Consider the following 57,671-nt stretch of genomic DNA (forward strand, 5'->3'; position numbering starts at 1 on the left):
ACCTTTTGGTATTCGTGATCTGGGTGTAAAGAAGGCGAACCGCCGCTTGATGGAAACCATCGAGGCATTTGAGCCGGATCTGATCATCGCGGGCCACTGCGATATGATCACTAACGAAACCCTGAAAGCCATCAAGCAACGCCTGCCCAATTGCTTTATCGCCCACTGCAATAATGACCCCCTCTTTGTTCCCAGCAATGTCGAGCGAATCAAATACCGCGCGGAAGTCGCCGATGCAGTTTTTGTATCCACCGGGCGAAGAGAATTGAAAATATTTGAGGGCTTTGGTGCTCGTGTTTATCACATGCCGAACCCGGTTGAACCCTCGATTGAAAACCTGAATAACGCTGAGCGTACAGACCTGCCGATAGACCTGCTGTTCTGCAGTAACAGCAATAACTTCACCAAGCGTCTGCAGATGGTTAAAAACCTGAAAGATGCCTTGGGGGACTCACTGAACTTTAAAACCTATGGCAGCTTCGGTGAGGCGCCAGTTTGGGGCCGCGACTACGACCACGCTCTATCCCAAACCAAAATGGGACTGAATTTTAACCGCCAGGACACCCACTACTGGTATTCCTCAGCACGCATGGCTCAACTGGCCGGCAACGGTATTTTACAGTTCACCAGTGACAAGTTGCATTTTGACGACTTGCTGCCTGCGGAGAGCGTCGTTTACTTCTCCGATGAACAGGACCTGCTGGCAAAAATTCGCGAATTTAATAATGACGATGCCAAGCGACGGGCCTGGGCCGCGCGCGCCAGGGAATTTTTCCACAATGAAATGAACTCGAAGCTCTACGCTCAGTACATTATTGAGGCCACAAGTCTACAGCCTTTTAGCCACGACTATGCTTGGGCTCAAGATATCAATCTGGATGGCACTCTCAAGTAGTGCTACGCCGGTTCTATTCGATCAGATGCAATAGATTATGAGTAATAACCCTATTCGAGTCGCACAGATACTCGCCGGAGCTGAACACGGCGGTGCGGAGAATTTTTTTGTGCGCCTCGTCAGTGGATTAAATCCCCGCAGTGAAATCACAGAAAAAGCGTTTATTCGCAACCACGATCACCGGGTACAGGCACTGCGTACCAACCATGTCCAAACAGAAGGTTTTAAATTCGGCGGCAAGTTGGATTTTCTCGGTCGGAAAAAATACCGTGATGCCCTTAACCAATGGCAACCAGATATCGTGATGACCTGGATGGGGCGCGCTACTTCGATCACCCCCAAGTCTGAAAAATACCTGTTGGTAAGTCGTCTCGGACACTATTACAACCTGAAATATTACCGCCACGCAGATTATTGGATCGGCATCAGTAAAGGTATTTGCCAACATTTAAGGGACGGAGGCATCCCCAGAGATAAAATTTTCCATATCCCCAATTTTGCCGATGAGACACCGGTTAATCCACTGCCTAGAAACAGTTTCAACACACCGGAAGACAGGCCCCTGATCCTGGCTGCAGGCCGTTTGCATATCAACAAAGGATTCGACACCCTCCTTCACTCACTGACCCAGGTTCCCAATGCCACTTTGTGGCTCGCCGGTAGCGGTCCCGAGGAGAGTAAATTGAAATCCCTATGTCATCGGCTCGGCCTGGAAGAAAGAGTCCGCTTCCTGGGTTGGCGCAACGATGTCACCACGTTAATGCGCACTGCGGATATGTTCGTATGCCCTTCTCGACACGAGGGCCTGGGCTCTATTGTGATGGAATCCTGGGCCCATCGCTGCCCTATAGTGGCGACGGACTCTCAGGGCCCTGGGGAAGTGATTACCAATGGTAAAACCGGCCTGATTACTCCTATCGATAATGCCGATGAGCTGGCAATAGCTATGAAGTCCGTTATCGAATCGCCGGAATTGCGCCAAAGCCTGATAGAAAATGCGGCCGAGGAGTACGCAACGACTTACGCGAAACAGGTAATTGTCGATTCCTACATCGATCTATATGAAAACCTGATGAAAAAAGGGCGCTAGCTGTATATAGCAGTCACCGATAGTTCGGTGACTGCTATATAAATTTTACCTTTCGTGACGAACTGCATTTACTGATAGGCCGGAGGCAAATCCCGCAAGAGGGCACTGACCCCATTGGCGATCAGTCGCTGGCGCTGCTCAATGCTGTCTGGGCGCGTTAATAGTTCGCTGGCTCTCCCGCCCCAAATCACCGCCCCACCCGGGCGCCCAATACCCACACTCATAATCACCAACGGCGCATCCGTCAAAGGCGGCAACTCCACTACGTCCTGAGGCGCATTGCTGTCAAACTGCTTATCCCAGCTGGGATCGCGGGTGTCACCGGAGAAAAACTCATCGACTACCGCAACCTGGTAATCCACCACCATATCCGCATCCTGGTCCTGGGAGACTTGGCGATATCCGCGCTGTTGTAATTCTGCGGCAACCGTATCACGCATTTCTTCATCCAACTCCACCAGCTGGGCAGAGGCATCCTCTGTGCCACTCAGCGGCGCTACACCCCATTTATATGTGGCAAAGGCAACCGGTGGCTCACCGGTAGCGGCTCTTTCAACCTGTACTTCCTGACAACCTGCCAATAGCAAGATTCCAAGTAAGCCTGTTAATAAATAGCGCATAAAAACTCCTACATTCCCGTACTTATTTTACCGGTTCGACCGTGCCGTAAAGTTCTATCTTAGGACTCCAGGTATACCACTTGGGTTCAGCTTTTGGGTAGAGAGGGAAATGGCTGCCTGACTCCACTTCAAATCCCATAAAAGGTGCCTCAGGCGTAGCAAATGCGATGCCCCCCTGCAGCAGCGCCTGGGCCGATTCCGTATTGATATTGAGTCCACTTTTCAGACCAAAATTCACATCTACACCACTGGCATTCCAGAATACCGTGTGCTCCCGTACCAGGGGCTGGTATTGGGGTTCGATATGAACATAGATATACACTCGATCAGCATACTCCCCCAAGGCAAAACCTGTAACCTCTCCGACTTTTACCTGGCGGTAATAAACCGGACTTCCCGCTACCAGTGATCCCCGCCTGGCAGCGTCGAGGATAATTCCCAACCCGGGGCGAGTAAAAGTTTCTGCCAAATCCTCTTCCGGTGCCTGCTCCAGAGCGTAAAACTTTGTTTGTGGGCCGCCAGAGCCCGGCTCAAGCGCCAGGTAGCGCCCGGTTATCAAGGTATCTAAGTGCGCAATCTTATTGAGGCCAATTTGTGGGGATACCACCCATATGCGGGTCCCCTCCCGAGCTAACTGCTCCCCCCGATGGTAGAGCTTGGCCCTGGCCCACACCTCACCCAGGGAGCGATCAAGTCTCAAACGGGTAATTTCTCCAACCTCCACCCCCCGATAGCGCAAAGGCGCCCCAACCCTCAGGCCCTCAGCACTGATAAGGCTGATTTGTATCTGTATTCCTCCCTCCATTGCCGATTCCCGACTGCTATAGAGGGGAAACTGGTCTCCATTTTTCGCCTGCCCTCCTTTTCCAATGTCTTCCCGGCGTATACCAAAGGCAACGCCACCGCGCAGAAGTGACATTAGCGAATCCGCTTCAACTTCCACCCCCTCAGTCAGGCTCGCAGTGGCGCGCAACCCGCTGACATTCCAAAATCGAACACCCTCCTGCACAAAGTGCGCGTAGCGGGGCTCTATCACCACATAAACTTCCACCCCCTCGCCATCCCTGCGCAATTCCATCCCCTGAACTTTTCCCACCTCTATACGGCGAAAGTAAACCGGTGCACCCCGCTGTAAAGATCCGGGATTACGCGAAGTAAGGCGTAAATGCAGTCCCGGCACACGGGGGTCCATCGGTGGCGCAGAGGTTCGGGCGGTAAAATTGCGTTGAGAGCGCTGCCCTTTGCGCAAGTCTACCTCTATGCGATTACCTTGAATTAAATCGTTGAGCCCGCCAGTAAAATCAAAGGTCGGAGGGGCCAGCCAGAAACGGGTATTTTCAGTGAGCAATTCGTCAGTTGTCGGGTCCATCAGCACCTTGACTTCCATACCATTTAAACGACGGTTTGCCTTAGTCGCGCTGACTTCCCCTACTTGGATACCCTGGTAGTAAACCTTCGTAGAGTCCGGAGTCACATTGACCCCTTGATCGAAATTTAATGTCACCGGAATCCCCGCATCTGCTGCAGCAAAATTTTTGTATAATTTAAATTCACTCCCATTTACCGCAAGCGGAGATTGACGTTGATTTTCCGGGGTATAAAAGCTGACGCCCCCGGCAAATAGCGCCGCGAGGGATTCCAGGTTCACACTAATTCCACTAATACCACCTTCAATCGAAATTCCGGAACTATTCCAAAACCGACTGCCCCGGTGAACCAGATAGGCGTATTCACGACGGATAAATAATTCGATACTGACTTCATTCCCATCGCGATCCAAACGGTAATCAGCTACCTGACCCACCCGTAATTGTCGGTAATATACCGGTGACCCTCGACTTAAAGAACCCAGGCGACGAGATTGTAAAACGACACGTAAACCATCCCCACGAATAAAGGCGGGAGGCTGATCCAAGGCGACAAAATTGCGCTTGCGTTTTCCGCTACCGGATTCAACCGCAATATAGTTTCCCGAAAGCAGCGTTTCCAAACCGCTAATACCGGTAATGGAAAGCTCAGGTTTTACGACCCAGAACTCCGTGCCCTCCACCAGTAAATACTCTGCGCTTCGATTCAAACTGACTTCGGCTAGTACGCCATCGGCACCATTGAGCTCCTTAGCATTGGGTACCAGGCGCACGTCCTGGACCATACCGATATCCACTCCGGAATACTTAACTACTGTTTTCCCTTTGACCAGGCCATCGCCAGAATGGAATAAAATGGTGGCCTTAACATCTCCCTCTGACAGATCCTGATAAAGCAACCAGAGTGCAATCAGCCCTGCAATCAAAGGCAAAATCCAAACCAGAGGTAATCCCCTGCTCTTGCGCACTACGCCCCGCTGGGCACCGCCGTCCAGGCGAGCCTCATCACTCATATCCTGCGGGGGCAGTTCCTCAGCCATTCTCCGCGGCACTCCTATGCGCCGTTTCCGGTGCTATTGCAGATTTATATAAATCGCCATCATAAGCATCCCAAATTAAGCGGGGATCGAAGGTTCGTGCAGCCAACATGGTTACTACAACTACCGAGGCAAATGCTGTCGCTCCTGCTCCAGCAGTGACCTGGGAGATAAATCCCATATCCACCAGTGACACCAAAATTGAAATCATAAATAGATCCAAAAGTGACCAGCGACCGATGCCAGAAACCACCCGGTATATTTTCATGGACTGAATAGGATCGAAGGGCAAGCGCAGTTGGATTTGAATCAGGAGTAATGCAAGTCCCAATAGTTTCATCACTGGTACTGCAATACTGGCAACGAAGACAATTAAAGCTATCCCCCACATTCCTGTGTTATAGAGTTGCATGACCCCGCTAATAATAGTGCTGGGATCGCCGGCACCTAGATAAACTACCGTCATTACTGGCAGAACATTGGCAGGCAAGAGCAATAAAGTACCGGTTATCATCAGTGCCCAGGTCAACATCAGGCTTCCCTCGATTCTGCTGTGCACCCTCGCACCACAGCGAGGACATCGGCAGCGGCCACCTCTCGGCAGAATAATCAATTGATGACAACACAAGCAGCTGGTTAAGCCTTTTTTTAACCCTTTATCTGGTACGCTATTCACAAGCTTGTCCTTTAAGCGCACGGCGCTGTGCCAAGCGGTGCCAGATTGCCGTTTGGTCAAAACTCAGGGAGGAGAGATTTGCCAGCAGCATCATTGCACCAAAACAATACAGACCTGGTTCTACCTCCATCCTGCCGAGATCCCGCAATTTAATCAGGGCCACTAAAATTCCAAGCATATAAACATCGAGCATGCCCCACTCTTTTAAGTGTTGGTAAAAACGCACGGCATTGGATACCGGTCGGTCGAGCCAGCCCCAAGCGCTACCCCAGCAAATAAAAAACAACAGGGCAAATTTCCCCACCGGGGCCAGGACGCTACAAAAAAGCACAAGTGCGGACAGCCAAATAAATCCCGCCTTGAAAAGAGAGTGAACGCCATTTAGCAAGGTACTTTCTGCACCAAACGAGAACAGGGAAAAATCGAGAAGCGGCAAGCTGACGGAGGGAATAAATAATAGGAGGCCGGTGAGGCTGAGAGCCAGGGTATAATAAATGCTGTGGTTACCGTTACGATGCAAAGTACAGCGACACCGAGGACAGATTAGCTTTTGCCCCGGAGGAGCCAGCCCGCCGGTTAATAGCAGATCACATTCGTGGCAAACCCTTTGCCAATCAATTAAAACCTCGTTGCGCCCGTCTTCCATGGACTGTCAGTCCTTGCCTTATTCTGCATAATATTTGCCGCATCCAAATGCTTATGAGGCGCGTCTATTGAAATATAGGCCCTCAACCTTATTCAATGGGCCCAAGTTATTGCCGAAAAATTACCGATAAACGCACATAGGCGTCGGTTTAACGAAGATATAGCAAAAAGCCAAAAGCCGTCTCGACGGTCGGTTTGACCCCGGGTAAACTCTCGCGACTGCTATTGGGGAGACTGGCAATATTAGTAATAACCGCAAGCTGGAGCCCTCTATATCCCCACTACATGGCGAAAGCTCCAAATAACTTGCAAAAGCTTGAAGACCGTACCCTCCACAGGAAGTCGAAACAGATGAAAAGAAGTAACCGCACAGAGCCGCAAGGCCACAAGTTGCGTCCGCTGAAAAAACTAATCGCCGCTACGCTGCTGGGCCTGGGGGCCATGCAGGCACAAGCCGACACCCTGTGGGATATCTACACGCAGGCCCTGGATAATGACCCCGAGCTGGCCGCAGATCGCGCCGCTTACCATGCGGGTATTGAGGCCAAGTACCAGTTTCGCGCATTTCTACTGCCCCAGGTAGAAGCTAGCTATATAGCCGAGAGGAGCCATCAATATAGCGCGACAAACAGCTTCCAACTTGTAGATGTCAGTGAAGAGGGCGAACCGGAAGATATCCAACTGATTAACTTCAGGCCCAGAAGCAGTAAATCTGTACAGGAAAGGACCTATGCCGCCACCCTAAATCAGGCTATTTTTGATGCTCCAGCCTGGTTTGATTTCCAACGCGGAAAGATGCTTACCGAGCAGGCGACGGCTGAGTTCAGTGCCAATCAGCAAGGGATGATGCTCCGTGTCGCCACAGCGTATTTTGACGTGTTGCGCGCATACGATGTTCTCGAAGCGGCTATTGCTGAAGAGCAGGCCCTAGCCAAGCAGTTAGAGCAGACACAACAGCGCTTTGAAGTCGGCCTCACTGCTATTACCGACGTCTACGACTCCCAAGCGGCCTATGACAGCTCTGTTGCCCGCCGCCTTACCGCCCAGGATGATTTGCTCAGCAACTTTGACGCCCTGTCTGTACTAACCGGCGGTTATCACGACGAGGTGGCACCTTTGGTTGCCAGCTTTAAGGTAACGCCCCCTGTTCCATCCGATCGCGCTGATTGGGTTGAGTTTGCTTTGGCCAATAATTTTGTTTTGAAAGCGGCACGCCTTGGAGCTGATGCAGCCCGTTACAATGCCCGTGCAGTGGCCAGTGAGCACCTTCCCACAGTCACCGGAACACTGGCTTATTCGAACTTCAGTTCTGATGGTAAGGAAAGAGTCCGAACCACCGATGTATCTGGGACCCAGTTCACCAGATTCCCGGAAGATACTGAATCATGGGAGTCATCAGCAGCGGTCACAGTATCCATGCCCCTCTTCACCGGAGGACTCCTCAGTGCCAACCGCCGTCAGGCCCGCAACCAGGCCTTCGAGGCCCAGGACCTGAGCATACTGACAGAGCGGGACACCATACAAACTACCCGCACTCTGCACCGCGCTGTGGTCACTGATGTATCCCGAGTCGCCGCCCGTGAGCAGGCCGTTGTCTCTGCCAAGAGCGCACTGGATGCCACTCAGGCTGGGTATGAGGTAGGTACTCGTAATATTGTGGATGTACTGCTTGCACAGCGGACCTTGTTCCAGTCGCAAACTGATTATGCCAATTCCCTCTATGACTACATCCTAAATTCATTGAGCTTGAAGCAAGCTGCAGGGCTACTATCTCCTAAAGATCTTCAGGATCTGGATATGATGCTGAACCCCGCACAAAATGTCTCTCGCGTTGAGGAAACTGGCGGCACCAGCCTCCCAGCCCCCTCCAAATAACTTCACAATGAAACTCACCAGAGAGCAGGATTTTTATCCTCTCTCTGGCCCTCACTTCGCGTTGCCAGCCTTTCCACTTCGTCCAGTAAACGCTGCAAAGCGCCACTGTTTTCTGAAGCCACCTTTTTAGCTCTTTGTCCGGCTGCCTTTCTCTGTCCCACATCCTCTAACCAGGCCTGAACCTGTGATGCCATCGACTCGTCATCTTCAACCACAGCCATAGCCCCAGCTTCCTGTAGCAAGCTGGATACGGTCGTGAAATTATGCAGGTGGGGGCCGGAGATAACCGGTACACCCCAGGCTGCCGGCTCAATCATATTGTGACCACCAACGGGAACCAGGCTGCCCCCTACAAAGGCGATATCACAGGCCCCATAGAAACGCAGCAACTCCCCCATGGTATCTCCCAAGAGGATTTCATCTGAAGTCTCAACAGCCCTACCTTCACTTCTGCGAACCAGGGAAAAGCCCCGCTCCCGGCACAGGCGAGCAACGCCATCAAAACGCTGCGGATGTCGGGGGACCAATACAAGTAGCAGGTCTTTGAATCCTTGCTTGAGGATAGAGAAAGCCTCCAGGACAATCTCATCCTCACCAACATGAGTGCTCGCCGCCAACCATATAGGCCTGGACGACTTGCCTCGCCACTGGTGCGCCAATGCCTGGGCTTCACTGGCCAACCCCAGGTCAATACTGAGATCGAACTTGATATTGCCGTTGGCCACAGCTCGCTCCGCAGGCAACCCCAGATCGATAAATCTCTGCATATCAGCAGGATACTGAGCCACAACGCGGTCCAGATTATCTAATATCGCACGGCTCAAAGCGGGAAAACGCCCATAGCCCCGCGCAGACTTCTCACTGAGTCGCGCATTGGCTAATAAAGTTGGAATCTTCCTGTTCGAACAGAGCTTGAGTAAATTAGGCCAAAGCTCAGTTTCTACAATCACCAGCACACTTGGGCTGAGCGCATTGAGAAATGGTACCAGGCATTCGGGCAGGTCATAGGGCAGGTAGTAGTGGAGCAGGCGGCCACCAAGGACAGGCTGCAGGGCTTCCCTCACTCGCTCAGACCCGGTTGGCGTCGTTGTGGTGACCAGCCATTGCCAATCTGTATGTCGCGCAGCCAACTTGGAAATAACCGGTACGGCGGCCAGGGTCTCCCCCACTGAAACAGAGTGAACCCAGATCAACGGTGCCCGGCTATGCCTTTTGGGTACCTGACCCAATCGCTCTCGCAAGCGCTGCCGATAAGCGGGCTGGCTGCGGCCCCTCCACCAGAGGCGCAACAGGACTACAGGCAGAAACAGGCGGAAAAGCCAGGAGTAAATTATTTGCATGGAACGGGCGTCACCAAAAGATCAATATTATCATCGGGGAAAGAACTATGATGACGGTTATCTCTTCCCGGGAAAACACCCTCGCCAGGACAGCTACAAACTGTTAGTGATCAACCACCCGGTAAAATTCCGAGCGCACCCCAAAAACACCACAGGCCATACCCGCAGAGCGACAGGCGCGTAGCCAGGGACCGGACCCCAAACGCTTGCCACCGACAATCAATCCCAGGATACAACCTATGCTGGAAATCAATAGTTGCCCAATAGCTGATACAAAAATGCTGATATGGCCGCGACCTTTGGCGAGTTTATGCTTTGCAAGGGTAATACCAGCGGAGAATTTTCTACGCGACAACCAACGCATATTGGCGCGACTCTCAGGTACGGCCTCGTAGACCCTAGCCTCCAGGCAATAGATAATTTCTCCGCCTTTTGCCTTAAATTCCGTGAAAAAAATCACATCAGTACCGGCACCAAGAGGATCTTGTTCGTTAAACCTCAATCCCAGTGAGTGAATATTGCTCATCGGTATTAATACATTACTGGTGGCACAGTAGTTGAGGGCTTCGCCAGTTTTTCGCTTCTGTCGATAAAAAATTTGCGAATAGTAAGCCGGAACTGAATCGGGCCAACGCCGAACAACACTTCCACAAACCACGCTATTGCCCCCCAGCTTTTGAGAGTAGGCATAGAGCTGGATTAACCAGTCAGGCTCTACCCACTCATCATCATCTATGAAAACCAGGTAGTCTGCTCTCATGCTGCCCAGTTCGTCGATGCAACGATTGCGTGCGCAAGGGATTCCCCGCTGCTCTTCAACAGCGCAATCAAGGGGGAAGGGAAAGGTTTCCGACAGTTCTTCTACAACTTTTCTACCCGCCTGAGTGCCCGAATCATTATCCACAACCAATGCAGCTACATTTAAATCTAAGGGCAATTGGAGTTTGGCCAGGCTCAGCAAGGAACTGCGAAGCCGCTCTGGTCGTTGATAAGTACAAATACAGATCACTAACAAGGGGTGCAATGTAAACTCCAGAATACGGCCAAGTACAAATCGGGTATAGGCATCTGAGTTGGGCTAAAAAACGATCAGCCTATACCCTTAAGAATCACCTGTCTATAATACCACTTTTGCCAAACGCATTATCAGGGCATCTATTTTATTTATGATACGCTTGTGCCCGACCTTGCCCTAACTAATAGATAACCCATAAGTCAAATTAATTAGAAGAAATCAATTCCTTAACCGCTGGTGTATCTCCCCATGAAAATCATGCAGCTTTTGCCCGCCCTAAACTCTGGGGGGGTTGAGAGGGGAACTGTTGATCTTGCCCGCTTTCTAGTGGCAGACGGTCATCAGTCAATCGTTGTCTCCAGTGGCGGGGCTATGGTCGAGCAGCTTAGAGCCGAGGGCTCAGCACATATTGAACTACCAATCCACAAAAAATCTCTCTTCAGTCTCTTACAGGTCAGACCACTTCGAGAGATTATCTCTCGTGAAAAGCCCGATATTGTTCACGTACGTTCCAGAGTCCCCGCTTGGTTAACCTATCTGGCCTGGCGAAATCTTGACCCTGTCAAGCGACCCCGCCTTGTCAGCACTGCCCACGGTCTTTACTCAATAAACCGCTACAGTGCGATTATGGCGAAGACCGAGCAGGTAATCGCCATATCGGAGTGTGTGAACAGCTACTTGCTGGAGAATTATGCGGATTATTTAAAGCGCCCTCCACAGATCGTCTACCGAGGTGTAGATACGAATGAATTCAACCCCGATGTCCAGCCACCTGAATCCTGGCACCAACAAATACACCAGGAGTTCCCCCAGCTTACAGGCAAGCGCTGGCTACTCCTGCCGGGCCGACTGACGCGATGGAAAGGTCAGGAAGACTTTATCGATCTCATCCATAAGCTAGTCAAAAGCCGCTCTGATATCCATGGCATTATTCTCGGCGGGGCAGAGAAGAACAAACAGCACTACGCAGATGAATTAGGGCAAAAGATTCGCTCACTAAAGCTTGAAAACCACCTGACATTAGTTGGTCATCGCAGTGATATACGGCACTGGTATAGTGCGTCCAGTTTAGTGTATAACCTATCTCGTCGACCCGAACCATTTGGCAGAACCGTTATAGAGTCCGCGGCAATTGGCACGCCTATCATTGGTTATAACATTGGGGGCCCGGCAGAATCACTGAACGCCTGTTTCCCTCAAGGGTTGGTTGACATCAATGATTCACAAGCTTTATTCACGCGTACTCAAGAGCTGCTCGACAGCCCTGAGCAGAAGCCTCATCTATCTACCGATTTCACCTTGGGAAGACAGGCCGAACACACCATTGAAATCTACAGAAGCCTACTTACAGAGCGTACCGGAGCGAGCCCGAGTGATTGATTTGAGCCAGAGCGAGCCGTTTGCCAGTGGTGGCAATCGCTTTTGCTACCGACACCCGGAACGACCAGAAATCTGTATCAAGGTGATGCGGCCCGGGCGAACAGCAGAGCTGTTGGGGCGGGCACCCTGGTACAAGACCTGGCGGGGAGAATCTTATTTTGACGATAACCTTCGCGAGCAGGAAGGCTATAGCCAAAGGGCTATAGACAGAAACCGAGACGGTCTTTGGCAACATTTGCCGCGATGGTACGGAATACAAGAAACCAACTTAGGTCCCGCAGCTGTCACCGACATGATCCTTGACAGTGATGGCAACCCAGCGGCCACTCTCCGCCAATACCTGAACAAATATGGTCTCAATGCCGAAGTACGCGCATCTTTACAGCGTTTTTCCGAGTGGCTTCTCGAATATGAAGTACTCACCAAGAACCTTATTGCTCATAATCTGGTATTGAGAAAAGAGCAGGGGAAGCTGCAAACTTACTTGATTGATGGGCTGGGCTGCGCTTCTTTCCTACCCCTGCCACAAATTTCCAGCTACTTTGCAAAACGCTATATCCGCCGCCGTATTGAGCGTATGTGGCTGAGAGTCGAGTGGGAAATCTCCGATAAAGAAACACCTTGGCGAAAATTTGAGGCCGAGGGGCTTAAACGCTAGCGACTGGGCAATCCCGATCGGCGCAGCAACGCCTGAGCACACAGCAGATACTGATCCAAGGGCTTGCGCTGACCTTTACCCCTCATCTCAAACTTTTCGCTGACTAACCCCTGGTCCAAAAGCCGCAAAACCGCTGAGCGCACCTTATTTGACTTGCTGCGGCTCGGAACCCGAATTACACCGACCTGGGCCCGACTTTGCAGGGACTCGAACAGCATAGAGATACTGTCCTCAGTGACCCAGATTCTCTCTGCTAGTGACAACTGTTCCTGAAGCCAACCCGCCGGGCAAGAGTGCCAATCAACCAGTTCAGCACCACTTCTCCCCAGTTGCGCCATTGCTCCTTTCGGGGTTCTGCGGCTATTAGAAATACACCAGTTCAAGGGTTGGGCCAATAAACTCTCAACCTGTTCCCGAATTGAAACCGAGTCCCAACTGTAATGCTTGCTGGGCCCTCCCAATAAAATTAGCCCTCTTCCAGGCTGCAACGCTTCACCCTGAAGCGGCTCAGTAAGGGCACCCTGACTCACAATAACATTGGGTAGGGGCGGGGGGCGGTCGTGTTCGGGAACAATGGCAAAATCAAACCAGCTATAGGGTAACAAGGGACGATTAATTGCTACCGCACGACCGCCAAATTGGCAGCGGGCAGATAGCATGGGAAGGCGACTGCGGCGACCCGTGCCAATCAGGAAGTCGGGAGCTGGCAGCCCTTTCAGCACCTTTCCCGGCTTTAGAGCAATGCGGCTGACGGTGTACTCTGGGGGGATATCAAAAGCCTGTACCTCCCCGGCATAGCTCCTCCGCAACCCTTCAATCAGAGCAGCGCTCTGCTTTTCATGAGCCCGATTGCCATCTAGAAAACGCCAAACAGTAAGTTGCAATATAGAACCCTAAACTACTAAAACATCGGTGATAACACTCAGTGTACCTAGCACAAGCCAGTGAGACCACTGTGACAAGGCTATGGGAGCCCTGAAACATCCAGTATACTGGCGGCTGTACCCATGCAGACTGCTCCAGAAGGTGTCCCCAGGTAAATACGCATCCCCAGGAGACAGGAGAACTGTTAAAGCGCTCAGCCAAAGCAGAAGTCCAATTTACAATGTGTGAAGACCCACAATTATCACCAAAAACCAAAGTTTGAGCGCTCATGGACAACAGACTTTTATATAGTACCCACCCATACAGCCTATTTCTGCGCTCCTAATACAACCTTTTCTACATGGCCGATAGTTGCACCTATGTCTGAACTTGGAAGTACTCTGAACAAACTCTCCCAGCCCGTTTACCGCCAGCAAAGTTCATTATGGATTTCAGGCCTGCTCAAATGGGCCTTTTTGGGATTATTTCTACTGGTGTGTGGCTTCTACGTTTTCCCCAAAGTTTCAGGGGTACAAACCAGCTTCTACCTGAGTTTATTGCCCGCAGCCCTTCTGCTATTGGCATGGCGAAGAAATTATAATTTTCTGATTTCCTGGCAATTCATAGCCTTTTGCAGCCTCCCTATCGTTCTGGCGCTATCAACACTGTGGGCCTCACCGGAGACCGCGGACGTTTATAGGCAGCCTGATTACTACTGGAAACTGGTGTTCTACCTAGCCCTATTTTACTGCGCTACTTTCTTCCTGCTGGAGCATTACGGTGACACCATCCTTCACCAGCTTTTACTCACACTTATTGTGATTGGACTGCTTTCCGGTATCGCCTCGCTAACTACCTATTTTTTCCATGGTGGCCTACAGAGCCTGCACCGTATCGGGGGTATCTCCTTAGAGGGCAATATAGATAAAACAGGAATGCTGTTCGGCTTCCACGCCCTATTCTGTTGCTATGGCCTCTACCAGAAGCCTCGCCTTTGGCGCTGGCTATCAGGAATTGGGTTACTCACTTCCTGTATTTATATTGTGCTTTCACAAACCAAAGTCCCGATTGTTATGGCAGGCTTTTCAATCTTCCTGATTGTATTCGGCAACCTTTCGCGACTGCTGAAAATATTAGTCGTTGTCGCCATAGTCTGTGTACTGCCACTAGCTTACTTTACCTTGTATGGTGACTTGCCCCTCCTGCATCGGGGTAGCGCCTATTCTGTTCGCCTGACACTCTGGCAGAAGACTTTTGAAGAGTTCCTGCAATCCCCGCTGATTGGCCAGGGGTTGGTTCACAAAAAATTTATTGAGTTAAACAGGATGGTTCCCCATCCTCATAACTTCTTACTGGATATCGCGCGTTTTAGTGGGCTACTGGGACTGGCGGCTTGTGCCTGGCAGGGGCTTGCAGCCCTGTGGACAGTGAGATCCAAGGAGAGACTTCTCAGTTGGATTCCCGGTTTGTATTTCACCTGGTTCCTGTTCGGCGTATTGGCAATGTTGACCTACGCCCAACAACCTTTGGCAAAGCCCAATTATATTTGGTTCTTTTACTGGATTCCGCTGGCTATCCTGTTAGCAAGAAGTAGTCTAGAAAACCAGAGTTCGACCCAACGTAAAACTTTCTTGGAAACTAATCCTGAAAACAGTAACCGCTGAGAGATAGAGTCACACTGATGAATGTAACCGTATTTGGCACCGGCTATGTGGGCCTGGTGCAAGCAGCAGTCTTGGCTGAAGCTGGTAATAAAGTAGTTTGTATCGATATAGACTCGGACAAGATCGATCGGCTCAAACAGGGCATTATCCCTATTTATGAGCCCGGTCTGGAACCTATGGTGAAAAATAGTATCACCAGAGGCAATTTATCCTTTTCAACCGATGCCGCTTTCGGCGTAGAGCACGGTGAACTGATTTTTATCGCCGTGGGCACTCCCCCGGATGAAGATGGCTCAGCGGATCTTCGCCATGTGTTGACTGTTGCAAGAACCATTGCCAAACACATGGAGTGCAAGAAATACATTATCAACAAGTCCACAGTACCCGTGGGTACTGCCGACAAAGTGCGGGCCGCTGTTGAGGAAGAGCTTGCCAAACGGAACAAATCCGCCCTGCCGTTCGATATTATTTCCAATCCTGAATTTCTCAAGGAAGGTTCGGCACTCAATGATTGTATGCGCCCGGATCGAATTATTATCGGCACCTCCGAAGCAGAATCAGAACAGAAACTTCGCCACCTCTACGCTCCATTCAACCGCAATCATGAAAAGATCCTGGTGATGGACGTTAAAAGTGCGGAGCTGACCAAGTATGCCGCCAACTGTATGTTGGCGACCAAAATCAGCTTTATGAACGAAATGGCAAACATTGCCGATAAAGTCGGCGCTGATATTGAAGCAGTTCGGGCTGGTATCGGCTCAGATCCGCGAGTTGGCTACCAGTTTATTTACGCCGGTATCGGTTATGGTGGTTCCTGCTTCCCCAAAGATGTAAAAGCCCTGATCTCCTCAGCCCAACAGCTGGGTATTGCGGCAGATATTCTTGCCGCCGTAGAATCTCGCAACGAGCGCCAAAAACACTATCTCGCCGAAAAAATCCTGCGGCATTTTAAAGGTGATATTCAGGGCAAAACTTTTGCGCTCTGGGGACTCTCTTTCAAACCCAATACAGATGATATGCGCGAAGCCCCCAGCCGAGTGCTGTTAGCTCGTCTGTGGGAGCAAGGTGCGAAAGTGCGGGCATTTGACCCAGAGGCTATGGAGGAGTGCCAGCGAATTTTTGGTGACCGCGAGGAGCTGATCCTGTGCGACTCCAAAACAGAAGCCTTACAGGGCGCCGATGCCTTGATTGTCGCCACCGAATGGCAACAATTTAAATCTCTCGATGTAGATGAAGTTAGCGCTTGTCTCAGTGCGCCGGTAGTCTTTGACGGACGCAACCAGTACGAACCTGAGGAAATGCGTGAGGCAGGCTTTGACTATTACTGCGTAGGACGCCCGGACACCACCAGCTCTTACTAAGCTAGCCAGTCATAAAATAAAAACCCGGCAGATGCCGGGTTTTTATTTCTTGGTCATGCTATTCGCATTTTCACTTCCGCCTGGCCCGCCACATCACTGAGCCAACCCCGATGCGCGGCACTGCGCCCCTGTACCACATCAAAATAAAGGTTCTGCAAACGCCGGGTGATAGGGCCGCGACGACCGCTGCCGATTGAGCGCCCGTCCAATTCGCTGATCGGCAATACTTCCGCTGCTGTGCCTGTAAAAAACGCTTCGTCAGCGATATAGACCTCATCTCGGGTTATACGCTTCTCTACAACCCTATAGCCGCACTCCCGTGCCAGCTCAATAACCGTATCGCGGGTAATACCATCCAGACACGAGGTAAGCTCAGGGGTATATATAATCCCGTCGCTGACGATAAAGACATTTTCCCCGCTACCCTCAGCAACATATCCCTCCGGGTCCAGCAGCAGCGCTTCTTCGCAACCATTGCGCACCGCCTCCTGTAACGCCAACATCGAGTTTATATAGTTACCGTTGGCTTTAGCCTTACACATGCTGATATTCACATGGTGCCGGGTATAAGAGGAGGTATTTACCTTAATTCCCTTTTCCAGAGCCTCGGGGCTCATATAGCTGGGCCATTCCCAGGAAGCGACAATCACATGAGTTGACAGGTTTTCTGCACGCAATCCCATCCCCTCTGACCCGTAGAATACCATGGGACGCAGATAGGCTTGCTGCAAGTTATTCTCCCGCACCACCAAACGCTGAGCCTCATTCAGTTCGTCAGCGGTATACGGCATGGGAATATTCATTATTTTCGCGGAGCGAAACAGCCGGCGGGTGTGTTCCTGTAAACGAAAGATACTGGTACTGCCGTCAGTTTCATAAGCGCGCACACCTTCAAACACCCCCATTCCATAGTGGAGGGTATGAGTGAGTACATGCACTCTGGCGTCGCGCCAGGGAACTAATTCACCATCAAACCAGATAACGCCGTCGCGGTCGGCAAAAGACATGGGTAACTCCTACAAATCCTGAAAAACAGTTTAATCGGGCAACAGGTAGAAAACCGGTTTTAACCGAGTAATTGCTGCCAGTTTGTTTGAACGGTCTTTCTTTCCGCTGTGAAGTGGTCATCGCTCACAATCCCTGGCAGTTGTTGTAGTGCCAGGCGATGACCTTCAGATCGGTAGGCTTTGTAGGCGTCGATCAGATGTCCGGCTTGTTGGGCCGGCATCAGGCCCGCGTCAATTAGACTTTCGAGCATGCGGATATTATCGGTATACCACACGATCGAGGGCGAAGTTTTTGCCCAGGCCAGAGCAGCATATTGAACCATAAATTCAATATCGACAATACCGCCCTCGCCATGCTTAAGATCAAACTTTTTATCGTTGCTCTTATCGAGGTGCGCACGCATTTTATTGCGCATTTCCACCACCTCATCACGCAATTTATCGCTCTTTCGCGACTGGCAAAGCAATTTCGTGCGCAACTGCTGAAACGAATCGCAGAGGCGGGGACTGCCGGCGACAGGGCGAGCTCGCACCAGCGCCTGATGCTCCCAGGTCCAAGCACTTTCCCGCTGGTACTTTTCGAAGGCAGCGAGTGAAGTCACCAAGAGTCCAGAGTTACCAGAGGGGCGCAATCTTGTATCCACCTCATATAGAGGTCCGCTCAGTGTACGGGTTTGCAATATGTGGATAAGTCTCTGAGCCAATCGGGTAAAAAAGCTCAGGTTATCAATACTGGTCTTGCCGTCGGTAACCTGCATCCCATCCGCATCGTGGACAAAAACAATATCCAAATCAGAACCGTGGGCCAACTCCAATCCCCCCAGCTTTCCATAGGCGATAATGGCAAAGCGCATATCCTCCATTGAGGCTCCCGCCGGCATACCGTATTTATCCACCATTTGCGCCCAGGCAAGTTGCAGCGACTGCTGTAATATCACCTCTGCCAGCCAAGTGAGGGAATCACTGACCTTCATCAGTGGCAAAGCACCGCTGACCTCTTGTGCTGCAATACGCAGACTTTGACTCTGCTTGAAATATCGCAGCGCCTCCATTTGTAATTCCAGGTCCTCTGGGTCAATCCGCAACAACTCGAGACGCAATTCATTAGCAATATCTGCAGCATTAGAAGGAGCCAGTAACCTGCGGGAATCCAGTAATTCATCCAGTAAAATAGGATGGCGGGCCAGTTGCTCAGCAATCCAGGGACTGGCACTACACAGGCGTACCAGCTGGTTGAGCACTGGGGGATTTTCGTTAATCAGAACGAGATAGGCACTGCGACGGAGTATTGAGCGCACTAGAGGTAAAACTCGGGTGAGAACTAAAAGGGGATCTTCCTGAAGCCCCGCTGCAGCCAGTAACGTGGGCATAAACTGATCGAGGCGCGCGCGCGAAGAGGCGGGCAGTGCAGCAACCATAGCCGACTGGCCCAGCTCTTTTAAGTGCTCAAGCGACTGTTGGGGCGGGAGAAATCCGGCACTTTCCAAAGTCTGCAAGTTTTCTTCATCCGCTGTTTTATCACCGCAGCTAGCCCACAGCCCCTGCCACTCCTCAGCCACACTGGGGGCAGCCATCTCCTCTGGCGGTGCGATCACCGTATCGAACTCCCGTTCCACAAGTGAGCGCACGGCTGTTAGTTCACCCTCCAGCTGCATCCAATTGCTGCGACCCAAGGCAAATGCCAACTTCTCTCTTTCCCCCTCCTCGGCTGGGAGTGCCTGGGTCTGTTGATCTCGATAGGCCTGGAGAGCGTGCTCAACCCTCCGCAATAACAGATAACTATTTGTCAGTTCGGTGGCTACACCCGGCTCAACATGACCATCACTTTCCAAAAGGGGCAACAGCTTGAGTAGACTGCGCTCGCGCAATGCGGGCTCCCTTCCACCACGAATTAACTGGAAAGCCTGAGCGATAAATTCCAGCTCGCGAATGCCACCCCGTCCCAGTTTGATATTGTCCGTCAAGCCACGCGCACGCACCTGACGCTGTATCAGTACTTTCATTTCACGCAAAGCATCGATAGCACTGAAGTCGATATAGCGACGATAGGTAAATGGACGCAACAGCTCCATCAACTCCTCAGCAAACACCTTACTCCCGGCAACAGGGCGGGCTTTCACCATGGCGTAGCGCTCCCATTCACGCCCTTGGGTCTGGTAATAATCTTCCAGTGCGGCGAAATGGCTCACCAGGGGCCCACTGTCACCATAAGGGCGCAGTCGCATATCCACGCGGAAAACAAAGCCGTCAGAATTAATAGTGTCCAGGGATTTAATCAAGCGCTGCCCTAGCTTCTGGAAAAACTGCTGATTCTCTACACACTTTTCACCGTCGGTATAGCCGGGCTCCGGGTAGGCAAAAATCAGGTCAATATCCGATGACAGATTGAGTTCACGGGCACCCAATTTACCCATCCCCAGAACCACCATCGACTGAATAACTCCCTCCCTGCTGCGGGGTTCGCCATAGCGTTCAACCAGCTTGGTATGGTGCCACTGCATCGCGGTGCGAATAGATAACTCAGCCAATTCGCTCAGCCGCAGGCATACCTGGGGAATATCCCACTGCTCTGCAAAGTCGCGAAATATGACCTCAGCCGTTACCCGATTGCGCAGTAAGCGCAATTGAAGATCTAAATCCTCATTACTTTTGATATCGGGCAAAGAGAGCCCGAGGTCTTGATTGTGCAACAGGTCACGCAAAAGCTCAGGGCGACGGCAGCACTGCTGATAAAAGAACTCTGAACCAATCAGGCTTCGAGCCACTCCGTGAGCGAGCAGTGAGTCTGCCAGTAAACTCTCCACCTCAACAACAAGAGCGACCTCCGCCTGTTCACACCAATCATTCCACAGTGACTGGAGCTGGGTGCGAATGGGTGCTGGGCACTGGACACTGTCGAACATGAAGGTCAATCCTTGGAGCTGATATCAGTGGGCAATTCTGTTTAGCTGCCGGTATTCCGGCAGCTAGCGATGAAAGCGAATGATTATATGTGGGAGAGCAAACCAATTTCTTGAGCTGTTACATCAGCTCCACCACTTTCAGGCAGTCGAATCAGAGAAACCATTAAAACTAGAAGGCGATATCTGGCGGCGGAGCCACCCGTAGCACCTCGGCCACGGTTGTCAGGCCTGCCGCCACTTTTTTCGCACCGGAGAGCCTCAAGCTATTCATGCCCTCGCGCATCGCCTGGCGCCGCAGCTGCTGTAAATCACAGTCGGGAGTGATAATAGCCTGCACCGACTCGCTAAACTGCAGGATTTCATATATCCCCTGACGGCCGCGATAACCCGTATTGCGGCATTCCAGGCAACCTTCCGGCCGGTAAATTTTCTCCGGCAGCGGCGCTCTCCAGGGCCGCACTAAGGATTGCCAGTCCGCCTCTTCAATTTTGTCCTCCTGCTTGCAGCTGGGACAAAGGGTGCGCACCAGTCGCTGGGCCATCACCCCAAGAATGGTGGATTTCAACAAATAGTGGGGCAAGCCCAGATCCAACAGGCGGGTAACCGCTGTAGGGGCGTCATTCGTATGCAGGGTAGAGATAACCAGATGGCCTGTCAGTGCCGCTTGAACGGCCATCTGCGCAGTCTCCAGGTCGCGAATCTCACCAACCATAATGATGTCAGGATCCTGGCGCATCAGTGTCCTGATTCCCGCAGCAAAATCAAAGCCGATTGCATGGTGGACCTGGGTTTGGTTAAAGCTCTCCTCCACCATTTCGATGGGGTCTTCAACCGTGGATACATTCACCGCGCTCGTAGCCAGCTGCTTGAGGCCTGTGTACAGAGTCGTAGTCTTGCCTGAGCCGGTAGGACCGGTGACCAAAACAATACCATTGGGGCGTGACATCATCGCTCGCCAGCGCGCCAGGTCGTCACCGCCAAGCCCTAAATCTGAATAAGAGCGCGCCAGTACCTCTGGATCAAAAATCCGCATCACCAGCTTCTCGCCAAAAGCGGTGGGCAGAGTGGAAAGACGCAACTCTACCTCGCTGCCATCGGGCCTTTTAGTCTTTATCCGGCCATCCTGGGGTTTACGCTTCTCTGCCACATTCATGCGGCCGAGAATTTTCAGGCGGCTGGTAACCGCAGCATTCACCTGGTCTGGCAGCTCGTGAATCGGGTGTAATACGCCATCGATACGAAAGCGAATACGCCCCACTTCCCGGCGCGGCTCGATATGGATATCACTGGCGCGCTGATCAAAGGCGTGCTGCAACAGCCAATCGACAATATTGACGATGTGCTGATCATTGGCTTCCGGGTCCTTTAAAGCGCCCAGTTCCAGTAACTGTTCAAAGTTATTTGCCGCTGAAGTCCCCTGGAGACCACTGGCACCGGAAATTGAGTTGGAGAGCGCGTAAAATTCGACGCAGTGGCGCTTGATATCGGCCGGATCGGCCACCACACGGCGTACTCTACGTCCACTGGTATGCTCCAGCTGCTCCTCCCAGCCATGGGTATACGGCTGGGCGGTTGCCACCAACAGCTCTTCGGGACCCGCCTCGACACAAAGGATCTGGTGGCGCTTGGCAAACTGGAAGCTCATTACTTCGGTGACTGCGCTCACATTCACCTTCAGCGGATCGATATGGTACAAGGGATGGGAGGAGCTCTCCGCCAGCCAGGCATTGAGGGTTTCACTACTCAACAGGCTACCTGGTTGCCTGCGGTTAGCCAGGTCACAACTGGCGATATAGCTGAGCGGGTGCATCTGGGCCTGTTCTGCGGTGCGCGGTGTACCGACGATCCGGTTGGCATCCTCCCGACTGACAAAGCCTTGCCCCACCAGATCTTCCAGTAAACCGCGCAGTTCCAGCAAGCGGTCTGCAACTCTGCTTTCTGCCATTGGCAACCCCTTTATTCTCATATGGCGACGTTGCATTGTAGCCCTATCATCAAGCTGTGAAAGTGCGCTGTTAACGCACTGTTACGAAGTTGCCCCGATTGGGGTACCATGCCGCCGTTTTCGCATTCTGAGCAATGGAGCTAACCATGGCCCTGTCGAATATTGCCAACTTATTTGGCCGCTCTCCGATTAAGCCAATCGAGAAGCATATGGCTACGGCCCACGAGGCATCGGCTGATCTGATCCCCTTCTTTGAAGCACTGATTCAAGGTGATCTCAAGGAAGCAGAGCAGATCCAATTGCGTATCTCTGCATCGGAGAACCGCGCTGACGATATCAAGAGAGACCTGCGCCTGCATATGCCGGACAGCCTGTTCATGCCCGTTTCCAGGACCGACTTGCTGGAATTGCTGCACGCACAGGATGAAGTAGCCAACACCGCCCAGGATATCGCAGGCCTGGCTGTGGGCAGAAAGATGCAGATTCCAGCACCTCTTCAGTCATTGATGACGACCTTTGTGGAGAGCGCTGTCGCCACCTCTGCACAGGCACTGCGCGCTATCAACGAGCTCGACGAGTTGCTGGAAAGCGGCTTTGCGGGACGTGAGGTAGACATCGCCAAGCGCATGACCGAGGAGCTGGATGAACTGGAGCGCAAGTCAGACAAGCTTGAAGTTGAAATCCGTGCGGCGCTGTTTGCTATTGAGAAAAACTTACCTCCGGTGGACGTTATGTTTCTCTACCGGGTTATTGAATGGATCGGTGAACTCGCCGATCGCGCCCACAGCGTGGGTAACCGATTGCAGTTGTTGTTAGCACGTTAGGGGGTTTGGCGTGGAAATTATTAGTCAATATGGCCATATTTTATTGATTTTGGCCTGTGTGGCAGGCTTCTTTATGGCCTGGGGCGTCGGTGCCAACGACGTAGCCAACGCCATGGGTACCTCCGTAGGTTCCCGTGCACTGACTATCAAACAGGCGATTATTATCGCCATGATTTTTGAATTTGCCGGTGCCTACCTGGCTGGTGGGGAAGTTACCGCAACCATCCGCAAAGGCATTATCGATTCTGAAGTCTTCGCCGCCCAACCACAGTTGCTGGTATACGGTATGCTTTCGGCACTGCTGGCAGCGGGCACATGGCTGCTGGTGGCCAGTATCCTCGGCTGGCCGGTATCCACCACTCACTCTATCGTCGGCGCAATTGTCGGTTTCTCTGCGGTGGGTATCTCTGCAGATGCAGTGGCCTGGGGCAAAGTAGGCAGTATCGTCGCAAGCTGGGTGGTCTCCCCGGTGCTCGCGGGCACCATTTCCTTCCTGTTATTCCGCAGTGTTCAGCGCCTGATCCTGGACACGGAAGACCCCTTCAACAACGCCAAGCGCTACATCCCCTTCTACATGTTTGCAGTGGGCTGGATGATTGCCATGGTAACCCTCACCAAGGGCCTCAAGCACGTTCTTAAAGACGCCAACATTCAGCTCAGCTTTATCCAGGATGCCGGTATCGCCGCTCTGGTAGGCCTTGCTGTCGCCGGTATCGGTGTCGCCATGCTCAAACGTGTTCAGCGCGACCCGGAAGCTGAGGCAGAAAACCGTTTCGCTAATGTCGAGCGCGTATTTGCCATCCTGATGATCTTTACCGCCTGTGCTATGGCCTTTGCCCACGGCTCCAACGATGTCGCCAATGCCGTTGGCCCTCTGGCGGCCGTCGTCAATACCATCCAGAGCGGTGCCATCACGGTCAAGTCCACTATGCCCTCCTGGATATTGCTGCTCGGTGGTATCGGTATCGTGGTAGGCCTGGCGACTTACGGCTTTAAGGTAATGGCCACAATCGGTAAGAAAATCACCGAGCTGACGCCAAGCCGCGGCTTCGCTGCCGAGCTGGGTGCCGCATCCACCGTGGTATTAGCCTCAGGTACCGGCCTGCCGATCTCCACCACCCACACCCTGGTGGGTGCGGTATTGGGAGTTGGCCTGGCGCGAGGTATTGGCGCCTTGAACCTGCGTATGATCACCACTATCGCCGCCTCCTGGGTAGTCACCCTGCCAGCGGGTGCAGGTATTGCGATCCTGTTCTTCTACTTCTTCAAAGGCCTGTTCGGCTAAAGCTGTAGAGTCATCGAGCAATCAAAAAGGGGCCCCAGGCCCCTTTTTTTATGTCTCTCACTCACCCCATTCTCAACTAAGCTGTGCCAGTAGCAAAACAGATATCTGGCACTTAAGGATTGCGCCTCAACTTCAATTCACTCGTGTAAATTACATGACTGTTAGCAACTGGACAGTGGGAACCTACCTGGCACAAAGATTAAAAGACGCAGGCATAGAGCACTACTTCGCCTTGCCTGGCGATTACAATCTGGTGTTACTGGATCAATTACTACTCCACCCAGATCTTAAAATGATCAGCTGCTGTAACGAGCTAAATGCAGGCTATGCCGCCGACGGCTATGCCCGCGCAACCGGTGGACCCTCAGCGGCAGTAGTCACCTTCTCCGTCGGCGGCCTCAGCATGATTAATGCAGTAGCCGGTGCTTTTGCCGAAGACCTCCCTTTAATTGCAATCTCTGGCGGACCAAATACGAACTCTGAGGCTGAGTGGGAGTATTTGCATCACACTTTAGGTAAGGTCGATTACAGCTACCAGAGCGAAATCTATTCGCGGGTAACAGCCGAAACCGTGGTTATCCACCATCCATCCCTCGCTCCTGCAGCGATAGACAGGGCAATTGATACCGCCATGCTGCGGCGTAAACCGGTCTACATTGAAATTGCAGCCAATATTGCTAACGCACCTACATCGGCCCCTATCCCCCGTGGATTTGCACGAAGCGCCACTAGCGACCCGGATTCCCTCTCTGCTGCGGTAGAGCATATTGCCGCATTCCTCAATGCTGCCGAACGGCCGGTTCTGATTGCGGGAGGAAGGGTACGCGCTGCCTGTGCGGAAGAATCCCTGCGCGAACTCGCCGCCAGCAGCCGTTACGGTGTGGCCTGTATGGCGGATGCCAAAGGGCTGCTGTCAGAGACCCACGATAACTTTATGGGTATGTACTGGGGACCGGTCAGTACACCGGGCTGCAGCGAGATAGTTGATACCGCCGACGCTTTGCTCTTCGCCGGCCCACTCTTTACTGACTACACCACAACCGGGCACCAGCTTTGCTTCGATCAAAGCAGGACCGTTATCGCACTGCCAACTTCTGTACAGCTGGGTGAGACCTGTTATAGCAATGTCCACATGAATGATTTGTTGGAAGCGCTGGTAGATAAACTCACTCCCAACACCGGTGCAGTACAAGCCTATCGCAGGGTCAGCAGTCCAAAACATATCCCCCAACCGGGCAAGCGAAGCGACAATTTGACAGTCCGTCAGCTGTTTGCGCGAATTCAAAAAATGCTTAAAAGCGATACCGCTCTGCTGGTGGAAACCGGGGACTCCTGGTTTAACGGTATGGAGCTGTCGCTACCAGATGGAGCCCGCTTTGAAATACAGATGCAATATGGAAGTATCGGCTGGTCTGTAGGGGCAACTCTAGGTTATGCCCTGGGTATGGGTGAGGGGCGGATGATTGCCTGTATCGGCGACGGCTCCTTCCAGCTGACCGCCCAGGAAATCTCCACCATGATCCGTTACAACGTTAATCCAATTATTTTTCTGGTGAATAACGGTGGCTACACCATTGAAGTGGAGATCCACGACGGCCCTTACAACAACATTAAAAACTGGGAATACGCGCAATTAATCGAAGTTTTCAGTGCAGGAGAAGGCAAAGCCTGGGGTTGTAAAGTCACCACTGAGGGAGAGCTGGACAAAGCAATCAAAGATGCCCTAAAACATGATGGGCTTTGTCTGATAGAGGCAATTATCGATCGCAATGATTGTAATGTGAATTTGCTCAGATGGGGAAACCAGGTAGCTCGGAACAATAGTCGCCCAAGCCGCAGTGTTTAATTATTCCCTCACCTTGCTTGGAGGGCCAGGCTAACCCACAAAAGAGATTTGGAATTCCAAATCCATATCTATTTATTACAAGCAACAGTAATATTCAGTGTCATTACTTGGGCCTGCCCCACCAATTTACTGTTGCCTGCGAATTTTTCCAGATGCCATTACTGTTGTTTGTCACACTGCTGTGGGCCTTTTCTTTCAGCCTGATAGGCGTTTACCTGGCCGGACAGGTGGATAGTTATTTTTCAGCAATGACACGGGTTCTCCTTGCCGCGGCGATATTCCTTCCCTTGCTGAAGTGGAAAGGCTGCGCTCCTCGCACTGCCATCTATTTAATTATGATTGGCGCTGTACAACTTGGGTTGATGTATCTATTTTACTACCAGTCTTTTTTACTCCTCAGTGTTCCCGAGGTGCTGTTATTTACCATTTTCACCCCCCTGTATATCACCGCCCTCGATGATCTCATAAGCAGGCGACTCTCCATTTGGAATCTAAGCATCGCCGCTATCGCAGTGCTGGGAGCAGCTACTATTCGTTGGGGCTCACCCAGTAGTGACTTCTGGCTTGGGTTTGCAGTCGTTCAGGGTGCCAATCTATGCTTTGCTGTGGGGCAAGTGGCTTATAAGCGCCTGATGTCCTCCCAACAGGCTCTTTATCCGAGACAAACCTTCGCCTGGTTTTTTATCGGTGCCAGCTTGGTCACTATTATTGCCTGGCTCCTGCTTGGGAAACCCCAGTACCCACAAACTATGCAACAGTGGGGTGTTTTACTCTGGTTGGGGCTGGCGGCATCGGGAATGGGTTATTTTTTATGGAATAAGGGCGCCACACAGGTTTCAACCGGCACCCTGGCCGCTATGAACAATGCACTGATTCCCGTTGGCCTGTTGGTAAATCTGTTAATCTGGAATCGGGATGCCGATCTATCCCGCATCGCTCTGGGGGGAGGTTTGATCGGGGCCGCTGTTATCCTGAATGAATGGCGCCACAAAAATAGGGAAAGTCACCATGGCGAATATCGTAGTACCTGACCTGAAGACCCAATTCCATCAATTGATTGCCTGTCCCAGTGTCAGTGCGACAGACCCCTCCCTGGACATGGGAAATCGACCGGTGGTTGAACTGCTGGGTGGTTGGTTGGAGAGCCTTGGCTTCAATGTTGAGGTAATGCCTTTAAAGGGCTCACCCAATAAAGCCAATATGATTGCTACCCTCGGTGGCAAGGGTGACGGCGATGGCGGACTCGTCCTATCGGGGCATACCGACACAGTGCCCTTTGACGCAGAACGGTGGCAATCAGATCCCTTTAAGGTTTTAGAGCGTGATAACCGCTTTTATGGCCTCGGCACTAGTGACATGAAAGGCTTTTTCCCTTTGGTCATAGAGGCTGCAAAATCTTTTCTCGATAAACCATTACAAAAACCACTCATCGTTCTGGCTACAGCCGATGAAGAAACAAGTATGAGCGGCGCCCGTGCCCTGGTTGAGGCCGGCAAGCCTCGGGCGCGTTACGCTGTAATTGGTGAACCTACCGGACTCCGCCCGATACGTATGCACAAAGGCGTTATGATGGAGGCGGTGCGTATTACCGGGCAATCCGGCCACTCATCAGATCCCAGCCTGGGAGCCAATGCTATCGAAGCCATGCACAAAGTCATCGGCGAATTATTAGTCTTGCGTAAAGAGTGGCAGCAAAAATACAACAATCCCGGATTTGCTGTTCCTGTGCCCACAATGAACTTAGGCTGTATCCATGGGGGTGACAATCCCAATCGAATTTGCGGTCACACTGAACTCCAGTTTGATATACGTCCGCTGCCTGGGATGCAGCTTACAGATCTACGGGAAGAGCTAAACAAACGTATCCTTACCATTCCGCAGGACAATAAAATACAAGTGGAAGTGACTTCTTTATTTCCCGGTACCGAACCCTTTGAACAAGACGCCCACTCAGAATTGGTAAAGGCCGCAGAAAAGCTCTGCGGCCACCAGGCTGAAAGTGTTGCCTTTGGCACCGAGGCGCCCTACTTGAAGAGTTTGAACATTGACACTATCGTGCTGGGCCCCGGCGATATTGATCAAGCCCATCAGCCGGATGAATTTCTTGCCCTGGACCGCATCAATCCTATGGTCAACATTCTGCGCGATTTGATTGGCCGCTTCTGCCTGTAAAAGGCGTGCACCTGCCTCCGGGGCTTTAACATCAAAAGACTTGCACACGGTAGATAATTAGTGAGCGACGATAACGCCTCCCTGAGCTGGTTCCGCCACGCGGCACCCTACATTAACGATCTGCGTGGTCGTACCCTGGTCGTTGGTATTCCCGGCGATGCTTTGGAACACCCTAACTTCCGCAACTTGGTCCACGATATGGCCCTGCTCGCCAGCCTTGGTGTTCGACTGGTTGTTGTGCACGGTGCGCGGGAGCAAATCAACCGGGCCCTAGATGAGCGCGGCATTGAAAATCGATTTCACGAAAGCCAGCGCATCACCAACCGGGAAACACTGGAAATTGTTAAATCCGTAGTTGGCAAATTGCGCTTCGATATTGAAGCCGCTTTTTCCCAAGGGCTACCAGACTCCCCCATGGCTCGATCTGCGCTCAAGGTTGTCTCAGGCAATTTTGTTACTGCACGCCCCAGTGGAGTGCTCGATGGAGTAGACCTGGGCTGGACCGGCACCGTAAGGCGCATGGACGTCAGTACTCTGGAACAAACCCTTGATCAGGGCTCCCTGGTACTCCTGTCCCCTCTTGGCACATCCCTGACCGGTGAGCTTTTCAATATCAATTACCTGGACCTTGCCGCCGAAGCTTCAAGGGTGTTGCGTGCCGAAAAGCTGGTGCTATTCCGCGAACCAGAGCAGCTCCAAGTGGACGGAAATACCGTGCATGAGCTGAGCATACTGCAAGCCGAGCAGGTTTCATCCAGAGTGCAGAGCGCGGCCTTGCGCTGTGCCATTCGAGCCTGTAACGCAGGGGTTGCCCGTACCCACCTGCTCAGCTTTCGCAAGAACGGTGCCTTAATTCAGGAGCTATTTCGCCGCGAAGGGGCCGGCACCATGATCTACCGGGACAGCTACGAAGTAGTACGCAGAGCGCGAATTACCGATGTGGGCGGTATTCTCGGCCTGATCCGCCCATTAGAAAAAGATGGCGTGCTAGTGCGTCGTTCCCGCGAAAAACTCGAAGCAGAGATAGAACATTTCACATTGGTAGAGGTGGACGGCACTCCAGTTGCCTGTGCGGCCCTCTACCCGATTAGGGATGATCAGGGCACAACCGCAGCAGCCGAAGTAGCATGCCTTGCCAGCCACCCGGAGTTTCGCGGCGGCGGGCGTGGTGCCAAGCTGATGCGTCACCTGGAGCGACAGGCCCAAGCGGTTAATGTCGACGAACTCTACGTTCTGACCACCCAGACAGAGCACTGGTTTATCGAGCAGGGCTTTGAGCAGGTAGGTATCAGTGAGCTGCCGGCTTCGCGAAAGTCCCTGTACAACATCCAGCGTAACTCGAGAATCCTGCGCAAGCATCTGGAGAAAAGCTAACCCACTTAGTCACATAAATTTGAGATATTTATCCTTAATAAGCCTTTGAGGGTTAGACTGGGCGCAAAAGCATCCCAGTAAAGTCCATTTTTTGCTAAGCTGGCGCATTCATTGTTGCCAGCTGGAACCCGTGACTATGCCTCGATATCGCTCCCGCACTTCTACCGCCGGTCGCAATATGGCCGGAGCCCGCGCCTTGTGGCGTGCTACCGGTATGACGGATGAGGACTTCCACAAGCCGATCATTGCCATTGCCAACTCTTTTACCCAGTTTGTTCCCGGCCATGTGCACCTGAAAGATATGGGGCAGCTTGTCGCAAGGGAGATTGAGCGCGCCGGCGGAGTGGCCAAAGAGTTCAATACAATTGCAGTGGACGACGGTATCGCGATGGGGCATGACGGCATGCTCTACAGCTTACCCAGCCGCGAAATCATTGCTGACTCAGTCGAATACATGGTCAATGCGCACTGCGCCGACGCCTTGGTATGCATATCCAACTGCGACAAGATCACTCCAGGGATGATGATGGCCGCCATGCGCCTGAATATCCCGGTGATATTCGTATCTGGCGGCCCCATGGAGGCTGGTAAAACCAAACTGGCAGACCACAAGCTCGACCTGGTGGACGCTATGGTGATCGCCGCTACAGATACAGCCTCTGACGAAGAGGTTGCAGAGTATGAGCGCTCTGCTTGCCCGACCTGTGGCTCCTGCTCAGGAATGTTCACAGCAAACTCCATGAACTGCCTCACAGAGGCCCTGGGGCTTTCACTGCCTGGCAATGGCACCATGCTCGCGACTCACGCCGATCGCAAAGAGTTATTCCTGCGCGCTGGCCGCGAGATCGTAACCCTGACCAAGCGCTATTACGAACAGGATGATGAGAGCGCCCTGCCGCGCAATATCGCCAATCGCACAGCCTTCCGAAATGCCATGGCACTCGATATCGCCATGGGAGGCTCCACCAATACTATCCTGCACCTGCTGGCAACCGCCCAGGAAGGTGAAATTGATTTCACCCTTGAAGATATCGATCGCCTCTCCCGTGAGGTTCCACAGTTGTGCAAAGTAGCCCCCAATACCGAGAAATACCATATTGAGGATGTGCACCGAGCCGGTGGTGTAATGGCTATCCTCGGGGAGCTGGAAGCAGCTGGGCTTATCGACTCCTCACTACCTACCGCTTACGGTGGCTCGCTGGCCGATGCCCTGACTCGCTGGGATATTTGCCGCACCAACGACAGATCTGTACTTGAATTCTACCGTGCAGGGCCCGCAGGTATCCCCACTCAAACGGCTTTCAGCCAGGACTGCCGCTGGTCCACTTTAGATGCAGATCGCCAGCACGGCTGCATTCGCTCTGCGGAGCACGCCTACTCCTCTGAGGGAGGGCTCGCTGTTCTGTTCGGCAATCTGGCTCCCAATGGCTGTGTGGTAAAAACTTCCGGCGTAGATGAGTCACTGTGGAAATTTGAAGGCCCGGCCCACGTAGTAGAGAGCCAGGAAGAGGCAGTTTCCAATATCCTCGAAGGTAAGGTCAGTAAAGGGGAGGCTGTTATCGTTCGTTATGAGGGCCCCAAAGGTGGGCCGGGAATGCAGGAAATGCTCTACCCCACTAGTTACCTAAAGTCTAAAGGGCTCGGTGAACACTGTGCATTGATTACCGATGGCCGTTTCTCAGGCGGTACCTCAGGCCTCTCTATCGGACATGTATCACCGGAAGCGGCATCTGGAGGTAATATCGCTCTGGTTCGCAATGGAGACCTTATACGCATTGATATTCCAGCAAGGAAAATTGAAATCGTTATTGAGGAAAGTGAGCTCGACAAGCGACGCCGGGAAATGGAAGCAAAACCCAATGGCTGGAAGCCTATTGAGAAGCGCCCCCGCAAGGTCAGCAGGGCACTAAAAGCCTATGCCATGCTCGCCACCAGCGCTGACCGGGGAGCAGTGAGAGAAATTGACTGATTAAAGCTGCTCTAAAAAACGGCCCTTAAGGGCCGTTTTTTTATTCTGCCATTTTGTAACTAATCCGATTTCGGACACCATAACGCTCAACGGGTTGACCATCTTCCATTTGAGGCCGGTATTTGAAACGCTCTGCCGCCGCTATAGCGGAGCTATTAAACACATTGGTCGGCCTACCTTCTGAATCAAAACCGCCAACCACTCGAGCATCACGCACCGCTCCGGTTTTTGTCACGGTAAATTCCACAATTACATACCCCTCAAGCCCCCTGCGCAACGCTGTATTAGGATATCGCGGCACAGGCTTGTACACAGGTAAAGGGTCTCTCGATACCTTCACTTCAGTCACAGTGGCAGGTGTGGGAGAGCCAATCTCAACATTCATAGTTATTGGTGAAACCTTAGTCTGCTCAACCTTCATTGGGGGCTGTTTAGGCACAGTTTGTGGCGGCGCAGGTGCGACAGGGGCTTGAGTAACAACCACCTTTTTTGGCATATGCACCGGTTTTATCGGCGGCAATAAGTCGACCGTAGGCTCCTCAATATCAGTTGCAACAAGCTGACTCATCAAAAATAGCAGCCCAACTGTTGTCACAGCTGCGTAACCCAGGCCTTTTGCATAACTCGCAAGTAATTGAGGGGGAAAAAATACGGGGTTGGAAATCGACTGACAAGCTCTATCCATAACACCTCTCCTATTATTGTTAGGGTGTAATAAGCGGCATCTTTGTGCCGTAAATGGAAAAGCTGATCAGCTGACTTTAATCATTAGCCAATTCACAGAAAAATGCAAATAGTCTGTTAATACAGGTTATCTCAAATTTTTGTAGCGCCACGAGAAGAGAAATAAGCATAAAAAAAGCCGCGCATTACTGCGCGGCTTTCAGGGAGCTTAAAAATTAACTGGAATTAAATTGCCAGCTGCTCTTCACGCTCCTTTTCACCTTCAACAAAGCTGATCCACTGCCTGGCGAACTTTTCAGAACGCTCATCCTTCAGTGCAAGCTTCAGGCTCTTCAGTGCTGACTCATAGCGTTTCAGGTTGGCATTAGCCATACCCATTACGATATGTAGCTGATCGACACGCTTGATACCGCCTTTTGACAAAGCTTTCTTACCCATAGATAGGGCTTTCTCGTTCTGGTCCAGGTCCAGGTAAATACCCGCCAGGCGGGAGTAGATCTCACCTTTATCAGAAAGCTTGGCTGCCGCCTCCAGCTGAGGAATAGCTTTCTGCAACTCCTGAGCCATCTGATAGGCCTGGGCCAGGGTTTCAAGGTTTTTCGCTGTACGCGGGATTTTTTTATCTTGAATACCCTTAGCTATAACCTTGGCTCCCTTATAAGGCATTTCGTGCCCCATAAAGAGATAACCCATATTCAGCAAGTCTTTTTCTTTCTCCAAAGCACCAGCAAGGTAAGCTGCTTCCATCATGTGCAGCTGGTCACTATCGCGCTTTAGCTCGCCATACATCGCCGCCAGGGTAGTGTAGTAAACGGGCTTCGGATAGTGCTTAACCAGATTTTCAAGGACACCTGTTACTTTGGGATAGTCATTACGTTCAAAATAAATGAACTGTTGAAGACCATACCAACCTTCCTTCGGCACCTTGCCCTCTTTTTCGTACATGGATACCGCAACATTGATATCCGCGAGAGCATTTTTCTGATTACCTACCTGGTTATAAGCCTGGGCACGCATCGCATAGGAGTCAGCAGTAATACGGTCAGATACCTTAAACCATTGGTTCAGATAGTTAATCGCCTGCTTATAATCCTCTGTTACAAAGTAGAGCTGTGCAAGAGTAAACAGAGTTCCCACTTCCAAAGCTACTGGGAGGTTCTTTTCCCCCTGATTCAGCACCTTTTTAAAGAAGGGAATCGCCTCTTTGTAGCGCTCGGTACTGTAGTAAACAACACCGAAGAAGTTGTACATCTGGGCAATTTCATAGCCGTTGTATCGCTTCTTACTTGCGTCCATTTCTTGTAGTGCAGCAAGTGCGCCCGCCCAATCCTCTGCATCAGCAGCTTCCTGGGCTTTTTCCAGCTTCTTGTATGCTGCTTCGCGCATAGCTGGAACTTTTCGAGTCTTTTGCTTGCTGGGCTTTGCTTGCTCCTGCGCTTGTGCAGATGCGAAAGGTGCAGAAACACCCACTGCCTCAAGAACATTAACACTGACTACCGGTGCCAGGACCAAGGGCAGCGCTACAGAGGTGCGCAGAGCGAACTTGGACAAACCCCTAGTGATGGTCGTCAACTTCATAGTGCTTCCCCCTTTAGTCCTTAGCCATGTTAAAGCTGATCTTAGTCCTAACATTAGGAACTTCGGTCGGCTTGCCATCGACTACCCGCGGCTTGTACTTGTACTTCAATGCGGACTTCAAGGCAGACCGATTGAAAACCGTTGTGGGTTTACCTTCCAAGGTGAAGGCCTCAATCACAATCGGATCACGTACAGAGCCATTAGTGGTCACTGTATATTCAACAATTACGTAGCCTTCCATACCCCGCTGTAGAGCGCGGCGAGGGTATTGTGGCTGTACTTTAACGATCGGCAGGTAGTCACCTTCGCCAAAGCTGAATCCAGACAACTTAACACCACCACCTGCTTTTGGAGCAGCGATATTGATGTTGCCAGAAATATCCGGTTCCTCGAAATCAGGTTCCGGCATATCCGGTGGCGGAGCCTCTGGCTCGTCTGGTTTTACCGGCTTGGCGGTGTCGAACTGTGTTTCAATCTTCGTTTCAGGCATCACCACATCGGCAACCTTGAACTGCTCCTTTTCCTCTGGAGCACTCATGTTTGCCGCAATCAGCTGATGCATGGTGAAGATGAGGCCAAAGGTTGTGGCTACCGCCAACGCACTTGCCCCAAGAAGTCTTACCGGATTCATAGCTGTTAACTCTTCTCTGTAGCGACCGAAACTTTCTTGATACCAATTTTCCTGGCTGCTTCTGCAATCAGGGCAATCTTCTCAATACTCGCTCCCTTATCGGGCTGAATTACCAACCACCCTTTCGGGTTTTCCGAGTAGAGACGCTCCAGGACAATTCGTACCTGACGCTCATCAACCTTCTCTTTGGCAATCCAGACCTCGTCACTGTCGTTGATCGCTACCAGGATAGAGGCGGCCTTGAGTTCAGCGGTCGTCGCTTCCGGCTTCTCAACATCAGCACCTGGCTCCTTGATAAAGGTTGCGGTGACGATAAAGAAGATCAGCATGATAAACACCACGTCCAGCATGGGCGTGAGGTCAATTGCGCCGGCTTCTTCTTCTGCCGTATTTTGTCTTTTGCTCATAGCAACTCTCTTAGCGAACTTTTCCAGCGGGAGCTCGGGGAGCCCCCGGCGAAAATATCTGGCTTGGCTAAACCTTCACAGCAAATAAGCTGGCCTATTCGCTCGTGTATGCTTAGTGATCCATCGTCAGATGATCTTCCAGCAGCTGGGTTTCACGCTCAGCTTTACGGGCGAGGTAGGTGTTGGCAAATACGCCTGACAAGGCCGCAACCATACCCGCCATTGTCGGGATAGTTGCCATGGATACACCACTGGCCATCTGCTTGGCGTCGCCACCACCTGTAATCGCGAGAACATCAAACACGTTGATCATGCCCCAAACGGTACCCAGCAGCCCAAACAAAGGAGCCAGGGCGACACAGGCTTGGATCATGTCCATATTGTCCTGAATTTTCTCGGATACCCGGGAAATCATTGCATAACGGATCTGGTGCGAAGCCCAGGATTTGCGCTCACCGCGCCCCTCCCATTGGTCTACCGCACCCTGAACGTCACTTTTCAACCCTTTGTTAAAGTAGAAAACACGTTCAAAAATCAGCGTCCACATAAAGAAGGTCAGGCCGGCGATCAGGAACAGTACTGGCCCGCCCGACGCCATAAAGGCGTTGACGGCGGCCCATGCGTCGATTAATGCGTGCATGTTGCCGCCTCCTCTTATTTGCGCTCGGCGTTTTCAGCCACGATACCAGCACTCTGCTCTTCAAGAATATGCAGAACACGCTTGGCACGGGCATTTACGATGGTGTGCATCAGTACAGTCGGGATAGCAACACACAGACCGAGAACGGTGGTGATCAGGGCTGAGGAAATACCGCCGGCCATTGCCTTAGGATCGCCCGCACCAAAGATAGTGATCGCCTGGAAGGTTACGATCATACCGGTAACGGTACCCAGCAGACCCAACAGCGGAGCAACCATCGCGATGATCTTCAGCAGGTTGAGGCCGGACTCGATTGCCGGACGCTCTTTCAGTACCGCTTCTTCCATCTTCAGTTCGAGAGTTTCGCCGTCTACACCTTTATTCTCTTCCGCAACAGCCAGTACACGGCCCAGCGGGTTATTGGTGTTCGGGGTAGAAGAACGCAGCTGAGCATTCACTTTGGCACCAACACCGGTCAGAACGATCAGGCGGAAGATAGCCAACAGCATCGCAAATACACCAACAGCAGTGATGATGTAACCCACGATGTCACCCTGGTGCCAACGCTCTACGATGTCCGGGCTGTTGATCATGGCTTTCAGGTAGGAGCCACCGGTAGGACCAGTCGGGTCTACACCAAAGGCACTGAAACCACTGGTAGAAGATTGCAGAGCTTCAGCCATGCCTTGGAATTTGGCATCCGGCTGACGGATCAGCTCAGCCATTTTGTAGGCATTGTTCATTTCCAGGTATTTACCGTTGGAAACCAGGTTGAAGTTACCGACACGGACAACTTCCTGCTCAGCCTGCTCACCATTGGGCTTGATCACAGTCGCGTTAAACTTAACGATCTTGCCGGATTCAACGGTCTCGCGCTGGATCTCATACCACAGACGCTCGATCTCTTCGATCGTCGGCAGCTGAGTAGCACTGTTCATCTTGGCCAGAAGACCGTCGATGAACTCTGTACGACCAGGGTATTGGGCGGAAACCAGAGAGGAGCCGATGTTGGCACGCAGGTCAGCCGCAGTAGAGGACATATGGCCGAACAGCTCTTTCAGGGAGCCCAGGCGCTGGTCCAGTTGCTGACGCTTCTGATCAACAGCGACTTCCTGCTCCTGGTATTTCTTTTCCAGATCAGCAGAGCGCTTTTCTTCAGCAGTACGGGTATTTTTAGCCTGGTTCAGCAGAGTATTCTGGTTGGCCTTCTGACGGCGGAACTCAGCTTCACGCTGCTTGTGCTCTTTAGACTCGGCAACTTTAGATTGCTGAACCATTTTCAGCAGATCATCCAGAGAAGTCGCTTTCTCCTGTGCAACAGCAGAGAAGCTGATCAGGCCAGCTGCTGCTGCTACTAAAACGCGTTTGGCGAAAGAGGTTTTCATTGCGCTGCCTCCGGAGCCGGGATCGGCATGGTCATGATGTCGATAGTGGCCTGCTTCTTGGCAATTTTCAGACCGTTCATGAGAGCGCGGCGGTATTCACCAGCATCGATCTCAACCCACGCATTTTGCGCTTTGTCATAAGCGAGGGAAATTTCTGCATCAGTAGTCTGAGCCAGCAGGGCGATACGGCCGATTTGCAGAACGCTCACCTCGCGCTCCTGACCGGCAACGGTCAGAGTATCGCGGTAAGAGTCGATCTTACGGGCGTATTCCGCTTCGAAGTTGTACAGTTCCAGTACCTGGCGGAATTTTTCCGCAACACTGATATCGGAACGGTCCATGGTGCTCTTAACACCGTTGAGGTTCGCCATACGCTCTTCGAGCTTGAACGGTGCGTCCAGCTCAATGAACTGTTCCAGGCCGTCCAGCATACGCAGGATGAGCGGCTGAATCTGACGTTCAATCACAGTAACGTTGGCAATAGACTCGTCCAGCTCATTGATAACTTCGAGCTGGTTGGCCAGCTGCTTTTCCAGCTGACGGTTGTATACGCGCAGACCATCAATTTCTTTATTGACCACCTTGAAGTCCTGCAGCAGGCTGCTGGTTTCGTCGGCAATCTTATCGATGCGCTTTTGCGATGCCTGGGCCGCAGTGGTTTTCTGCTGGCCGACGGCGAGTACGTTATCGAGAGTATCCGCAGTGGCTACGCTGCCGTAGAGCGCGCCGGCAGACAGCGCAGTGGTCAGCGCCACAGCCATGAATCGCTTGGTTTTCATTAGACCCCCCAGTGGGTTCAATATTTCACAACATGGTCGCGATGAGTTAGCTGCCACAACGCGGTGTCCTTTTGTTTTAAAAACATTGGTTAGAAGACAGCTAAGAGCCGCACATTGTAAACAGCCGATTTGATTATTCAAATGCCGATTGCCAGCATCGGCCCGCTTGAGTAGCAAGGTAACACTTGGGTAACATTACCGAGTCACTTGCACACATTCACGGCGACGTTCACTATGTGAACTGTCGGAGAATTTAACAGATCGATCAACTTTTGATCAAATTGTTTTTATTTAAATCTGTCATATTGGACTAATGAGTAGTTGTACTCATTCTTGTCAGAGGCCGGGTAACACTCGCGCAGAGATTCGACCCATGAGTCATCTATATCGGGAAAAAAAGCATCCCCGTCGACTTTTGCGTCTACTTCAGTGATATACAAACGGGACGCAAGCGGCAGTGCCTGGCGGTAGATTTGTGCTCCACCGATTATCATCACCTCACTGGCACCACTGTCACAAGCGCAGTTTTGAGCCAAACTCAGGGCTTTTTCCAGAGACTGGACCACCTCAACCCCTTCCGCAACCCAATCTGTATTACGCGTAATGACAATATTTACCCGCCCAGGCAGCGGACGACCAATAGACTCAAAGGTCTTTCTTCCCATTACTACAGGCTTTCCCATGGTTGTCCGCTTAAAAAACTGCAGATCACCCGAGATACGCCAGGGAAGCTCGTTGTCCTTGCCGATAGCACCATTGCGGGCAACTGCCGCAATCAACGCAATAGAAACCGTCATTGCCGCCCCTTAAATCGCTACTGGTGCCGGAATATGTGGGTGGGCTTCATAGCCTTTCAGCTCAAAGTCCTCGAAGCGGAAGGAAAAGAGGTCTTCCACTTCTGGATTCAGGTGCATCTGTGGCAGAGGCAGAGGATCACGCTGCAATTGCAACTCGACCTGCTCCATGTGGTTGGAGTAGAGGTGAGCATCGCCAAAGGTGTGGATAAAATCACCGGGCTGCAGACCGCATACCTGTGCCAGCATAAGAGTCAGCAGGCTATATGAAGCAATGTTGAAAGGTACACCCAAGAAAATATCTGCGCTTCGCTGGTACAGTTGGCAAGACAACTTGCCGTCAGCCACATAGAACTGAAACAGGGCGTGGCAGGGAGCCAGGGCCATTCGCCCTTCCCGGGCATTGTCGGCGGGAGAAATGCCTTCATCCGGCAAATCAGCAGGGTTCCAGGCGCTAACCATCAGGCGCCGGGAGTCTGGGCGGGTTTTTAGCTGGTGCACCAACTGCTCGATCTGGTCAATCTGGCGACCATCCGATGTGGGCCAGGAGCGCCACTGATGACCATAGACCGGGCCCAGATCACCATCCTCTGTTGCCCACTCATCCCATATCCGCACCTTATTGTCCTGGAGGTAACGGATATTGGTGTCTCCCTGCAAAAACCACAGGAGTTCGTGAATAATCGAGCGCAAATGGCACTTTTTCGTCGTGATCAGGGGGAATCCTTCCGCCAGATCAAAGCGCATTTGATAGCCAAACACGCTTAGGGTGCCAGTGCCGGTACGGTCACCCTTAACAGTGCCGTTATCGCGCACGTGGCGCATTAGATCGAGATACTGCTTCATCTACTGCTATGCTCCGCCTTTAACTCGGGAAGACCCTGCTTTCTTGCCTTTATTTTGCTCACTACGGCCCTCAGGAAGGGGCTGGGTTTTGTAACTCCAAACCAACAATGCAATGCCGGCAATAATCATCGGCAAGCTCAACAGCTGCCCACGAGTCATCCAACCAAACAAGTCAAAACCAATATGCCCGTCGGGCTCCCGGACAAATTCCACCAGGAAGCGGAATACACCGTAGAGCATCACAAACATGCCGCCTACAGCGAGGCGTGGACGCGGTTTGCTGGAAAACCACCACAGCAATGCGAAGAGTACCAATCCCTCCAGGAAGGCCTGGTACAACTGGGATGGGTGCCGGACCAGAAGGTCCGGGTCCTTTGGAAAGACCATGCCCCAAGGGCCTTCAGTTTCACGCCCCCAAAGCTCCTGACCAATAAAATTACCGATCCGCCCGAGCCCGAGCCCGATGGGCACCAGAGGAGCAACGAAATCAATCAGAGCTGGAAAGGTTGTGCCAATTTTGCGCGCGTAGAGTGCGGTGGCCAACATCACCCCTATCAGCCCACCGTGGAAGCTCATTCCCCCTTCCCACAACCGGATCAGAGATATCGGGTCTTCAAGTAACTGGGAGAAATTGTAAAAGAACATATACCCCAAACGACCACCGATAACGACACCAATGGCACAGTAAAGGATCAAGTCTTCAACTTCAGATTTGATAACCGGTGACCAGGGTTTGGCACTTCGACGTAATGCCAACCACCAGGCCGCAACAAAGCCGGCCAAGTACATCAGCCCATACCAGTGCACTTTTAAAGGGCCAATTGCAAAGGCCACCGGGTCAATTTCGGGATAGGTCAGCATGGGGGAATCGCGCTTGCTAATAAAGAGCGTATTATGGTCGTAAAGCCCCCCGCAGTGAAAGGGTGGTTTATCCCTAGATCCGGGAAGGTCCCCATGTGTCTGTTGCTATTCGCCTACCAATGCCATCCGAACTACCCACTACTATTGATCGCCAATAGGGATGAGTTCTATCAACGACCAACTGCCGCAGCAGCACGCTGGCCAGGCACTGAGCTGATTGCAGGCAAAGACCTCGAAGCGCTAGGGACCTGGGCAGGCATATCACCAGGCCGCATCGCTGCGGTAACCAATATTCGAGAGCCTGGTAAGCCAGAGCCTGAAGAGGCGTTGTCTCGCGGGGAAATACCGCAGAAGTTTCTCTGTGGACAAGATAGCCCCGAAGAATTTAACCAAAGCTTACAACTACAGCGCTATCGCGGCTTTAACGCCCTGTTATTCGATATTCAGAATAAAAATGACCTGCTCTGTGCAGGCAACCGACATAAACCCTTTATTTTTAGACGGGGGATTCACGGTATCTCCAACGGAGCACCGGACGAACCCTGGCCAAAAGTTGAAAGGGGCAAGGCGGGACTGGCCGGGATAGTACCTGGGGCTAAGCAATTGGTCACTTTTGAGAACTTTGTCGAACCTGCCCTGGAAATGCTCAAAGATCGAACCCCAGCGCCAGATCAACAGCTCCCGCATACGGGATTACCGCTGGAAATTGAGCGGGCGCTCTCACCTGTTTTCATTCAGATTGATGCGGATAGCTCAGCGGCAGCCCCAATGCTGCGCAATGGTGGCTACGGCACCCGAGCCAGCACAGTGATCACTATCGACGAAAGAGGAGCTAGCCAACTTTGGGAGCAGTCTTTTATCAACGGCAACCCAACTGGCCCCCTGCGCCACTTTACTACCCCACCACTAATTTGAGTCCAATAAAGAGAACTGGCAGACAAATTGAGCATAACTTTTTGTACAAGCGCCTTCCTCTAAATCAAATAAACACCACTAAGAGCGCCTCTTTCTAGCTTACAGAGAGAAAATTTGACGCAAAACTCATCATTCACAAATCCCTACTCTAAAAAGAAAGAAGCGCCAAGCAAATTTTGCATTTATTGCCATACTTACTTTCACAGACTGAAATAGGTTGAGTTTCGCGCAAGCGAGGTTCCACCTGAGGTCTAAATAAAAGGAAGTCGCGCGGGACGCATGACACGTGCGAGTCACCGATAATATCGCAGAGTATCTGGATGGGCTCGCCACAGGTTGGGAAGGTATGAACGATCTGGCGCCCGGCATTTTCCAAAATATCGCACCGGGCCCCTGCAGAATCGCTGAGGTACCATGTCGTATTTCAACCCCGAGCATCGCAGACGCAAATCTATACTTCCACTACTGACACTGGGTAGTCTCTGTGTCTTCATTCTTTATTATGCTTTCGCCGCAAACCAGAGGACCGTACCCGTTTTACCGGAGAATGCTGTTCGCCCTCACTTAGTGCACTGGCTTGAAGAAAACCCCGATGCCTGGCCAGCCCAAGACCCAATCTTCAACCCCGCCGCTGTGCGAAAAATTTACCAACGCACAGATTACCGTTTACTTTGGTTCGATAACTACAGCCTAAGTGATAGCGCCAATGACCTGCTGAAACAACTCACTGCAGCCAGCTCCGGTAATCCGAGCAGCATGGTCGACTACCGCTACCACCTGGGATACTTTGATCGCACCCTGCGCGACACACCACAACGCCTGCAGATGGCTGCGGTATTGGATATCTTACTGACCGATGCCTTTGTGTCCTACGCGCAGGACACACAGTTGGACAGGCTCAAACCCAAAACCCGTCCACGCCGTGGCATCACACCGGTCCTGCGGGATAACGAAGGATTCCGCCTGGTTGCGACCAGTACAGGTGAACAACAGGCTTCAAATGAGCCCAGTGGCCGCAAGTACTTTCGCGGATACGATCGCGCCGCCAATCTCGGCAGCAATGTGCGCAGCCGCTATTACTCGCGGGAATACAATACGGATACTTCCGGTAATTACTCTGGACGTAACTACTCCGGCACCACTCGCAACTATGAGCGCAGTCGATACCGTTCATACCGCGACAACAATAGTGGCTCCAATAGCAGCAGCCGGGTTTATTACAACCAGGGGAGGTCAAATTCCACCTCCGCACCTATAAGGTCTGAAAACAGCGAAGGCCCCTACTACGAAGAAAACAAGCCTTACGGCAACGATGTGCGGGCGCTGCGCGGAGAACTGCAACGACTGCGCAAAATTTCCTCCAGCGGTCGCTGGCGCCCAATTCCCCCTGGGCCTGCCATGACCATGGGCGCGCGCCATCCACATGTGAGCCACCTTCGCAACCTTCTCGCCCTGTACGGTGACTACCAGTCTTACTACAGCTACGGCGGAACTGATCGCAACCGCTTCGACCGGGGCCTGCATCAGGCGGTAATGCGCTTCCAAAAACGCCACGGCCTGAGACCCGACGGTATTGTTGGCCGCTCAACCCGCAAGCGCCTCAACCTGTCCCCCGCTGCGCGCGCCCGAATTGTTGAAATGAATATCAAGCGCCGCGAAGAATTACCTGAACAACTGGGAAGTCGCTTTATCCAGGTCAACATTCCCGCATATCGCCTCAAGTATGTGGAAAACGACCAGGTCAAACTGGCAATGAATGTAGTCGTCGGCAAGAAAAAACATGCAACGCCTGAAATAACCACTCGTGTCAGCAAAGTAGTCTTCAACCCCACCTGGACAGTACCGCGCAGTATCCTGGTAAATGAGATACTTCCCAAAGCACGTAAAAACCCTGCGGGCATGGAAAAAATGGGGTATCGGGTAATTAGCGGCAGAGGTGAAAAGCTACCCCTGACCCCGCAGAACCTTTCTGCTGCAGGTGCAGGTTCCTACCTGATGCGCCAGATGGGCGGAGAGGAAAATATATTGGGGCGAATAAAATTTGAAATCCCCAATATTCACGATGTATACCTGCACGATACCCGAGCACGTAAACTTTTCTCACTGACCACCCGCGGCTATAGCCACGGGTGTATCCGCCTGGAAAAACCACGCCACTTGGCTGAGGCTCTCCTTCGCCCCCAGGGAGATTGGGATCAGTGGCGCATCGACCAGTTAACCACAGGTGAAGAAACCACTGAGGTGGATATGTCGCAGTTGGTGAAGGTTTATATCACTTACTGGACAGCCTGGGTCGATGGCCAGGGCAACCTGAACTTCCGTCCGGATATTTATGGCAAAGATGGACTTGCCGATAATCAATTTTAAAAGAAACCGGGACGACGATTCGTCGTCCCGGTTATAACTAGAGGTAATTTTTACCGAGTTATTCCATTAAATACCCTATCTACAGCAAAGCCATTCCTGAAAATTATTTAGAGACCATCAGTCACAAGTTACCAATGTGAGCACAGTGATTAATCTCACTGATTTTTTACTGCTTGCAGGGGTGACTTATGGGTGCTGCCAACAAACCGCTTTCAGTTTTTTTGCCACGCTGTAAACAAAACTTCCTCAGGGCGAGTACCGCAGCGATTGCTATAGCAATATCACTGGGTATTCACTCACCTCAAACTCTTTCCGAATTAAAAGACACTGCCGAGTCAGATCCAATCGGCAACATTGATCCATTTGTGCCTCAGGGGAGACAGTTTTCCCTACTCAGTGAACAGTTAGCGCGCTACACAACACTCGCACAGGGTAATCACTGGAAGCCCCTCAGCTCGGGACAGCCTATCGCACCGGGCAGCCGCAGTCCCCGTGTAGCGCAACTGAGAAGTTTGCTGATGCTCTATGGGGATTACCATCCAAAAGAATACGATACAGACAATGCTAATGCTGAGGTCTATGACAAGACATTGCAGCGGGCAGTTAAACAATTTCAAAAACGCCATGGTTTAAAGCAAACTGCATTGGTTGATGAGGGGACCCGACGCCGACTCAATACCCCACCAGAAAAGGTCGCCAAAATTCTGGCGGCCAATATTGAACGCTGGAAAAAGCTGCCGAAGGATTTAGGGCCTCGCTATATCATCGTCAATGTTCCAGAATTTAATCTGCGTCTTATTGAGGATGATAAAGAACAGTTCCGCATGCGTGTGGTTGTTGGGAAGCCAAAACATAAAACGCCGCAAATCGCCACCCGCATGACCCGCCTCGAATTTAATCCTGTATGGCGTGTCCCGCCCAGTATTGCGCTGCGCGAGTTATTACCCAAGGGCAGCTCCGCACTCAGGGCTAAAGGCTACCGCCTGATGAATCATCGAGGCAGGTCAGTGCCCTTCACCCGTGGAAATGTGGCCGCGGTGCGCCGAGGGCAGGTTTCTCTGCAACAAAAAGGCGGACCGGGTAATGCTCTGGGCAGGGTGAAATTTGTTATCCCCAACCGGCAGGCCATCTTTCTCCACGACACTAACAGCAAACATTTATTTAAAAAATCCCAACGAGCTTTTAGTCACGGCTGTATTCGCGTAGAAAAACCAATGGAGTTTGCCCGCATGATGCTTGCTCAGCAAAACAGCTGGAGTGATGCCCGTATTAATCGCGCATTGGGAAGTGGCCGCACCCACGGTGTCGCCCTGAAAAACCCACTACCGGTTTATATCGCTTATTGGACTGCCTGGGTCGATGAAAATGGACAGTTACAGTTTCGACCGGACATCTACAACCGGGATCAGTAACAGGAGGCACGGGCGTGAAGAAAATAGTGATGATTGATGTAACCACTATTGAGAAGTCACCATGGCATATGGTCCGCTACAACTCGGCATAGCCGCACTGATCAGCCTCGTGATTGCCTCGGCCAGCCCACTGAATGCATCGTTCACTGGGCAACCTGCCAGCGCTATTGAGCCTGTCAGTGACGGTAAGCATCTGCGCGATACAGCCCAGGCCTACCGAGCACTGGCGAAAAACTGGCGACCAATTTCTCAAGGTGAAACTTTATATCCGGGAGATAGAAGCAGGCGCGTACTGCAATTGCGCAATTTGCTGGAAATGTACGGGGATTACCGCGGTCAACCCGGACCACTTTCCGCTCCACAAAAAGATCCCCGAAGATTTGACAGCGCACTGCAAGCAGCATTGGAACGTTTCCAAAAACGCCATGGGTTAAACATGACTGGTATTGCGGATGAAGAGACACTCGCAGCCCTAGCCGTATCACCTATCCAACGAGCCCAGCAAATGGAATTGAACGCATCCCGGTGGGAGCAACTCAATCTCCCTGATGATGGCCGATACGTGATCGTCAATGTTCCCGACTACCGCTTACAGTTAGTGGAAGATGGTTCCGTCGCTCTCAATATGAAAACGGTAGTTGGGAAGAGCAGTACTCGCACTCCCAATATGCACACCCGCATAACCAATATAGTTTTCAGCCCAACCTGGACTGTACCCCGAAGTATTCTGGTTACCGAATTGTTACCCAAGGCTCGACACAACCCAACGGCAATGCATAAACGGGGTTATCGAGTAGTGCAATATCGCAGTGGTAAATCCTCTCCCATTACGGAGGAAAGTATTGCCAAAGCAGCCGGAGGAAAGGCCACCTTGAGGCAAATGAGTGGCCCTGAAAACACCCTGGGTAAAGTGAAATTTGTTATCCCCAACAAACAATCTATTTTTCTTCATGACACCCAGGCTCAAAGCCTGTTTAAACTTCAACAACGGGCATTAAGTCACGGTTGTGTAAGGTTACAAGCCCCAGAAGAGCTGGCCTACTTCCTTCTCCGTTCACAGGGTTGGGACAGAGTCCGTGTAGCAGAGGCAGCCAGCGGGCACGACGCTCTCACGGTGCGGGTAAAGGGAGCCCCCCGTATTTACATCGTCTATATGACTGCCTGGATAGATAAATATGGGCGCCCTCAATTCCGCCCTGATATTTACCATAAAGATAAAGAGCTGCCCTATCCAAATTGAGGAGTCTCTGAATAATTGACTCCGGACGGATCACTCGCTGATATTTCTTACGAGCCGCACATAGTTATCAACTCGAATCGCATCCTCAGGTGTTCCGCCTGGTGGAGGCCCCATAGGTCTAGGCATATTTCCATCAGCTATGGAGCCGTTCTCCAGCATTGGGGGGCGCCGTTGAGGGCGGTCACCATCAGATTGCGGTCCAGCCAAGCCTTTAATGTGATAGCCCCCATCTTTATAAATAGCGACTTCATTCAGTTGTCCGGATTTGGGATCACTTCGTTGCGCACCGGCTCCGTGCAGGTCTACCCAATTCTCTGCCTCATACCCCATAGCTCGACCAAAACTAATGTAGTTTGCAGAGGCTCCCGCTTTTCTACTACTCACATGGGTGGTGCTGGTCCAAAACCAGGGAAAATCTTTTTCCTTACCTTCATTCTTGATAATGCTAATTTCGAAAGTAGAATCAATAGCCGCAGAAGTCGTTTTATTCGGTGAACGCTGATAATCAACGATACTCTGTAGCTCTTTGGCATTAGGCAGTCGCCAGTCGCTGTAACCTAAGAAATTTTGAGCATTTTTCTCCTCTGCCCAGGCTAAGGCCTCTTGCCAGTTCATTCCCTTCTTGCTATCGAATTTCATCCACATTAAACCCGTTGCCAGATCGGAAACGGTGCCATCTTTGTTATCGACAAACTTATTCTTGCCATAGTCCTGATTGCCGCGCACAAAGTAAGCAAAATTTTTCGGGCCACCACCACCAGGAATTGCATAAGCTTTGATTCTGCCATCTGCTAAATTCAGGCCAAATACTGCGGGTGATCCTCTAAATACATCACCCGTGTAAATATTGCTGGACCAGAATTGGGAATCGATAGTGCGTTCGCCTCTCTCTTCGTCACCATAGGTAAATGCAAAATACCGGGTATCAATAAAGGGCTTGGCATTAGTCTCACTTGGACCGGCGGGGTCAATACCGCTGAAGTTCATCAGGGAATAGAGTTGCTTAATCGTCGGAAGACGCCAATCAGAATAACCACCAAAACGGGCTTGATTCAGTTTTTCAACATACCCTTCAACATCCCGGAAAGCGATCTTATCATCAGAGGTAACTTCACCATCCCTGTTTAAGTCCGGGCTTTGGGTCCACACCAAACCGGTAACATTATCGACCACCGTAAGACCATCTTTAGCCAGGGAATAATTCATTTCATTGAAAGAGTACTGGGCATCCTGGCCGAAAAAATCATCACCTGGCTTTGGCTTGGAAATTACATCCTTATCATCAAAAAATTGGACCTGTGCCGTATCTACTATCGGGTAGTTAATACTGGTCGGGTCTGTTTTTTTTCCAGATTGCTTTTCAGCGAGTGCTGCTACCGTCAGGCTAAAGGAAGCCGAGATCAATGCGACTAAAGAAATACAGGGCAGCCGAGACCGGGCCCCAGATATGCTAGCCATAATGTTTTACCGCAAGTAGATAAGTAAAAAAAACAAGCTAGCATTAATTGATTTTGATCTCAGGCAACTTCACATTTGTAAACACAATTTACCAAGATGCAGAATCCATCGCGGTGGCCAGGTGTACAACGTGATCATTATTTTTCGTTATGGTGATACAGCCGGCTTTGGAAACCCTTGGAGACCTGACCAGGATATGTAGCCAACCTAAACAGTTGTATGCCCGTAGAAACACTGCTCTGGCAGCGGTTATATTATTTGTATATACATGTACATACAAACACTTATCTTTAGAGGTATCTGGGTTGTCTTCTTATAGATAGATAAACCAGCCACTAATCAAAGAAGGCTATAGAGCTCAAAACCGAGTAGGTGATCGGATACTTCCCAAGTACACTGACCAAACCGCCCTATGAAACCTATAAGTCGCAGAAAAATAATTTTTTAGTGATTAGCGTGCAATGACAACGCTGTCTCCACCTTATTCAGCGCTATTGACTGATTAGCAATAAAAATTCCGGTTTCAGCTAGCGGAAAAGAAAAAATATACCACCCAGGCAATCTAATTATTTCCGAATTAGCAGCTTCAGGTTTGTAACAACTGGTTATTTTTTGTACATTTTCCGCCGTACCCGGATGCGCCACCCACGGCACACCGAAGAGAGATTTAACGACGAGGCGGAATTATGAAGAATCCATCCAGACGTCGATTCCTGGCAGTGACCTGCGCAACTGCGGCGGCCGTCAGCGCCGGACCGACTTTCGCAAAAGTAGGTAGCTCCCGCACCCTGAAAATGCGCAACCTGCACACCGGGGAGAAGCTGGACGCCGCCTACTGGACTAACGGAGATTACAGCAGCGGAGGCCTGAAGCAGTTCAACAAATTGCTTCGTGACCACCGCGCCAACGAAGTGACCCGAATGGACCCCAAGCTTCTAGATATCGTCTACAAGCTGAAGGAGAAGTTCAATTACAACGGCACCATTGAGATTATCTCTGGATACCGTTCACCTAAAACCAATGCCAAGCTGCGTGCAGCTGGCCGAGGCGTAGCGAAACGCAGTTACCATACACGTGGTATGGCCTTGGATATCCGTATGCCGGGAGTGTCCCTGTCGAAGCTGCGCCAGGCCGCTCTCGACCTGAAAGCGGGCGGTGTCGGATACTATCCGAAGAGTAACTTTGTACACGTGGATACTGGCCCCGTGCGCCGCTGGTAATCCCTACCCGATAGACACAAAAAACCCGGCAGTCGCCGGGTTTTTTGTTATGCCTGTGAGAGCAAGGTTTATTGGCCATCAACCGGCAAGCTAACCGGCATCACATCCTGTTCAGATACGGGCACCTGGGTGGTCCCCGCCATCAATCCGGCGATACGCTCCAGGAGTTTACGCGCCTGGGCCAACTGGGCCAGCTCCGCCAACTCAATCGGGTCCTCCATTTGCAACAACAAGCTCTCAAAATCAACAAATGCCTGCTCTAAAGCCGCTACCTGGTGCCTATCCAGCAACAGCTCGGCCAAACCGCCCCCACCTGTTGGAATCCAGTTTGACTGAAGGGTAGCCATAATGGCCAATATCGCCTGTTTAGAATCCGCAGCGCGACTACTTTCCACGTCGCTTTCGGAGCTTTCTGGCAATCTGCGCAGCAACTGCTCATCAATCACTTTGGTATGCGCTGCACGAATCAGCTGCAACCGGGCCACCGGCCCCAGAGATAGATAGGGGCGAGACAAGCTGTTGGCCGCCGTCGGCCAGCGCCGGGCCAGCCCCGCCATATCCTCTTCCACGCCTTTAACGATCAAGCGGGTCAATTCGCGGCGTCGATTAACGGCCAGGGCCTCGGGTTTTTCACCGTCAGTCTTTGCCAGGAACTGCTCTGCAACTCGCTCGCTGGTCGGCCCCCAGAGCATTATTTCCAATGCGTGAAAACCGGTACTGGCCTCTTCATGGGCTGTCAGCCGGTGCTGCTTGCGCAGGTTCGTCAAAGTCAGGTCAATCGCGGTATCGTTGACAATACCGCTCTCAGAATAACCGGGCACTGTATCCAGATAACCTGCCTGAGCGGGCCAGCTATCTACTGATAACAGTAATTTTCTACCCTGGCTGCGCAGCTTCCCCGAAGAAAAAGCCAGCTGTATATAAGGCAGTGCAGCTGCAAACTCTCTATGGGCATCCAACCAGGCGAGCCTGGCATTTTCCAGCTTGTTTTCATCCGGCTGAGCCAGGAGACCATCCACTGCACGCTGCAAAGTTTCAACGGCAGCATGAGCATGGATAACCTGGGCTTCTCCCGCCTGCCAAATTGCCAGGGACAACTCGGTCGCAGCCTTTTCGTTTACAGGCTGTGGTGCGATGCTCTGTTGTGATACCTGTTGCGGTTTTTCTACCGCTTTTTGTTCACAGGCAGAAAGTCCGGCCAGGGCCCCGATTAAAAAAACCAGGGTCCGGGACTGGATAATAGATCCGTTCACTCAATTCCCCATCTTGTGCATTTCACAAATACTGGCTGGCACCTACTCACTCTCTTCCCGCAAACTGATCACCGGCCAGCCGCGAGCTTCAGCCTCTGCGCGCAAGCGATCATCCGGGTCTACCGCAACCGGGTGCTCAACTTCGCCCAACAACGGCAGATCATTGATGGAGTCACTGTAGAACCACTTTTCACTGCTGGTGTATTCCGGGTTGTGGGCCAGCCATTGGCGCAACCGGACAACTTTCCCCCCTTGGTAACAGGGTTCACCGACCACTTTTCCAGTAAAGCGCCCCTGCTCCTCCTCTGGCTCGGTGGCCAGCAGGGTATCTACACCCAGGCGCGAGGCAATGGGTTCAACCACAAAGCGATTGGTAGCTGTGATAATCATGATGTGATGGCCTTTGCGGCGGTGTTCGCCAATCAGCTCCTGAGCTCGAGGCAGCCACAATTCATTGATAACCTCCTGCATAAACTCGCTCTGCAGGTTTTCCAATTGGCCACGGGAAAGCTGTGCCAGCGGTTCCAGGGCGAACTCCAGGTAGGCAAAGATATCCAGTTCACCGCGCTGGTAATCCTGATAGAAACGGTCATTAGCCGAACGGTAACGAGTACCATCGACGTGCTCACGCTCCACCAGGAATTCACCCCAGGCATGATCGCTATCACCACCAATCAGCGTGTTATCCAGGTCAAAGATTGCCAATTGCACTGTCGACTCTCCCATAACTATAGGTTCCCAATAAGCATTTGACCGCCAGGATGCCGGAAACGTCCCCCGTGCGGCCGCTGATTTTACCTTGCGCCGCACGACAGCACACGGACTGCGTCACTGAATTGCTGTAAACCCCCCGCTGTGGAACAATGCAGAACAAGTAAGTGCAGCGCACGGCCGCACACAACAGTATTGAGGATGGTATTTTGGGCGACGGCAAGCCGGCACAGGCCGGACGAAAGAACCGCCGTAAGCCCGCCAAGCATTCGAATCGCAATGATAAAGCCCCGGCCGGTAACAAAAACCGGGGCACGAGTGGCGAGAGCAGCAGCAATATCGATGCCGAGGGGTTTCGCCCCAATGTCGGTATTATCGTGCTCAACGCCCGCGGTCAGGCACTGTGGGCGCGGCGGGTAGGTGGCAAGGACGCCTGGCAGTTTCCCCAGGGTGGTATTAATCCGGGCGAAACCCCTGAACAGGCGCTATATAGGGAACTGTACGAGGAGGTAGGCCTTACTCGCGATCAAGTCAGTATGATTGCCTGTACCCGCGGCTGGCTGCGCTATCGCCTGCCACAAAGGCTGATTCGACGTCGCTCCGAACCACTGTGCATCGGGCAAAAGCAAAAGTGGTACCTGTTAAGGCTCGAGGCAGATGAGGCCTCTATCAGCTTCGACAATGGTTACAAACCTGAATTCGACCACTGGCGTTGGGTAAGCTACTGGCACCCGCTAAGTAAAGTGGTGACCTTTAAGCGTGAAGTATACCGGCGCGCACTGACCGAGCTGGCCCCACAACAAATACAGCTGGAGAAACGCTGGCTGCGCGGACAGGACAGCTGACCGCACAAGGTAGTTAGCAGCGTATCTTCACACAATGGCCCCGACCAGCATCGAACTTCTACTTTCCGGGGCCATCGAATTTCTCCGTTGATTGGCGAGGACAGGCCATTGCTCGGATCTCTGCGCAGTATCGTTCAGGAAGTAAATGCCGCCCGGGACCTCACCGCGGTGCTGGAAATCATTGTGCAACGCGTGCGGGAAATCATGCACACCCGCGTCTGTTCCGTGTATCTGCGCGACAAGCAACACGGCAACTATGTCCTGATGGCCACCGATGGTCTCAACCCCAAAGCCGTTGGCCAGGTCCACCTGGCCCCCGGCGAAGGCCTGGTGGGCAATGTAGTCACCCGCGAAGAACCCATTAATCTGGAAAGGGCCGAGGCCCACCCCGCCTTCCAATATTTCCCTTCCACGGGTGAAGAGCGTTTCAGCGCATTTCTCGGCACACCGATTATTCACCACCGCGCCGTACTGGGTGTCCTGGTTGTCCAGCAAGAGGAGAAACGACGCTTTGATGAGTGGGAGGAGGCTTTCCTCGTTACTCTCTCGGCCCAGCTTGCCGGGGTAATCGCCCACGCCGAGGCCACCGGTCTTCTCGCCAGTATCGGCAAGCAACAACGGGAAACTCACTTTTCCGGTATTGCCGCATCGCCCGGTGTCGCCATTGGACGGGTGCATATTGTCAGCCCTCAGGCGAATCTCAGTACTGTACCCTACTCCGAGTGCGAGGATATCGATGCTGAGTTGGACCTGTTCCAACAGGCCCTGACAGCCGCTCAGGAGGAGATTCGCGAGGTCGGTGAACGCCTGAAGAGCGATCTCAGTCCCGAGGAACGGGCATTATTCGATGCCTATATCAGCATGCTGGATGACAGCTCCCTCGCAGTGGAAGTGTGCGATCGCATCCAGCAACAACTCAGTGCCCAGCGAGCCTGGGCGGAAGTAATGCTGGAACATGTGCGGCGCTTTGAAGCCATGTCCGACTCCTACTTTCGCGATAGAGCTGCCGATGTTCGCGACCTGGGTGCACGAGTCTTGATGCACCTGCGGCAACAGCAACAGAGCGATCGGGACTTCCCCGATAACACCATCCTGATCGGCGAAGAACTGACCGCTGCGGTATTGGCGGAAGTACCCAGGGAAAAACTGATTGGTGCTGTCTCGGTTAAAGGCTCTTCCAACAGCCATGTGGCCATTATTGCCCGGGCTATGGGCCTGCCCGCTGTGATGGGAGTCCAGGACCTGCCCTACGAAACCATCGACGGTGTCGATATGGTGGTGGATGGCTACCGAGGCGATTTGCATATTCACCCCGGCGCAGAACTCAAACGCCGCTATGACGATATTGTCGCAGAAGAGCAGCAACTGGCTCGCAACCTGGATCACCTGGCGCAGCTCCCGGCGGTAACCTCAGATGGCCATCGCATTCACCTGATGGTGAATACCGGGCTGATGGCCGACGTAGTGCGCTCATTGGAGCGCGGCGCTGAAGGGGTAGGACTTTTCCGCACCGAAGTTCCCTTCCTACTGCGGGACCGATTTCCCTCTGAGGAAGAACAACGGGAAATCTATCGGGAGCAACTGGAAGCCTTTGCCCCACTGCCTGTCACCATGCGTACTTTGGATATCGGCGGCGATAAAGCATTGGCCTATTTCCCTATTGATGAAACCAACCCCTTCCTGGGATGGCGTGGCATTCGCGTAACTCTCGACCACCCAGAAATATTCCTGGCGCAAGTTCGCGCCATGATGAAAGCCAGCCTGGGGCTAAATAACCTGCGAATTATGCTCCCCATGATCAGCGGCCTGAACGAACTCGAAGCCGCGCGCAAACTGGTGGAAAGAGCCTACCGGGAATTGCTTGAGGAAGGTTACGAAATCGTTATGCCCCCGCTCGGGGTAATGGTAGAGGTACCCTCAGCAGTCTACCAAGTGCGAGAACTTGCCGTCCAAGCAGATTTTATTTCGGTGGGTAGTAATGACCTCACCCAATATCTCCTGGCTGTGGATCGCAATAACAGCCGAGTAGCTAATATTTACCACGCCCTGCACCCGGCGGTCCTGCGGGCTTTGCAGGAAATCGTAACAGCGGCCCACGCTGTCGGTACCGAAGTGGGTATCTGTGGGGAACTAGCCGGAGAGCCCGGCGGCGCATTGTTATTAGTAGCCATGGGCTACGATATGCTATCGATGAACGCCACTAATTTACCGCGAATAAAAGCTACTCTGCGCGCCGTTAGCCGTGCTGATATTGAACAGCTCCTGCAACAGGTGTTGCAAATGAACTGCCCCGAACAAATTGAAAGTACCGTGAAAGGGTTTCTTAGTGAGGCAGGATTGAAGGTGTCTTTACAGCCGTAAATATTGAGGCAACAGAGATTTAAAGTTGTCCAATTTATAAGTCCTGAATTTTAGATCTAACTACCAGGTCGCTTAGCCCCTGGCAGCAAAAATATATTTTTTCAAATAGCTAATGAATAATATTGTAGTTCAACGCTGAGCTTAGACACCAAATAACTGATCGATGTTTTTTTATCTTTGAATTATTCATCGGTTTACTTCAAGAAATGCTAACACCACAAAACCCCCATATTTTTCATATGCCCACGGAATAGCAGCTATTCAAAATAAGACACTAATAATTAATTACTACGCAGAAAAATCATTTGGGACCCTCGCACCAAAACATCGCCTAAGCTCTCTTAGCACCTTATTCTGACACCTTAGCCACATCGCACATCTAAACTTCTGCTAGCTTTGAAAAGTTAGTGAGTACCAGCTCAGGTATTTATCATCATTATGACCGTTATTTTAGTGCTAGGCATAGAATCTATAAAAATATTTTACGAATCAATAAGTCATCAGTTGGTGTAAAAAGTGAGATAGTAATCAAGATGATCGTTTTTGTAGTTTGCACGATCGTAACAATTACACTTAACCTTGTGATTTTAAAATAAATTTATCGTCATAGCAGGCAAATTGATTCTGAAATAGTAATCATGATAATAGTGGTCAGAATGATTACTATATAAATGTTATGTAATCTAAGGAGATGGTTGGTCATGCATAAATGGGTGCTATTGGTGATAGTGATGTTTTCTAGTGTCTCATTTGGTGAAAATTCTGCAGCTAATATTGAAACGGTTGAAGGTGCGAATGCAGTAGCTAGTGAAATTGCCGAGAATAATCTTCGTGCTACCACTGAGATGAATGCTCACTTGAAAAGTCAAATAGAACTGCTGGAAGCAAAACTTGAGTTGAGCGAGAATCATCAAGCGGCGGTTCTAGGGACCGTATATTGGGCTCTAGGTGGTGTATTCGTTGTAGTTAGTTTGCTTCTGGGTTTTGGGTGGTTTGCAAATTTCAGAATTTATGAGAGAGATAAAGATATTCTGAAAGCAGATCTATCCAATACCTTGAATAGTAGGTATGGCGAGATAGAAAAGAACATGTCTGACTGGGCCATTAATATTGAAAATGATCTATCTGGAAAGTTTAAGGAATTAGAAGGGAAGGTCGGAAGTGTTGTGAAGTCGAGGGTCTCAGAGGGCGTTAAGTCGATGGGTAATAAGTTTGATTCCTTAGAGAGGCGGGTTTTTACTATCGAATTTAAGATTTTAAAAACTAAAATGACAGAAGAGAAGTCAAAAAATATGGCTCTAACTAGTGCGTTAAATCTAGTTAAGCTGTGCTGGCAAAATGGTTCATCTGGTGAGATTCCTGATATTTTGAAGTTTGTTATTAAAACTCTAGATGAAGGTGGGAAATTTACGGCGGATGAGATTGTTACGTTTAATGTAATACTTGATAAGTTTCCAGCTGATTATAAAACGTTATCAGATAAGGTTAGAGAAAAGCTTCATGCATCTGAAATATTTTGATGTATAACAAGCAAGGGCAGCAGACGCCTGCGGCGCAATTGCCTTGAGCATTAAAGTTCCGAATAGAAATGAGGAAATTTATAAGCTTACTGTTTATATTTTTCGGTCCTACGGCTTATGGCTGGGAGTATCCGGAAAACCCTATTGAGACATTTAGCTATGAATTGAGAGTTACAGCTAAGCTAAAAGGGGAAATAGCTGAAAATTTTATGCTATACGGCGATTCAAGCTCGCTCTCTCTTGAGCTGTCTGGGGAGTACATATTTTTCATGGATAATGAAATGATGAGTTTATGTACGCTAGTATTCCCTTTTAGTTTTTCCTGGGCTGAGAGAAATGACATTCGGGAGGCAGAATATGTCCGTAAAGTTATCAAACTTAGTGGGTACCAACCCTAACGAGTACAAGCAGGTTGCTACGGGCCTTTGGCCCTTCGCAGGAAACCTTCCCCCATTGAAAATTTTGGTATGAAAATTGAAGAAGTTATTGATTTTTACCATTACACTCCTATTTGTACTTGCTACATATTACCTTACCTTTTCAGCTTTCTATGACCCTATTGCTATGAGGAATACCTCTCATACTTCTTCTTAGCTGGACTAGCAGTAGTTATATTTTTGCCATTCGCCATTTCAGCCATTTCAGCCATTTCAGCCATTTCAGCCATTTCAGGCCGAAAAAAATCGTTTGGATTATTTTTCAAGGTATGCAAATTCAGCAATAAAGGCCCATTTGGCTGTAGTTATTCTATCTATGTTAGTTTTTACTTATATGATGTCCAATGGCATTTTACTAGATGGGCCCAGTACTTATCGAGCGGTTCCACCAGATGAACAGACGTAACTAGCAAAGGAACTTAGCACCAAAACCGCAGCTCTGCTAAGGTTTTGATGCCGATACTTTGGATGTTCCACAGTCGGAACCAAGTTCTCAACGGTTTCTATTCCCCTGCGCCCTTCCCTTTTGGACACGTGCGTAAATTTCTTCACGGTGAACCGGGAGTGATCTGGGGGCCCGTATTCCTATCTTTACTTGATTTCCCTTAACTTCCAATACTGTGACTGAGACATTGGCTCCAATCCTTAAGTTTTCACCAGTCCTGCGCTTTAAGATCAACATATTTCTATTCTCTGATATCCAAACCATGGGTAGGCCTTAATTGATAAAAGGCTGAGAAAGTAATCTGTTGAAAATTACTGGGGGAGCACGAGAACGGTAGGCATAGAAGTAGAAAAGGCGGACGCAACGCTCCCAGAGCTTGAGGAGTCTCTCCAAGCCGCTGGATGCACTCCACTTTATTGAAGACGAGCGGGTTTCTAGCGTATGATCCATATAGCCACTTTGATAGGTATGATATCAATTTGGTTAGCTGGCCCCAGGTGTTCCCGCACCTTGGGTCAGCGCCTTTTACTTACTCTTACGTCACGCTACCGTTCTCCTTTGAGGGGGTGGTTCTTTTAGAAAAATCTTGTTCTATTGAATCTCTTTGGACATAGGCCTTAAAAAATCGCCTTATTTACGACCAAAATACCAATAAACATCTATCGATTTTACGCAGATTTGACACTGAAAAAAACTTAATAAATTTCAATAAGATCATTTTTGTGCCTATTTTTTGTAAGTTATCGCTTTGGAAAATATCGGAGTATGTAGAAAATGGCCAATTAGATTGGCAATCTTTAATGGTCTTTACGTTAGAAGCTCAAGTCACTTGATAATCAAAAATAGCTACGTAAACGTACCCCTCATTTCAAAAGAAAAAGGCTAAATATCTTGCAAATATTGCCATAGGTTTTATGTAACTTACCTATTGGTATTCGCACTCTAGTTTTCAGCCAGTAATTAAGGGGAGATATCCTGCATGATCGTACCTATTTACAAGTTCAATGCCCCTGAAAACTCATTAATCACTCTTCTTAAGCCGTCTATTTTGGCTGGGTGCTACTTATCAT

Annotated in this window: 47 protein-coding genes (1 of these 47 only partly in view); 22 read left to right on the forward strand and 25 right to left on the reverse strand. The window is 51.2% G+C overall.

The features are described from left to right. Together BTJ40_RS19955 and BTJ40_RS19960 are read left to right on the forward strand one after the other, a co-directional pair. Nucleotides 1-895: the 3' portion of a glycosyltransferase gene (locus tag BTJ40_RS19955; protein WP_108734728.1), read on the forward strand. Its footprint begins 146 nt before the window's first position; 895 of the gene's 1,041 nt are visible here — the last part of the coding sequence; its start codon lies beyond the left edge, outside the window; the stop codon is at nucleotides 893-895. Nucleotides 896-932: 37 nt separating this feature from the next. Then, nucleotides 933-1,985: a glycosyltransferase gene (locus tag BTJ40_RS19960; RefSeq protein WP_108734729.1), complete on the forward strand. Its 1,053-nt coding sequence runs from the start codon at nucleotides 933-935 to the stop codon at nucleotides 1,983-1,985. A gap of 68 nt (nucleotides 1,986-2,053) precedes the next feature. Here the strand turns inward: BTJ40_RS19960 and BTJ40_RS19965 are convergent, their stop codons facing one another. The 4 genes from BTJ40_RS19965 to BTJ40_RS19980 form a co-directional block, all read right to left on the reverse strand. After that, nucleotides 2,054-2,605: a DUF4136 domain-containing protein gene (locus tag BTJ40_RS19965; protein ID WP_108734730.1), complete on the reverse strand. Its 552-nt coding sequence runs from the start codon at nucleotides 2,603-2,605 to the stop codon at nucleotides 2,054-2,056. A gap of 22 nt (nucleotides 2,606-2,627) precedes the next feature. Further along, the gene (locus tag BTJ40_RS19970) at nucleotides 2,628-5,012 is read right to left on the reverse strand and encodes a PqiB family protein (RefSeq protein WP_108734731.1); all 2,385 of its coding nucleotides are present in this window, start codon (nucleotides 5,010-5,012) and stop codon (nucleotides 2,628-2,630) included. Beyond that, nucleotides 5,005-5,568, reverse strand: coding sequence for a paraquat-inducible protein A (locus BTJ40_RS19975; protein ID WP_238152073.1), 564 nt, complete (start codon nucleotides 5,566-5,568; stop codon nucleotides 5,005-5,007). Before BTJ40_RS19975 ends, BTJ40_RS19970 begins: the two co-directional genes overlap by 8 nt. A 109-nt stretch (nucleotides 5,569-5,677) precedes the next feature. Beyond that, on the reverse strand, nucleotides 5,678-6,331 hold the full coding sequence (locus BTJ40_RS19980; protein ID WP_108734733.1) for a paraquat-inducible protein A: 654 nt from the start codon (nucleotides 6,329-6,331) through the stop codon (nucleotides 5,678-5,680). 350 nt (nucleotides 6,332-6,681) lie between these two features. Between BTJ40_RS19980 and BTJ40_RS19985 the strand changes: the two genes are divergently transcribed. Then, nucleotides 6,682-8,205, forward strand: a complete 1,524-nt coding sequence (locus BTJ40_RS19985) for a TolC family outer membrane protein (RefSeq protein ID WP_108734734.1) — start codon at nucleotides 6,682-6,684, stop codon at nucleotides 8,203-8,205. Nucleotides 8,206-8,219: 14 nt separating this feature from the next. On the opposite strand, the gene waaA is transcribed toward BTJ40_RS19985, so the two are convergent. Together waaA and BTJ40_RS19995 are read right to left on the reverse strand one after the other, a co-directional pair. After that, entirely contained in the window at nucleotides 8,220-9,545 is a 1,326-nt protein-coding gene (gene waaA / locus BTJ40_RS19990; protein WP_108734735.1) for a lipid IV(A) 3-deoxy-D-manno-octulosonic acid transferase, read from the reverse strand. Between the two features lie 103 nt (nucleotides 9,546-9,648). After that, a complete protein-coding gene (locus BTJ40_RS19995; protein ID WP_157954179.1) occupies nucleotides 9,649-10,569 on the reverse strand; it encodes a glycosyltransferase family 2 protein in 921 nt (306 codons plus the stop codon). A 240-nt stretch (nucleotides 10,570-10,809) separates the two neighbouring features. On the opposite strand from BTJ40_RS19995, the gene BTJ40_RS20000 reads away from it, so the two are divergent. Together BTJ40_RS20000 and BTJ40_RS20005 are read left to right on the forward strand one after the other, a co-directional pair. Next, nucleotides 10,810-11,940 (forward strand): glycosyltransferase family 4 protein, encoded by a 1,131-nt coding sequence (locus BTJ40_RS20000; RefSeq protein WP_108734737.1) that lies wholly within the window; start codon nucleotides 10,810-10,812, stop codon nucleotides 11,938-11,940. Next, the gene (locus BTJ40_RS20005; protein ID WP_108734738.1) at nucleotides 11,933-12,598 is read left to right on the forward strand and encodes a YrbL family protein; all 666 of its coding nucleotides are present in this window, start codon (nucleotides 11,933-11,935) and stop codon (nucleotides 12,596-12,598) included. Before BTJ40_RS20000 ends, BTJ40_RS20005 begins: the two co-directional genes overlap by 8 nt. Here the strand turns inward: BTJ40_RS20005 and BTJ40_RS20010 are convergent. Next, on the reverse strand, nucleotides 12,595-13,482 hold the full coding sequence (locus BTJ40_RS20010; protein WP_108734739.1) for an ELM1/GtrOC1 family putative glycosyltransferase: 888 nt from the start codon (nucleotides 13,480-13,482) through the stop codon (nucleotides 12,595-12,597). The genes BTJ40_RS20005 and BTJ40_RS20010 overlap by 4 nt on opposite strands. A 360-nt stretch (nucleotides 13,483-13,842) precedes the next feature. Here BTJ40_RS20010 and BTJ40_RS20015 point away from each other — a divergent pair, with 360 nt between their 5' ends. After that, complete coding sequence (locus tag BTJ40_RS20015) at nucleotides 13,843-15,126, forward strand: O-antigen ligase (RefSeq protein WP_108734740.1); 1,284 nt, start codon at nucleotides 13,843-13,845, stop codon at nucleotides 15,124-15,126. A 17-nt stretch (nucleotides 15,127-15,143) separates the two neighbouring features. Continuing rightward, a complete protein-coding gene (locus BTJ40_RS20020) occupies nucleotides 15,144-16,487 on the forward strand; it encodes a UDP-glucose/GDP-mannose dehydrogenase family protein (protein WP_108734741.1) in 1,344 nt (447 codons plus the stop codon). A 53-nt stretch (nucleotides 16,488-16,540) separates the two neighbouring features. On the opposite strand, the gene BTJ40_RS20025 is transcribed toward BTJ40_RS20020, so the two are convergent. The 3 genes from BTJ40_RS20025 to BTJ40_RS20035 form a co-directional block, all read right to left on the reverse strand. Next, a complete protein-coding gene (locus tag BTJ40_RS20025) occupies nucleotides 16,541-17,494 on the reverse strand; it encodes a branched-chain amino acid transaminase (protein ID WP_108734742.1) in 954 nt (317 codons plus the stop codon). Nucleotides 17,495-17,553: 59 nt separating this feature from the next. Further along, nucleotides 17,554-20,397, reverse strand: a complete 2,844-nt coding sequence (gene glnE / locus BTJ40_RS20030) for a bifunctional [glutamate--ammonia ligase]-adenylyl-L-tyrosine phosphorylase/[glutamate--ammonia-ligase] adenylyltransferase (protein ID WP_108734743.1) — start codon at nucleotides 20,395-20,397, stop codon at nucleotides 17,554-17,556. A gap of 169 nt (nucleotides 20,398-20,566) precedes the next feature. Further along, nucleotides 20,567-22,342 carry a GspE/PulE family protein gene (locus BTJ40_RS20035; RefSeq protein WP_108734744.1) on the reverse strand — a complete coding sequence of 592 codons (1,776 nt, stop codon included), beginning with the start codon at nucleotides 22,340-22,342 and terminating at the stop codon, nucleotides 20,567-20,569. A gap of 146 nt (nucleotides 22,343-22,488) precedes the next feature. Between BTJ40_RS20035 and BTJ40_RS20040 the strand changes: the two genes are divergently transcribed. From BTJ40_RS20040 to ilvD, 7 genes are all read left to right on the forward strand, one after another. Next, nucleotides 22,489-23,166 carry a TIGR00153 family protein gene (locus BTJ40_RS20040; RefSeq protein ID WP_108734745.1) on the forward strand — a complete coding sequence of 226 codons (678 nt, stop codon included), beginning with the start codon at nucleotides 22,489-22,491 and terminating at the stop codon, nucleotides 23,164-23,166. Between the two features lie 10 nt (nucleotides 23,167-23,176). Beyond that, nucleotides 23,177-24,451 (forward strand): inorganic phosphate transporter, encoded by a 1,275-nt coding sequence (locus tag BTJ40_RS20045; RefSeq protein WP_108734746.1) that lies wholly within the window; start codon nucleotides 23,177-23,179, stop codon nucleotides 24,449-24,451. A 154-nt stretch (nucleotides 24,452-24,605) separates the two neighbouring features. After that, nucleotides 24,606-26,297, forward strand: a complete 1,692-nt coding sequence (locus tag BTJ40_RS20050) for a thiamine pyrophosphate-binding protein (RefSeq protein WP_108734747.1) — start codon at nucleotides 24,606-24,608, stop codon at nucleotides 26,295-26,297. A gap of 152 nt (nucleotides 26,298-26,449) precedes the next feature. Continuing rightward, nucleotides 26,450-27,328: a DMT family transporter gene (locus BTJ40_RS20055; protein ID WP_108735365.1), complete on the forward strand. Its 879-nt coding sequence runs from the start codon at nucleotides 26,450-26,452 to the stop codon at nucleotides 27,326-27,328. Further along, nucleotides 27,306-28,469 (forward strand): acetylornithine deacetylase, encoded by a 1,164-nt coding sequence (argE, locus tag BTJ40_RS20060; RefSeq protein ID WP_108734748.1) that lies wholly within the window; start codon nucleotides 27,306-27,308, stop codon nucleotides 28,467-28,469. The genes BTJ40_RS20055 and argE overlap by 23 nt, the downstream gene beginning before the upstream one ends. 60 nt (nucleotides 28,470-28,529) lie before the next feature. Next, on the forward strand, nucleotides 28,530-29,843 hold the full coding sequence (gene argA / locus BTJ40_RS20065; protein WP_108734749.1) for an amino-acid N-acetyltransferase: 1,314 nt from the start codon (nucleotides 28,530-28,532) through the stop codon (nucleotides 29,841-29,843). A gap of 136 nt (nucleotides 29,844-29,979) precedes the next feature. Then, nucleotides 29,980-31,812: a dihydroxy-acid dehydratase gene (ilvD, locus tag BTJ40_RS20070; protein ID WP_108734750.1), complete on the forward strand. Its 1,833-nt coding sequence runs from the start codon at nucleotides 29,980-29,982 to the stop codon at nucleotides 31,810-31,812. A gap of 40 nt (nucleotides 31,813-31,852) precedes the next feature. On the opposite strand, the gene BTJ40_RS20075 is transcribed toward ilvD, so the two are convergent. The 10 genes from BTJ40_RS20075 to lgt all read right to left on the reverse strand — a co-directional run bounded on the left by BTJ40_RS20075 (nucleotide 31,853) and on the right by lgt (nucleotide 40,417). Beyond that, nucleotides 31,853-32,497, reverse strand: coding sequence for an energy transducer TonB (locus BTJ40_RS20075; RefSeq protein WP_108734751.1), 645 nt, complete (start codon nucleotides 32,495-32,497; stop codon nucleotides 31,853-31,855). 224 nt (nucleotides 32,498-32,721) lie between these two features. Then, a complete protein-coding gene (locus tag BTJ40_RS20080; protein ID WP_108734752.1) occupies nucleotides 32,722-34,074 on the reverse strand; it encodes a lipopolysaccharide assembly protein LapB in 1,353 nt (450 codons plus the stop codon). 13 nt (nucleotides 34,075-34,087) lie between these two features. Next, nucleotides 34,088-34,705, reverse strand: coding sequence for an energy transducer TonB (locus BTJ40_RS20085; protein WP_108734753.1), 618 nt, complete (start codon nucleotides 34,703-34,705; stop codon nucleotides 34,088-34,090). Nucleotides 34,706-34,710: 5 nt separating this feature from the next. Continuing rightward, entirely contained in the window at nucleotides 34,711-35,112 is a 402-nt protein-coding gene (locus tag BTJ40_RS20090; protein ID WP_108734754.1) for a biopolymer transporter ExbD, read from the reverse strand. Between the two features lie 112 nt (nucleotides 35,113-35,224). After that, nucleotides 35,225-35,752 carry a MotA/TolQ/ExbB proton channel family protein gene (locus BTJ40_RS20095; protein ID WP_108734755.1) on the reverse strand — a complete coding sequence of 176 codons (528 nt, stop codon included), beginning with the start codon at nucleotides 35,750-35,752 and terminating at the stop codon, nucleotides 35,225-35,227. Nucleotides 35,753-35,766: 14 nt separating this feature from the next. Then, complete coding sequence (locus tag BTJ40_RS20100; RefSeq protein ID WP_108734756.1) at nucleotides 35,767-37,137, reverse strand: MotA/TolQ/ExbB proton channel family protein; 1,371 nt, start codon at nucleotides 37,135-37,137, stop codon at nucleotides 35,767-35,769. After that, nucleotides 37,134-37,916: a DUF3450 domain-containing protein gene (locus BTJ40_RS20105; protein WP_108734757.1), complete on the reverse strand. Its 783-nt coding sequence runs from the start codon at nucleotides 37,914-37,916 to the stop codon at nucleotides 37,134-37,136. Before BTJ40_RS20105 ends, BTJ40_RS20100 begins: the two co-directional genes overlap by 4 nt. 287 nt (nucleotides 37,917-38,203) lie before the next feature. After that, complete coding sequence (locus BTJ40_RS20110; RefSeq protein WP_108734758.1) at nucleotides 38,204-38,713, reverse strand: dihydrofolate reductase; 510 nt, start codon at nucleotides 38,711-38,713, stop codon at nucleotides 38,204-38,206. Between the two features lie 9 nt (nucleotides 38,714-38,722). After that, nucleotides 38,723-39,556, reverse strand: coding sequence for a thymidylate synthase (locus BTJ40_RS20115; RefSeq protein ID WP_108734759.1), 834 nt, complete (start codon nucleotides 39,554-39,556; stop codon nucleotides 38,723-38,725). Between the two features lie 6 nt (nucleotides 39,557-39,562). Beyond that, nucleotides 39,563-40,417, reverse strand: a complete 855-nt coding sequence (gene lgt, locus BTJ40_RS20120) for a prolipoprotein diacylglyceryl transferase (RefSeq protein ID WP_108734760.1) — start codon at nucleotides 40,415-40,417, stop codon at nucleotides 39,563-39,565. A 93-nt stretch (nucleotides 40,418-40,510) separates the two neighbouring features. Between lgt and BTJ40_RS20125 the strand changes: the two genes are divergently transcribed. The 4 genes from BTJ40_RS20125 (at nucleotide 40,511) to BTJ40_RS20140 (ending at nucleotide 46,351) form a co-directional block, all read left to right on the forward strand. Continuing rightward, entirely contained in the window at nucleotides 40,511-41,332 is an 822-nt protein-coding gene (locus tag BTJ40_RS20125) for an NRDE family protein (protein ID WP_108734761.1), read from the forward strand. 414 nt (nucleotides 41,333-41,746) lie between these two features. After that, nucleotides 41,747-43,699, forward strand: coding sequence for a murein L,D-transpeptidase (locus tag BTJ40_RS20130; protein WP_108734762.1), 1,953 nt, complete (start codon nucleotides 41,747-41,749; stop codon nucleotides 43,697-43,699). Nucleotides 43,700-43,887: 188 nt separating this feature from the next. After that, nucleotides 43,888-45,111, forward strand: a complete 1,224-nt coding sequence (locus BTJ40_RS20135; protein WP_108734763.1) for a murein L,D-transpeptidase — start codon at nucleotides 43,888-43,890, stop codon at nucleotides 45,109-45,111. A 61-nt stretch (nucleotides 45,112-45,172) separates the two neighbouring features. After that, nucleotides 45,173-46,351 (forward strand): L,D-transpeptidase family protein, encoded by a 1,179-nt coding sequence (locus BTJ40_RS20140; protein WP_108734764.1) that lies wholly within the window; start codon nucleotides 45,173-45,175, stop codon nucleotides 46,349-46,351. A gap of 30 nt (nucleotides 46,352-46,381) precedes the next feature. Here BTJ40_RS20140 and BTJ40_RS20145 read toward each other — a convergent pair whose 3' ends face one another. Then, the gene (locus BTJ40_RS20145; protein ID WP_108734765.1) at nucleotides 46,382-47,809 is read right to left on the reverse strand and encodes a DUF1566 domain-containing protein; all 1,428 of its coding nucleotides are present in this window, start codon (nucleotides 47,807-47,809) and stop codon (nucleotides 46,382-46,384) included. Between the two features lie 686 nt (nucleotides 47,810-48,495). On the opposite strand from BTJ40_RS20145, the gene BTJ40_RS20150 reads away from it, so the two are divergent. Continuing rightward, a complete protein-coding gene (locus tag BTJ40_RS20150) occupies nucleotides 48,496-49,029 on the forward strand; it encodes a DUF882 domain-containing protein (RefSeq protein ID WP_108734766.1) in 534 nt (177 codons plus the stop codon). A gap of 68 nt (nucleotides 49,030-49,097) precedes the next feature. On the opposite strand, the gene BTJ40_RS20155 is transcribed toward BTJ40_RS20150, so the two are convergent. Then, nucleotides 49,098-50,282, reverse strand: a complete 1,185-nt coding sequence (locus tag BTJ40_RS20155; protein WP_238152074.1) for an imelysin family protein — start codon at nucleotides 50,280-50,282, stop codon at nucleotides 49,098-49,100. 42 nt (nucleotides 50,283-50,324) lie between these two features. Further along, the gene (locus BTJ40_RS20160; RefSeq protein WP_238152075.1) at nucleotides 50,325-51,008 is read right to left on the reverse strand and encodes an HAD family phosphatase; all 684 of its coding nucleotides are present in this window, start codon (nucleotides 51,006-51,008) and stop codon (nucleotides 50,325-50,327) included. Between the two features lie 323 nt (nucleotides 51,009-51,331). On the opposite strand from BTJ40_RS20160, the gene BTJ40_RS20165 reads away from it, so the two are divergent. From BTJ40_RS20165 to BTJ40_RS20175, 3 genes are all read left to right on the forward strand, one after another. Further along, nucleotides 51,332-51,838 (forward strand): RNA pyrophosphohydrolase, encoded by a 507-nt coding sequence (locus tag BTJ40_RS20165; protein ID WP_238152231.1) that lies wholly within the window; start codon nucleotides 51,332-51,334, stop codon nucleotides 51,836-51,838. Nucleotides 51,839-51,946: 108 nt separating this feature from the next. Next, a complete protein-coding gene (ptsP, locus tag BTJ40_RS20170) occupies nucleotides 51,947-54,199 on the forward strand; it encodes a phosphoenolpyruvate--protein phosphotransferase (RefSeq protein WP_108734768.1) in 2,253 nt (750 codons plus the stop codon). A 701-nt stretch (nucleotides 54,200-54,900) separates the two neighbouring features. Next, nucleotides 54,901-55,719: a hypothetical protein gene (locus BTJ40_RS20175; protein WP_108734769.1), complete on the forward strand. Its 819-nt coding sequence runs from the start codon at nucleotides 54,901-54,903 to the stop codon at nucleotides 55,717-55,719. Nucleotides 55,720-56,281: 562 nt separating this feature from the next. On the opposite strand, the gene BTJ40_RS22425 is transcribed toward BTJ40_RS20175, so the two are convergent. Together BTJ40_RS22425 and csrA are read right to left on the reverse strand one after the other, a co-directional pair. Further along, nucleotides 56,282-56,440: a hypothetical protein gene (locus tag BTJ40_RS22425; RefSeq protein WP_157954180.1), complete on the reverse strand. Its 159-nt coding sequence runs from the start codon at nucleotides 56,438-56,440 to the stop codon at nucleotides 56,282-56,284. A 209-nt stretch (nucleotides 56,441-56,649) separates the two neighbouring features. Then, complete coding sequence (gene csrA / locus BTJ40_RS20185; RefSeq protein WP_108734771.1) at nucleotides 56,650-56,838, reverse strand: carbon storage regulator CsrA; 189 nt, start codon at nucleotides 56,836-56,838, stop codon at nucleotides 56,650-56,652. Nucleotides 56,839-57,671: the final 833 nt, after the last annotated feature.

The sequence above is a fragment of the Microbulbifer sp. A4B17 genome (genome assembly GCF_003076275.1).
Taxonomy (GTDB): Bacteria; Pseudomonadota; Gammaproteobacteria; order Pseudomonadales; family Cellvibrionaceae; genus Microbulbifer.

Excerpts from the sequence above, each read along its gene's own strand:
- ilvD (WP_108734750.1), top strand. The coding sequence starts at position 29,980 with ATGCCTCGATATCGCTCCCGCACTTCTACCGCCGGTCGCAATATGGCC.
- csrA (WP_108734771.1), bottom strand. The coding sequence starts at position 56,838 with ATGTTGATCTTAAAGCGCAGGACTGGTGAAAACTTAAGGATTGGAGCC.
- BTJ40_RS20015 (WP_108734740.1), top strand. The coding sequence starts at position 13,843 with ATGTCTGAACTTGGAAGTACTCTGAACAAACTCTCCCAGCCCGTTTAC.
- BTJ40_RS20150 (WP_108734766.1), top strand. The coding sequence starts at position 48,496 with ATGAAGAATCCATCCAGACGTCGATTCCTGGCAGTGACCTGCGCAACT.
- BTJ40_RS20135 (WP_108734763.1), top strand. The coding sequence starts at position 43,888 with ATGGGTGCTGCCAACAAACCGCTTTCAGTTTTTTTGCCACGCTGTAAA.
- BTJ40_RS20075 (WP_108734751.1), bottom strand. The coding sequence starts at position 32,497 with ATGGATAGAGCTTGTCAGTCGATTTCCAACCCCGTATTTTTTCCCCCT.
- BTJ40_RS19970 (WP_108734731.1), bottom strand. The coding sequence starts at position 5,012 with ATGGCTGAGGAACTGCCCCCGCAGGATATGAGTGATGAGGCTCGCCTG.
- BTJ40_RS20000 (WP_108734737.1), top strand. The coding sequence starts at position 10,810 with ATGAAAATCATGCAGCTTTTGCCCGCCCTAAACTCTGGGGGGGTTGAG.
- BTJ40_RS20040 (WP_108734745.1), top strand. The coding sequence starts at position 22,489 with ATGGCCCTGTCGAATATTGCCAACTTATTTGGCCGCTCTCCGATTAAG.
- BTJ40_RS20140 (WP_108734764.1), top strand. The coding sequence starts at position 45,173 with ATGGCATATGGTCCGCTACAACTCGGCATAGCCGCACTGATCAGCCTC.
- BTJ40_RS20025 (WP_108734742.1), bottom strand. The coding sequence starts at position 17,494 with ATGTCTTTTGCCGACCGCGACGGCGTTATCTGGTTTGATGGTGAATTA.
- BTJ40_RS20115 (WP_108734759.1), bottom strand. The coding sequence starts at position 39,556 with ATGAAGCAGTATCTCGATCTAATGCGCCACGTGCGCGATAACGGCACT.
- lgt (WP_108734760.1), bottom strand. The coding sequence starts at position 40,417 with ATGCTGACCTATCCCGAAATTGACCCGGTGGCCTTTGCAATTGGCCCT.
- argE (WP_108734748.1), top strand. The coding sequence starts at position 27,306 with ATGGCGAATATCGTAGTACCTGACCTGAAGACCCAATTCCATCAATTG.
- BTJ40_RS20125 (WP_108734761.1), top strand. The coding sequence starts at position 40,511 with ATGTGTCTGTTGCTATTCGCCTACCAATGCCATCCGAACTACCCACTA.
- BTJ40_RS20175 (WP_108734769.1), top strand. The coding sequence starts at position 54,901 with ATGCATAAATGGGTGCTATTGGTGATAGTGATGTTTTCTAGTGTCTCA.
- BTJ40_RS20090 (WP_108734754.1), bottom strand. The coding sequence starts at position 35,112 with ATGAGCAAAAGACAAAATACGGCAGAAGAAGAAGCCGGCGCAATTGAC.
- BTJ40_RS20055 (WP_108735365.1), top strand. The coding sequence starts at position 26,450 with ATGCCATTACTGTTGTTTGTCACACTGCTGTGGGCCTTTTCTTTCAGC.
- BTJ40_RS20100 (WP_108734756.1), bottom strand. The coding sequence starts at position 37,137 with ATGAAAACCTCTTTCGCCAAACGCGTTTTAGTAGCAGCAGCAGCTGGC.
- BTJ40_RS20160 (WP_238152075.1), bottom strand. The coding sequence starts at position 51,008 with ATGGGAGAGTCGACAGTGCAATTGGCAATCTTTGACCTGGATAACACG.
- BTJ40_RS20095 (WP_108734755.1), bottom strand. The coding sequence starts at position 35,752 with ATGCACGCATTAATCGACGCATGGGCCGCCGTCAACGCCTTTATGGCG.
- BTJ40_RS20050 (WP_108734747.1), top strand. The coding sequence starts at position 24,606 with ATGACTGTTAGCAACTGGACAGTGGGAACCTACCTGGCACAAAGATTA.
- BTJ40_RS20130 (WP_108734762.1), top strand. The coding sequence starts at position 41,747 with ATGTCGTATTTCAACCCCGAGCATCGCAGACGCAAATCTATACTTCCA.
- BTJ40_RS20085 (WP_108734753.1), bottom strand. The coding sequence starts at position 34,705 with ATGAATCCGGTAAGACTTCTTGGGGCAAGTGCGTTGGCGGTAGCCACA.
- BTJ40_RS20105 (WP_108734757.1), bottom strand. The coding sequence starts at position 37,916 with ATGAAAACCAAGCGATTCATGGCTGTGGCGCTGACCACTGCGCTGTCT.
- waaA (WP_108734735.1), bottom strand. The coding sequence starts at position 9,545 with ATGCAAATAATTTACTCCTGGCTTTTCCGCCTGTTTCTGCCTGTAGTC.
- BTJ40_RS20080 (WP_108734752.1), bottom strand. The coding sequence starts at position 34,074 with ATGAAGTTGACGACCATCACTAGGGGTTTGTCCAAGTTCGCTCTGCGC.
- BTJ40_RS19985 (WP_108734734.1), top strand. The coding sequence starts at position 6,682 with ATGAAAAGAAGTAACCGCACAGAGCCGCAAGGCCACAAGTTGCGTCCG.
- BTJ40_RS19965 (WP_108734730.1), bottom strand. The coding sequence starts at position 2,605 with ATGCGCTATTTATTAACAGGCTTACTTGGAATCTTGCTATTGGCAGGT.
- BTJ40_RS19980 (WP_108734733.1), bottom strand. The coding sequence starts at position 6,331 with ATGGAAGACGGGCGCAACGAGGTTTTAATTGATTGGCAAAGGGTTTGC.
- glnE (WP_108734743.1), bottom strand. The coding sequence starts at position 20,397 with ATGTTCGACAGTGTCCAGTGCCCAGCACCCATTCGCACCCAGCTCCAG.
- BTJ40_RS20110 (WP_108734758.1), bottom strand. The coding sequence starts at position 38,713 with ATGACGGTTTCTATTGCGTTGATTGCGGCAGTTGCCCGCAATGGTGCT.
- BTJ40_RS19960 (WP_108734729.1), top strand. The coding sequence starts at position 933 with ATGAGTAATAACCCTATTCGAGTCGCACAGATACTCGCCGGAGCTGAA.
- BTJ40_RS20145 (WP_108734765.1), bottom strand. The coding sequence starts at position 47,809 with ATGGCTAGCATATCTGGGGCCCGGTCTCGGCTGCCCTGTATTTCTTTA.
- BTJ40_RS20020 (WP_108734741.1), top strand. The coding sequence starts at position 15,144 with ATGAATGTAACCGTATTTGGCACCGGCTATGTGGGCCTGGTGCAAGCA.
- BTJ40_RS20035 (WP_108734744.1), bottom strand. The coding sequence starts at position 22,342 with ATGGCAGAAAGCAGAGTTGCAGACCGCTTGCTGGAACTGCGCGGTTTA.